The sequence below is a fragment of the Pseudacidovorax sp. DMC4 genome (genome assembly GCF_056314265.1).
The window spans coordinates 1-55,202 of sequence record NZ_JBQUYR010000003.1; the positions used below are offsets into that span (position 1 = coordinate 1).

50 protein-coding genes, 1 pseudogene and 1 riboswitch (1 of these 52 running past the window's edge) are annotated in these 55,202 nt (G+C 68.7%); of the genes and pseudogenes, 19 read left to right on the forward strand and 32 right to left on the reverse strand.

Translation table 11 applies throughout. From position 1 onward, the window contains the following. Window positions 1-212: 212 nt before the first annotated feature. The 3 genes from lspA to ACT54X_RS06565 form a co-directional block, all read right to left on the reverse strand. Window positions 213-722, reverse strand: a complete 510-nt coding sequence (gene lspA, locus ACT54X_RS06555) for a signal peptidase II (protein WP_476346079.1) — start codon at window positions 720-722, stop codon at window positions 213-215. 2 nt (window positions 723-724) lie between these two features. Next, on the reverse strand, window positions 725-3,577 hold the full coding sequence (gene ileS, locus ACT54X_RS06560; RefSeq protein WP_476345671.1) for an isoleucine--tRNA ligase: 2,853 nt from the start codon (window positions 3,575-3,577) through the stop codon (window positions 725-727). Window positions 3,578-3,704: 127 nt separating this feature from the next. Beyond that, the gene (locus ACT54X_RS06565) at window positions 3,705-4,802 is read right to left on the reverse strand and encodes a bifunctional riboflavin kinase/FAD synthetase (RefSeq protein WP_294370362.1); all 1,098 of its coding nucleotides are present in this window, start codon (window positions 4,800-4,802) and stop codon (window positions 3,705-3,707) included. A gap of 197 nt (window positions 4,803-4,999) precedes the next feature. Here ACT54X_RS06565 and ACT54X_RS06570 point away from each other — a divergent pair, with 197 nt between their 5' ends. Further along, the gene (locus ACT54X_RS06570; protein ID WP_043118462.1) at window positions 5,000-5,557 is read left to right on the forward strand and encodes an HNH endonuclease; all 558 of its coding nucleotides are present in this window, start codon (window positions 5,000-5,002) and stop codon (window positions 5,555-5,557) included. 21 nt (window positions 5,558-5,578) lie between these two features. On the opposite strand, the gene ACT54X_RS06575 is transcribed toward ACT54X_RS06570, so the two are convergent. The 4 genes from ACT54X_RS06575 to ACT54X_RS06590 form a co-directional block, all read right to left on the reverse strand. Further along, a complete protein-coding gene (locus tag ACT54X_RS06575) occupies window positions 5,579-6,367 on the reverse strand; it encodes an enoyl-CoA hydratase (RefSeq protein ID WP_294370359.1) in 789 nt (262 codons plus the stop codon). 81 nt (window positions 6,368-6,448) lie between these two features. Continuing rightward, window positions 6,449-7,831 (reverse strand): alpha/beta fold hydrolase, encoded by a 1,383-nt coding sequence (locus tag ACT54X_RS06580; protein ID WP_294370358.1) that lies wholly within the window; start codon window positions 7,829-7,831, stop codon window positions 6,449-6,451. Between the two features lie 122 nt (window positions 7,832-7,953). Further along, window positions 7,954-9,069 (reverse strand): acyl-CoA dehydrogenase family protein, encoded by a 1,116-nt coding sequence (locus ACT54X_RS06585; protein WP_294370356.1) that lies wholly within the window; start codon window positions 9,067-9,069, stop codon window positions 7,954-7,956. Between the two features lie 12 nt (window positions 9,070-9,081). Beyond that, window positions 9,082-10,263: an acyl-CoA dehydrogenase family protein gene (locus ACT54X_RS06590; RefSeq protein WP_294370355.1), complete on the reverse strand. Its 1,182-nt coding sequence runs from the start codon at window positions 10,261-10,263 to the stop codon at window positions 9,082-9,084. Window positions 10,264-10,465: 202 nt separating this feature from the next. Between ACT54X_RS06590 and purN the strand changes: the two genes are divergently transcribed. From purN to ACT54X_RS06605, 3 genes are all read left to right on the forward strand, one after another. Next, a complete protein-coding gene (gene purN / locus ACT54X_RS06595; protein WP_294370354.1) occupies window positions 10,466-11,050 on the forward strand; it encodes a phosphoribosylglycinamide formyltransferase in 585 nt (194 codons plus the stop codon). A 37-nt stretch (window positions 11,051-11,087) separates the two neighbouring features. Then, window positions 11,088-12,362: an RsmB/NOP family class I SAM-dependent RNA methyltransferase gene (locus ACT54X_RS06600; RefSeq protein ID WP_294370352.1), complete on the forward strand. Its 1,275-nt coding sequence runs from the start codon at window positions 11,088-11,090 to the stop codon at window positions 12,360-12,362. Window positions 12,363-12,495: 133 nt separating this feature from the next. Continuing rightward, window positions 12,496-13,707 (forward strand): DesA family fatty acid desaturase, encoded by a 1,212-nt coding sequence (locus ACT54X_RS06605; RefSeq protein WP_476345675.1) that lies wholly within the window; start codon window positions 12,496-12,498, stop codon window positions 13,705-13,707. 233 nt (window positions 13,708-13,940) lie between these two features. Here ACT54X_RS06605 and rpmG read toward each other — a convergent pair whose 3' ends face one another. The 3 genes from rpmG to trxB all read right to left on the reverse strand — a co-directional run bounded on the left by rpmG (window position 13,941) and on the right by trxB (window position 15,620). Then, window positions 13,941-14,114 carry a 50S ribosomal protein L33 gene (gene rpmG / locus ACT54X_RS06610; protein ID WP_017757249.1) on the reverse strand — a complete coding sequence of 58 codons (174 nt, stop codon included), beginning with the start codon at window positions 14,112-14,114 and terminating at the stop codon, window positions 13,941-13,943. A 17-nt stretch (window positions 14,115-14,131) separates the two neighbouring features. Further along, on the reverse strand, window positions 14,132-14,365 hold the full coding sequence (gene rpmB, locus ACT54X_RS06615; protein WP_043118471.1) for a 50S ribosomal protein L28: 234 nt from the start codon (window positions 14,363-14,365) through the stop codon (window positions 14,132-14,134). Window positions 14,366-14,660: 295 nt separating this feature from the next. Further along, window positions 14,661-15,620 carry a thioredoxin-disulfide reductase gene (gene trxB, locus ACT54X_RS06620; protein ID WP_294370393.1) on the reverse strand — a complete coding sequence of 320 codons (960 nt, stop codon included), beginning with the start codon at window positions 15,618-15,620 and terminating at the stop codon, window positions 14,661-14,663. 166 nt (window positions 15,621-15,786) lie between these two features. On the opposite strand from trxB, the gene ACT54X_RS06625 reads away from it, so the two are divergent. From ACT54X_RS06625 to ACT54X_RS06660, 8 genes are all read left to right on the forward strand, one after another. Further along, window positions 15,787-16,461: a Crp/Fnr family transcriptional regulator gene (locus tag ACT54X_RS06625; protein WP_017757252.1), complete on the forward strand. Its 675-nt coding sequence runs from the start codon at window positions 15,787-15,789 to the stop codon at window positions 16,459-16,461. Window positions 16,462-16,588: 127 nt separating this feature from the next. Beyond that, window positions 16,589-18,979: a DNA translocase FtsK gene (locus ACT54X_RS06630; RefSeq protein WP_476345678.1), complete on the forward strand. Its 2,391-nt coding sequence runs from the start codon at window positions 16,589-16,591 to the stop codon at window positions 18,977-18,979. 10 nt (window positions 18,980-18,989) lie between these two features. Next, on the forward strand, window positions 18,990-19,622 hold the full coding sequence (gene lolA, locus ACT54X_RS06635; RefSeq protein WP_476345680.1) for an outer membrane lipoprotein periplasmic chaperone LolA: 633 nt from the start codon (window positions 18,990-18,992) through the stop codon (window positions 19,620-19,622). 29 nt (window positions 19,623-19,651) lie between these two features. Then, window positions 19,652-20,959 carry a replication-associated recombination protein A gene (locus ACT54X_RS06640; RefSeq protein ID WP_476345682.1) on the forward strand — a complete coding sequence of 436 codons (1,308 nt, stop codon included), beginning with the start codon at window positions 19,652-19,654 and terminating at the stop codon, window positions 20,957-20,959. Between the two features lie 227 nt (window positions 20,960-21,186). Then, window positions 21,187-22,116: a branched-chain amino acid ABC transporter permease gene (locus ACT54X_RS06645; protein ID WP_043118477.1), complete on the forward strand. Its 930-nt coding sequence runs from the start codon at window positions 21,187-21,189 to the stop codon at window positions 22,114-22,116. Between the two features lie 16 nt (window positions 22,117-22,132). After that, entirely contained in the window at window positions 22,133-23,323 is a 1,191-nt protein-coding gene (locus ACT54X_RS06650) for a branched-chain amino acid ABC transporter permease (protein WP_476345684.1), read from the forward strand. Window positions 23,324-23,345: 22 nt separating this feature from the next. After that, window positions 23,346-24,116, forward strand: a complete 771-nt coding sequence (locus ACT54X_RS06655) for an ABC transporter ATP-binding protein (RefSeq protein WP_076508902.1) — start codon at window positions 23,346-23,348, stop codon at window positions 24,114-24,116. A gap of 10 nt (window positions 24,117-24,126) precedes the next feature. Continuing rightward, window positions 24,127-24,843, forward strand: a complete 717-nt coding sequence (locus ACT54X_RS06660; protein ID WP_234194907.1) for an ABC transporter ATP-binding protein — start codon at window positions 24,127-24,129, stop codon at window positions 24,841-24,843. A 107-nt stretch (window positions 24,844-24,950) separates the two neighbouring features. On the opposite strand, the gene ACT54X_RS06665 is transcribed toward ACT54X_RS06660, so the two are convergent. Continuing rightward, a complete protein-coding gene (locus ACT54X_RS06665) occupies window positions 24,951-25,931 on the reverse strand; it encodes a Bug family tripartite tricarboxylate transporter substrate binding protein (protein WP_476345686.1) in 981 nt (326 codons plus the stop codon). Window positions 25,932-26,010: 79 nt separating this feature from the next. Further along, window positions 26,011-27,060, reverse strand: coding sequence for a CDP-6-deoxy-delta-3,4-glucoseen reductase (locus ACT54X_RS06670; RefSeq protein ID WP_294370338.1), 1,050 nt, complete (start codon window positions 27,058-27,060; stop codon window positions 26,011-26,013). 85 nt (window positions 27,061-27,145) lie between these two features. Here ACT54X_RS06670 and ACT54X_RS06675 point away from each other — a divergent pair, with 85 nt between their 5' ends. Then, a complete protein-coding gene (locus ACT54X_RS06675; protein ID WP_294370336.1) occupies window positions 27,146-28,087 on the forward strand; it encodes an SDR family oxidoreductase in 942 nt (313 codons plus the stop codon). A 58-nt stretch (window positions 28,088-28,145) separates the two neighbouring features. Here ACT54X_RS06675 and ACT54X_RS06680 read toward each other — a convergent pair whose 3' ends face one another. Continuing rightward, window positions 28,146-28,619, reverse strand: coding sequence for an Lrp/AsnC family transcriptional regulator (locus tag ACT54X_RS06680; RefSeq protein WP_294370335.1), 474 nt, complete (start codon window positions 28,617-28,619; stop codon window positions 28,146-28,148). Window positions 28,620-28,732: 113 nt separating this feature from the next. On the opposite strand from ACT54X_RS06680, the gene ACT54X_RS06685 reads away from it, so the two are divergent. Next, window positions 28,733-29,353 (forward strand): LysE family translocator, encoded by a 621-nt coding sequence (locus tag ACT54X_RS06685; RefSeq protein ID WP_294370334.1) that lies wholly within the window; start codon window positions 28,733-28,735, stop codon window positions 29,351-29,353. Window positions 29,354-29,372: 19 nt separating this feature from the next. Here ACT54X_RS06685 and ACT54X_RS06690 read toward each other — a convergent pair whose 3' ends face one another. From ACT54X_RS06690 to ACT54X_RS06705, 4 genes are all read right to left on the reverse strand, one after another. Then, on the reverse strand, window positions 29,373-31,028 hold the full coding sequence (locus ACT54X_RS06690) for a histidine-type phosphatase (RefSeq protein ID WP_476346081.1): 1,656 nt from the start codon (window positions 31,026-31,028) through the stop codon (window positions 29,373-29,375). Between the two features lie 647 nt (window positions 31,029-31,675). Beyond that, the gene (locus ACT54X_RS06695) at window positions 31,676-33,403 is read right to left on the reverse strand and encodes a SulP family inorganic anion transporter (protein ID WP_294370332.1); all 1,728 of its coding nucleotides are present in this window, start codon (window positions 33,401-33,403) and stop codon (window positions 31,676-31,678) included. Between the two features lie 105 nt (window positions 33,404-33,508). After that, entirely contained in the window at window positions 33,509-34,594 is a 1,086-nt protein-coding gene (locus ACT54X_RS06700; RefSeq protein WP_294370331.1) for a patatin-like phospholipase family protein, read from the reverse strand. Between the two features lie 124 nt (window positions 34,595-34,718). Next, window positions 34,719-35,819, reverse strand: a complete 1,101-nt coding sequence (locus tag ACT54X_RS06705; protein WP_294370330.1) for a tartrate dehydrogenase — start codon at window positions 35,817-35,819, stop codon at window positions 34,719-34,721. A gap of 99 nt (window positions 35,820-35,918) precedes the next feature. Between ACT54X_RS06705 and ACT54X_RS06710 the strand changes: the two genes are divergently transcribed. Continuing rightward, the gene (locus ACT54X_RS06710) at window positions 35,919-36,863 is read left to right on the forward strand and encodes a LysR family transcriptional regulator (protein ID WP_017758801.1); all 945 of its coding nucleotides are present in this window, start codon (window positions 35,919-35,921) and stop codon (window positions 36,861-36,863) included. Here ACT54X_RS06710 and ACT54X_RS06715 read toward each other — a convergent pair. Then, complete coding sequence (locus ACT54X_RS06715; protein WP_294370326.1) at window positions 36,811-37,722, reverse strand: AraC family transcriptional regulator; 912 nt, start codon at window positions 37,720-37,722, stop codon at window positions 36,811-36,813. The two genes, ACT54X_RS06710 and ACT54X_RS06715, sit on opposite strands and share 53 nt — an antisense overlap. 154 nt (window positions 37,723-37,876) lie before the next feature. Here ACT54X_RS06715 and ACT54X_RS06720 point away from each other — a divergent pair, with 154 nt between their 5' ends. Further along, complete coding sequence (locus tag ACT54X_RS06720) at window positions 37,877-39,124, forward strand: MFS transporter (protein WP_294370324.1); 1,248 nt, start codon at window positions 37,877-37,879, stop codon at window positions 39,122-39,124. A gap of 125 nt (window positions 39,125-39,249) precedes the next feature. Here ACT54X_RS06720 and arsC read toward each other — a convergent pair. Then, window positions 39,250-39,603 (reverse strand): annotated as a pseudogene (gene arsC, locus ACT54X_RS06725) (arsenate reductase (glutaredoxin)); the annotation flags it as partial. Window positions 39,604-39,632: 29 nt separating this feature from the next. Here arsC and ACT54X_RS06730 point away from each other — a divergent pair. Further along, window positions 39,633-40,469 (forward strand): SAM-dependent methyltransferase, encoded by an 837-nt coding sequence (locus tag ACT54X_RS06730; protein WP_294370322.1) that lies wholly within the window; start codon window positions 39,633-39,635, stop codon window positions 40,467-40,469. Window positions 40,470-40,544: 75 nt separating this feature from the next. After that, complete coding sequence (locus ACT54X_RS06735) at window positions 40,545-41,012, forward strand: EVE domain-containing protein (protein WP_294370321.1); 468 nt, start codon at window positions 40,545-40,547, stop codon at window positions 41,010-41,012. Between the two features lie 54 nt (window positions 41,013-41,066). Here ACT54X_RS06735 and ACT54X_RS06740 read toward each other — a convergent pair whose 3' ends face one another. From ACT54X_RS06740 to ACT54X_RS06795, 12 genes are all read right to left on the reverse strand, one after another. Continuing rightward, window positions 41,067-41,570, reverse strand: a complete 504-nt coding sequence (locus ACT54X_RS06740) for a 6,7-dimethyl-8-ribityllumazine synthase (RefSeq protein ID WP_294370319.1) — start codon at window positions 41,568-41,570, stop codon at window positions 41,067-41,069. 124 nt (window positions 41,571-41,694) lie between these two features. Continuing rightward, window positions 41,695-41,868: riboswitch (FMN riboswitch) on the reverse strand. A 64-nt stretch (window positions 41,869-41,932) separates the two neighbouring features. Beyond that, window positions 41,933-42,847: a DMT family transporter gene (locus ACT54X_RS06745; protein ID WP_294370317.1), complete on the reverse strand. Its 915-nt coding sequence runs from the start codon at window positions 42,845-42,847 to the stop codon at window positions 41,933-41,935. 71 nt (window positions 42,848-42,918) lie between these two features. Further along, window positions 42,919-43,797 (reverse strand): sugar phosphate isomerase/epimerase family protein, encoded by an 879-nt coding sequence (locus ACT54X_RS06750; protein ID WP_294370314.1) that lies wholly within the window; start codon window positions 43,795-43,797, stop codon window positions 42,919-42,921. Continuing rightward, complete coding sequence (locus ACT54X_RS06755) at window positions 43,797-44,984, reverse strand: dihydrodipicolinate synthase family protein (RefSeq protein WP_476345694.1); 1,188 nt, start codon at window positions 44,982-44,984, stop codon at window positions 43,797-43,799. Before ACT54X_RS06755 ends, ACT54X_RS06750 begins: the two co-directional genes overlap by 1 nt. 25 nt (window positions 44,985-45,009) lie before the next feature. After that, complete coding sequence (locus ACT54X_RS06760; protein ID WP_294370311.1) at window positions 45,010-46,185, reverse strand: Gfo/Idh/MocA family protein; 1,176 nt, start codon at window positions 46,183-46,185, stop codon at window positions 45,010-45,012. Between the two features lie 40 nt (window positions 46,186-46,225). Then, window positions 46,226-47,683 (reverse strand): enolase-like domain-containing protein, encoded by a 1,458-nt coding sequence (locus ACT54X_RS06765; protein ID WP_294370309.1) that lies wholly within the window; start codon window positions 47,681-47,683, stop codon window positions 46,226-46,228. Beyond that, window positions 47,673-48,500, reverse strand: a complete 828-nt coding sequence (locus ACT54X_RS06770) for an ABC transporter ATP-binding protein (RefSeq protein ID WP_294370308.1) — start codon at window positions 48,498-48,500, stop codon at window positions 47,673-47,675. The genes ACT54X_RS06765 and ACT54X_RS06770 overlap by 11 nt, the downstream gene beginning before the upstream one ends. Before the next feature lie 31 nt (window positions 48,501-48,531). Next, a complete protein-coding gene (locus ACT54X_RS06775) occupies window positions 48,532-49,530 on the reverse strand; it encodes an ABC transporter substrate-binding protein (RefSeq protein WP_294370306.1) in 999 nt (332 codons plus the stop codon). Between the two features lie 45 nt (window positions 49,531-49,575). Further along, window positions 49,576-50,397: an ABC transporter permease gene (locus ACT54X_RS06780; protein WP_294370304.1), complete on the reverse strand. Its 822-nt coding sequence runs from the start codon at window positions 50,395-50,397 to the stop codon at window positions 49,576-49,578. Beyond that, complete coding sequence (locus ACT54X_RS06785; protein WP_294370302.1) at window positions 50,397-51,137, reverse strand: phytanoyl-CoA dioxygenase family protein; 741 nt, start codon at window positions 51,135-51,137, stop codon at window positions 50,397-50,399. Before ACT54X_RS06785 ends, ACT54X_RS06780 begins: the two co-directional genes overlap by 1 nt. A gap of 64 nt (window positions 51,138-51,201) precedes the next feature. After that, on the reverse strand, window positions 51,202-52,179 hold the full coding sequence (locus ACT54X_RS06790) for a tripartite tricarboxylate transporter substrate binding protein (protein ID WP_294370300.1): 978 nt from the start codon (window positions 52,177-52,179) through the stop codon (window positions 51,202-51,204). 100 nt (window positions 52,180-52,279) lie between these two features. After that, window positions 52,280-52,924, reverse strand: a complete 645-nt coding sequence (locus tag ACT54X_RS06795) for a TetR/AcrR family transcriptional regulator (RefSeq protein WP_294370297.1) — start codon at window positions 52,922-52,924, stop codon at window positions 52,280-52,282. Between the two features lie 102 nt (window positions 52,925-53,026). On the opposite strand from ACT54X_RS06795, the gene ACT54X_RS06800 reads away from it, so the two are divergent. After that, complete coding sequence (locus ACT54X_RS06800; protein ID WP_294370293.1) at window positions 53,027-54,733, forward strand: thiamine pyrophosphate-binding protein; 1,707 nt, start codon at window positions 53,027-53,029, stop codon at window positions 54,731-54,733. A 114-nt stretch (window positions 54,734-54,847) separates the two neighbouring features. Here the strand turns inward: ACT54X_RS06800 and ACT54X_RS06805 are convergent, their stop codons facing one another. After that, a protein-coding gene (locus ACT54X_RS06805) for an SWIB/MDM2 domain-containing protein (RefSeq protein WP_294370290.1) crosses the window boundary here: on the reverse strand, window positions 54,848-55,202 show its 3' portion. It continues 44 nt past the right edge of the window; only the last 355 of its 399 coding nucleotides appear in the window; its start codon lies off the right edge, out of view; it ends in the stop codon at window positions 54,848-54,850.

The window sequence follows — 55,202 nt, forward strand, 5'->3', positions numbered from 1 at the left end:
TCGCTGTTCAAGCAACACGCGATGTTCGATGCCCGCCTGGCGGCCACTGTCGCTTGACGAGAACCATAGAACCTCAGGCCGAACGGGTCGGGGTTGGGTCAGGCAAAAAAATGCGAGACCGAAGTCCCGCGTCGTTGTGCCCCGCGCGCCGCAGTGTCCTCGCGCAGGGCGCCTTGAACTCGCGAATCGGCGGACTTGAGCCGCCGTCCGCCTCAGCGTTTGCGCCGCATGCGCCGCAGTTCGTCCAGCACCAGGCAGATGGCGCCCAGCGTGATCGCGCTGTCGGCCAGATTGAAGGCCGGGAAGTGCGAGCCGGCCCAATGGAAGTCCAGAAAGTCCACCACATAGCCGTGCATCAGGCGGTCCACGACGTTGCCGATGGCGCCGCCCAGGATGCAGGCCATGGCGAAGCAGAACAGCTTCTGCCCCGTATGCGAGCGCAGCATCCAGACGATGAACACGGCGGCGGCCACGCCGATGCCGGTGAAGAACCAGCGCTGCCAGCCCGAGGCGCCGGCCAGGAAGGAGAAGGCCGCGCCCGTGTTGTGGGCCCGCACGATGTTGAAGAAGTCGGTGATGCGCGTGGCGTCGCCGAGCTGGTAGTGGCCCAGGATCAGCGTCTTGGTGTACTGGTCGGCGATGAAGATCAGCACCGCCAGCGCCAGCCAGCCCCAGATGCCCAGGCCAGGACGGGTGGACTCGAATCCGCTGTGCGCCTTCATCGTCATGCCACGCTCCGCGCTTCGCCGGCGCCGTACAGGTTGCTGGTGCAGCGGCCGCACAGCGTGGGATGCGCGCTGTCGTGGCCCACGTCGTCGCGCCAGTGCCAGCAGCGTTCGCACTTGGTGGCGGTGCTGGGCGTGACGGCAATGGCGAGCCCGTCACCCGCCTGCAGGTCCACCACCGAGGTGATGAAGACGAACTTCAGGTCGTCGCCCAGTGCCGCCAGCAGCGCATGGTCCTCCGACGCAGCGGTGAGCCGCACATTGGCCTGCAGCGAAGAGCCCACGCCGCCCGCGGTGCGCACGGCCTCGATCTCCTTGTTGACCGCATCGCGGATGGCCTGGATGCGGCTCCACTTGGCCAGCAGGGCCTCGTCCGGCGTGCCCAGGTCGCAGAAGGTTTCCATGAAGATGGATTCCGACTGGCCCGCGAACTTCCACGCCTCCTCGGCCGTGAAGCTCAGGAAGGGCGCCATCCAGCGCAGCATGGCCTGGGTGATGTGCCACAGGGCCGTCTGCGCACTGCGTCGTGCGCGCGAGCCAGGCTTCGTGGTGTAGAGCCGGTCCTTCAGCACGTCCAGGTAGAAGGCGCCGAGGTCTTCCGAACAGAAGACCTGCAGCTTGGCCACGACCGGGTGGAATTCGTAGACCTTGTAGTGGCCCAGCACCTCCGCTTGGAACTGCGCCGCCCGCGACAGGGCCCAGCGGTCGATCTCGAACAGCTCGCCCAGAGGCACCGCGTCCTTGGCCGGGTCGAAGTCGCTGGTGTTGGCCAGCAGGAAGCGCAGCGTGTTGCGGATGCGGCGGTAGGCGTCGACCACGCGCGCCAGGATCTTGTCGTCGCCGGCGATGTCGCCCGAGTAGTCGGAGGCGGCCACCCACAGGCGGATGATCTCGGCGCCCAGCTTCTTGGTGATCTCCTGCGGATCGATGCCGTTGCCCAGCGACTTGCTCATCTTGCGGCCCTGGCTGTCCACGGTGAAGCCGTGAGTCAGCAGGCCGCGGTAGGGCGCGCGGCCTTCCAGCGCGCAGGCCAGCAGCAGCGAGCTGTGGAACCAGCCGCGGTGCTGGTCATGGCCTTCGAGGTACAGGTCGGCCTCGGGGCCCTGGTCGTGGTGCACCGTGGGGTGCGTGCCGCGCAGCACATGGAAGAAGGTGGAGCCGGAGTCGAACCACACCTCCAGGATGTCGCTGCTCTTGGTGTAGTGCGGCGCGTCCTCGGTGCCCAGGATCTCTTCGGTCGTCACGCGGCTCCAGGCCTCGATGCCGCCCTGCTCGACGATGGCGGCCGCCTGGTCCAGGATCTCCATCGTGCGCGGATGCAGCTCGCCGGTGAGCTTGTGCAGGAAGAAGGGGATCGGCACGCCCCAGCTGCGCTGGCGCGAGATGCACCAGTCGGGCCGGTGCGCGATCATGTCGTGCAGCCGGGCCTTGCCGTTCTCGGGATAGAAGCTGGTGTCCTCGATGGCCTCCAGCGCGATCTGCCGCAGCGTCTTGGCCGGCTTGGCGCCCGGCACGGTGAACACGCCTTCGCCTTCGTCCATGCGGATGAACCACTGCGCAGCGGCGCGGTAGATCACCGGCGTCTTGTGGCGCCAGCAGTGCGGATAGCTGTGGGTGATGGTCTCGGTGGCCATCAGCCGGCCGGCCTCGCGCAGCGCCTCGATGATGTGCGGCACCGCCTTCCAGATGTGTTGGCCGCCGAAGAGCGGGAAATCCGGCTCGTACACGCCGTTGCCCTGCACGGGGTTGAGGATGTCGTCGTAGGCCATGCCGTGCGCGACGCAGGACTGGAAGTCGTCCAGGCCGTAGGCCGGCGAGGAGTGGACCAGGCCGGTGCCGTCGGTGGCGGTGGCGTACTCGGCCAGATACACGGGCGACAGGCGACGGTAGCCTTCGTGCACGTCGTACAGCGGGTGCTCGAACTCGAGTCCGCCCAGTGCCTCGCCCTGCGCGATGGCGATGACCTTTCCGTCCAGCGCGTAGCGGTTGAGGCAGCTCTCGACCAGCGTGTCGGCCACGATCAGCAGGCCGCGGTCGGTGTCGACCAGCGCGTAGGTCAGCTCGGGGTTGAGGTTGAGCGCCTGGTTGGCCGGGATGGTCCACGCGGTGGTGGTCCAGATGACCGCGAAGGCGTCCTTGTCGATGGCCGGCAGGCCGAAGGCGGCGGCCAGCTTGGCCGGGTCGTGGGCCTTGAAGGCGACGTCCAGCGTCTGGCTCTTCTTGTCGGCGTACTCGATCTCGAACTCGGCCAGCGACGAGCCGCAGTCGAAACACCAGTACACGGGCTTCAGGCCCCGGTAGACGAAGCCACGCTCGATCACCTTCTTGAAGGCGCGGATCTCGCCCGCTTCGTTGGCGAAGTCCATCGTCTTGTAGGGATGATCCCATTCGCCCAGCACGCCCAGGCGCTGGAAGTCGGCCATCTGCTGCGCGATCTGCTCGGTGGCATAGGCCCGGCTTTTGGCCTGCATCTCGTCGCGGCTGAGGTTGCGGCCGTGCTTCTTCTCGATGGCGTTCTCGATCGGCAGGCCGTGGCAGTCCCAGCCAGGCACGTACAGCGCGTCGTAGCCCTCGAGCTGGCGCGCCTTGGTGATCATGTCCTTGAGGATCTTGTTCACCGCATGGCCCATGTGGATCTGGCCGTTGGCGTAGGGCGGTCCGTCGTGCAGGATGAACTTGGGCCGGCCGGTGCGGGCCACGCGCAGGCGCTTGTACAGCCCCTCGTCGTTCCAGGCCTTGACCCAGCCCGGCTCGCGCTTGGGCAGGTCGCCGCGCATGGGGAAGGGCGTGTCGGGCAGGTTCAGGGTCGCGCGGTAGTCGGGGGTCGCGGAGGAATCGGCAGCGTCGGACATGGAGGGCGGAGGGGGAAGGCTTCGACAGGCTCGGCCCGCTCGCGGCGAAGGCCCGCGCGGGAGGGGATGAGGTCAGGCCGCTCGCCCCGAGCTTGTCGGTGGGGCGCCGGCACGGCGGGCGTGCCGGTTAAATTCGGTCGCGCGTGGTCTGGCGCCGCGTTTCCGCGTGGCTGCTGCCCGCCGCGCCGGCGCTGCCGGCGGCGAAATACGCGCGTGCGTCGGCCAGGTCCTGGGCGATGCCCGCGGTCAGGGCTTCCAGGCTGGTGTAGCGCAGCTCGTCGTGCAGTTTGTGCAACAGTTCCACGCGCACGATTTTACCGTAGGCCCCCTCGGGCCCCAGGCTGGCCGGCCATTCGAGGCAATGCGTCTCGAGCAGCACGCGGCCGCCGTTGACGTCGTTCGGGTCCAGTGATGGCCGCACGCCCAGATTGGCCACGCCCGGCAGGGGCCGCTCGCCCAGGCCATGCACCCGCACCACGAAGATGCCGCTGGCGGCGGGCTTCCAGTGCTTGAAGCGCAGGTTGAGCGTACGGAAGCCGTCCGTGCCGCCCGGCGCGCTGGCGCCCAGCGCCCGGCCCAGCTTGCGGCCGTGCACCACATGGCCGGAGATGGCGTAGGGCCGGCCGAGCAGCGCGGCGGCGTCGTCCATGCGGCCGGCGGTCAGCGCCTCGCGCACGGCCGAGCTGGACACCCGCAGCGCCCGCGGCCCCTCGTCGCTGCCGGGCGCGGCGGGGTAGGAGACCTCGTAGCTGTTCATCCGCGCCACATCGAAGCCGCGTGCAGCGCCGGCCGCGTGCAGCATGGCGAAGTCGCCCGCGCGCTTGGCACCGAAGCGAAAGTCGTCGCCCACCAGCACGTAGCGCGCGCCCAGGCCGCGCACCAGCACCTCGTCGATGAACTGTTCGGGCGATTGGCTGGCGAGTTGCGCATCGAAAGGCAGCACCACGGTCTGCGCCACGCCGCAGGCCTGCAACTCGCTGAGCTTGTCGCGCAGCGTGGCGATGCGCGCGGGCGCCAGCTCGGGCCGCCTGGCGACGCCGGCGAAGTAGTCGCGGGGATGGGGCTCGAAGGTCAGCACGCAGCTGGGCAGGCCGCGGTGGCGGGCCTCGGTCTGCAGCAGACCCAGCATGGCCTGGTGACCGCGGTGCACGCCATCGAAATTGCCGATGGTGACGGCGCTGGCAGGCGCTACGCCCGGATGGCGGAATCCGCGGAAGATCTGCATGGTCCTGTTATGTTTTTGATAGCTGGCCGCGTCCGCTCGGGAATCCTCCGCGCGTGAACGGGCTGTCATGAATGCCGGTTATATTGTGTCGCTTTCCAGCACTGTCGGGCCGCCCGGCGCCCTTGGCTGGCGGTGCGGACGGTTCTGCGTGGCGTACGTTCCCTGTGTTTTCTTCGTTCGACGAGGAGGCGTTTGTGGTGAAGGTATTGAAGCTGTCGGCCCAAGGGCTGCCCCAGTCGTGGATCTCGCTCGAGCAGGCGGTGATCCATTACGCGGCCGGCGAGGTGCGCTGGGAGGCCGGCGAACAGGTGGCCCTGTTCCGCGGCGGCCACAACGCAATGACGGGCGAGCAGTCCCAGATCGCCGTCAGCAGCATCATCGGCACCCGCGGCGTGCCCCGCATCAGCCCCTTCAGCCTGCGCCCGGGCCTCACCAACAGCAAGCTTTTCGCGCGCGACCGTAACGTCTGCGCCTACTGCGGCGACCATTTCCACGAGGACGACCTGACCCGCGAGCACATCGTGCCCTTCGCACAGAACGGCGTGGACCACTGGATGAACGTGGTGACGGCCTGCCGGGCCTGCAACCACCGCAAGGGCAACCGCACGCCGGAGCAGGCGCACATGCCTCTGCTCTACACGCCCTACGTGCCCAGCCTGTGGGAGGACTTTATCCTGCGCAACCGCCGCATCCTGGCGGACCAGATGGAGTTCCTGTCGGCGCACCTGCCGTCGAGCTCCCGCCTGCACGGCTAGCGGCGCGGCTGGACAGAAGTCTCACGGGCGCCAGGACGGCGCCCGTTTTTCGATGAAGGCCTGCACGCCCTCCTGCGCGGTCGCATCGGCCATGTTGCAGGCCATGGTGCGGGCGGCGTCGTGCAGCGCGGCTTCGAGTCCGGTCTCCAACTGGCGGTAGAAGAGGGCCTTGCCCATCTCCAGCGCAATGCGCGGCTTGGCGACGATGCTCGCCACCAGCGTTTCCACCTCGGCGTCCAGGTTCTGGGCGGGCACCACGCGGTTGACCAGGCCCTGGGCCAGGGCGGTCCGCGCGTCGATGAAGTCACCCGTCACCAGCAGCTCGAAGGCCTTCTTGCGCGGCAGGTTGCGCGACAGCGACACGCTGGGCGTGGCGCAGAACAGGCCGACGTTGATGCCGCTGGTGGCGAAGCTGGCGCTGTCGGCGGCCACCGCCAGATCGCACAGCGCGACGAGCTGGCAGCCCGCCGCCGTCGCCAGCCCATGCACGCGCGCGACGACCGGCACCGGCAGGCGCTGCAGCGCCAGCATCATGGCGCTGCAGCGGTCGAACAGCGCCTGATAGGCCGACTGCGAGGGCGATGCCAGCATCTCCCGCAGGTCGTGGCCGGCGCAGAACGCTCGGCCGTTGGCGGCGATGACGACAGCGCGCAGGCCGGCGTCCAGCGCCAGTCGCTCGCAGGCCGCATGCAGCGCATCGATCAGGGCGACGGACAAGGCGTTGAAGGCGGCCGGCCGGTTGAGGGTGAGCGTGACCACGCCGCGGGCGTCACGCGATTCCAGCAGGATGGGCTCGTCGGTGTTCGTCACGTTTCCTTCCTCCGTCGGTGGGGGTCGACCGGGACCGGGCCGGGCCTTCAATGAGGGTTCTGCCAGGCCGTCGGCGGGCGGTCAGTAGGTCAGCTCCAGCAGGCTCAGGTGCCCCTCGGCCACCGGCCAGCTTCGCCCGACGATTCGCTCGTCATTGAATTCGCCTTCCACCGCGCGTGCCGGCCCGGCTGCGAGGCGCAGCCGCGAACTCGCCACGCCCGCGCCGCGCGGCGGAACGCCGGGCAGCTGCGTCTGGCCATCGAAGCGCATGCGGTCGCGCTGGGCATCGAAATAGCCGCGCGGCCGGCTGAACACGACCACCGCACCCGCCTGCCGGTCCGCAGCCGCCAACCGCTCGGGCCGCAGGTGGATCACGTCGCTGGAGCGCGGGAAGGGGCTGCGGTAGATGTGCGTGGTGGCATAGCCGGGTGCCACGATCTCGAACTCGTAGCCGGTGCCGGGGCGTGCCGGAAACGGCCCCCAGCGGCCGTCCGCGCCCACCGTCTTGCGCCAGGCAGGCCCGCCGCGGCGCTCGCCGGTGGCCGGATCGGTTTCGTAGACGCTGAGCTGTGCGCCGGCCAGCGGCAGGTTGTTGACGAAATCGCCGCTGGTGGGGTCGGCTGGATTCAGGCCGAGCCCGGTGATGCGTCCGTCGAGCACGATCCGCGGCTCGGACGCAACGGCCGTGGCACCCGGTACATCGGCTGTGAGGAAGCGCCAGGTGGCATCAAAGGCCGCCGGGGAGAACGACACCTCGCGGTGATCCGCGCCCGGCAGGACGATGTTGGTGGCACCGCGAAGGGCCGGCCCGTCGGCCGTGATGTTGGTGGGCTTGCCCGGCGCGCCGATCCACAGACCGTCCGGCTTGGCGTACTTGTCGTTGCCGTCGGAGCGCAGCGTCAGCCAGCGCGGGCCGGGCGTCACCTCGTCGCCGCCCGGGCCCTTGGGCGCGTTCAGCTGCCGCATGAAGGGCGACAGGCCGGAGAACTCGCTGCCCTCGCGCCAGCCGGGAATGGCCCAGATGCCATGGGCCGGGTTGCCGCCCAGCGCGACATGGCTGACCCTGGCCGCCCCGCCGCCGTTCTGCACGTAGTTGCGGATGGTGTTGCCGCCGCGCGAATTGCCGACCAGCACGACCTTCTGTGCGCCCGTCTGGCGAAGCACGCGCTCGACCTCCTTGCTGAGGAAGGCCATCGACTCAGCCGTGGAGCTGCGGCCGGGCTGCGCCACCGCATCGTCATCGCGCGCCAGGGGCATCGGTTGGTCGAGCGCGAACAGCCGGTCGCGCGCCCAGCCGTTGGATTCGAAGCGCCACAGCGTCGTCTGCCACAGCGCGGCCGAATCGCCGTTGCCGTGCATGAAGACGACGGGCGTGTCGCGACGAGGCCCGGTGCCCGGCGTGGCGCAGGCGCCCAGCGCGAGACTGGCGGGGGCGGTGATCAACAAGGTACGGCGACGGATCATCCCGAAGCTCCTGGCAAGAGGGCCGACCGGCGGCGCGCGCGTGGTCAGGCCGCCGGAAAGAAGAAAGGCCCGCCAGCGTAAGCCGGCGGGCCTGCGGTTTCATGAAGTGCAAGCACCTGCGCTCAGGCGAACACCCCCGCGCTGTCTTCCATGCGCGCCGACACTTCGCCCAGGTGGTGCAGCGTGTCGCCGAACACCATCTCCATCTGCGTCAGCTTGCGGAAGTAGTGGCTGCCCATGTATTCGTCGGTCACGCCGATGCCGCCATGCAACTGCACCGACTGCTGGCCGACGAAGCGCATCGACACGCCCAGCTGGTACTTGGCGCGGGCCAGGGCCTGGCGGCGCTCGGCCGCCGGCGCGCCCAGCTTGAGCGTGGCGTAGTAGCTCATGGAGCGGGCCAGTTCCAGCTGCATCTTCATGTCGGCGACGCGGTGGCGCAGGGCCTGGAAGCTGCCGATGGTCACGCCGAATTGCTTGCGGGTGTTGAGGTACTCCACCGTCAGCGCCAGCGTCTTGTCCATCACGCCCACGCCTTCGGCGCAGGTGGCGGCGATGCCGATGTCCACGGCCTCTTCGAGCACCGGCAGGCCGTCGGCGGCCACGAGCTGCGCGGCGGCCTGGCTGAAGACGACTTCCGCGGCGCGGCTGCCATCCTGCGTGGGATAGCCCGAGGCCTTGATGCTGCCGTCGGCACGCGGCACCAGGAAAAGGGCGATGCGCCCGTCCAGCTGCGCCGGCACCAGGTAGGCCGCCGCTTCGTCGCCGGCCGGCACCACACTCTTGGTGCCGCTCACGGCGTAGCCGTCGCCGGCCTTGGTGGCCGTGGCTTCGCAGCGGTCCAGGCGGTAGCGCGCGCCCCGCTCCTGGTAGGCCAGCACGACCAGCTTCTCGCCGCTGGCGATGCCCGGCAGCCATTCGCCGCGCACGCCTTCGTCGGCATGGCGGGCAAGCACGGCGCCGGCGATGAAGGACTGCGCCAGCGGCTCCAGCACGATGCCGCGGCCCAACTCTTCCATCACGACCATGGCCTCAACCGGGCCCATGCCCAGGCCGCCGTCGTCCTCGGGGATGTACAGCCCGCCCAGGCCCAGCTCGGACAGCTCGTTCCAGGCGTCGCGGGAGAAGCCGCCGTCCTTCTCGATGCCGCGGCGGCGGTCGAAGTCGTAGGCCTTCTCGACCCAGCGGCCGACGGCGTCGCGCAGTTGCTGCTGGTCTTCAGTGAAATCGAAATCCATGTCTGCCTCCTGTCAGCCCAGCACCGTCTGGGCCACGATGTTGCGTTGCACTTCGTTCGAGCCGCCGTAGATCGTGGTCTTGCGGTAGTTGAAGTAGGTGGAGGCCAGCGGCGCCAGCGAGGCGTGACCGCCCGGGAAGTCGCCCTGCCAGCCGGCCGCCATGGCTTCGCGGATCAGCGGCAGAGAGAAGGGGCCGCCCGCGAGCATCATCAGCTCGGAATAGCGCTGTTGGATCTCGCTGCCCTTGATCTTGAGCAGGCCGGCGATGTCCAGAGAGTTCTTGCCGGACTTCTCGGCCGAGAGCACGCGCAGCACCAGCATCTCCAGCGCCACGATGTCCACTTCCAGCTTGGCGATCTCGTCGCGGAAGCGCAGGTCGTTGTATACACCTTCGGCCTTGGCGATTCGCTTGACGCGCTCCAGTTCGCGCTTGGCGCGGTTGACGTCGGCGATGTTGGTGCGCTCGTGGCTGAGCAGGTGCTTGGCATAGGTCCAGCCCTTGTTCTCCTCGCCGATGAGCTGGTCAGCCGGCACTTCGACGTTGTCGAAGAACACGTCGTTGACCTCGTAGCTGCCGTCGAGCAGGCGGATGGGGCGCACGCTCACGCCGGGCGACTTCATGTCCAGGACGATGAAGCTGATGCCGGTCTGCGGCTTGCCCTCGGTGCTGGTGCGCACAAGGTTGAACATCCAGTCGCCATGCTGGCCCAGGGTGGTCCAGGTCTTCTGGCCGTTGATGATGTACTTGTCGCCGCGGCGCTCTGCGCGGGTGCGCAGCGAGGCCAGGTCGGAGCCGGAGCCGGGTTCGCTGTAGCCCTGGCTCCACCACACTTCGCCGCTGGCAATGCCGGGCAGGAAGCGCTCCTGCTGCTCGCGCGAGCCGAAGGCCATGATGACGGGCGCCACCATCACCGGGCCGAAGGGGATCACGCGCGGCGCGCCGGCGCGTGCGGTCTCTTCCTCGAACAGGTGCTTCTGCACGGCCGTCCAGCCGGGGCCGCCGAACTGCTTGGGCCAGCCGTAGCCCAGCCAGCCCTTCTTGCCGAGGATCCTTGCCCAGCGCTGGTGGTCTTCCTTGGAAAGCTCCAGGCCTTCGTTGACCTTGTGGGCGATGTCTTGGGGCAGGTTGTCCGCCACCCAGGCGCGGACCTCTTCGCGGAACGCCTGTTCTTCAGGGGTGAATGCCAGATCCATGGGGGTTGTCTCCAGAGAAGCGGGATTTTTAGCACGCTCGTTCGCAAGGCCGAGTCCGCCGTGCGACACACGGATAATCCGCCGCCAGTATGCAGAGTTCCCTTCTACGCGGCGCCGGGGTTTTCAACCGGGTGCCAGTCTCCGCCGCAGCGTCCAGCCGTCGACGCCGCGCGGCCGCCGATGCCGGCGCGCAAGGTCGCCGATGAGCGGCAACATCGTCATCCTCGTCTCCGGCGGCGGCTCCAACATGGCGGCCATCGCACGGGCGGCGCAGGCGCGCCGCTGGGCCGAGCGCTTCGGCGTGCGCGTGGCAGCCGTCGTCAGCAACAAGCCCGATGCGGGCGGCCTGGAACTGGGCCGCGAACTGGGCCTGGAGACCGCCGCCGTCGACCACCGCGGCTTCGACAGCCGCGAGGCCTTCGACGCCGCGCTGGCCGACACCATCGACCGCTGGCAGCCCGTGCTGGTGGTGCTGGCCGGCTTCATGCGCATCCTCACACCGGGCTTCGTGGCGCGGTACGAAGGCCGGCTGGTCAATATCCATCCATCGCTGCTGCCGGCCTTCCCGGGCCTGCACACGCATCGGCGCGCCATCGAGGCTGGCTGTCGGGTCGCCGGTGCCACGGTGCACCTGGTGACGGCTGAACTCGACCATGGCCCGATCCTGGCCCAAGCCGTGGTGCCGGTGCTGGCCGGCGACGCGCCCGAGGCGCTGGCGGCCCGGGTGCTGAGCCAGGAGCACCGGCTCTATCCCGAGGCCATCGAGGGCTGGCTCGCGGCGCGCTGAGTCTCTGGGCGGAGTGGGCGGCGACAATCGCCCCCTTATGCATCCCCAAGCCCTGTTGGAAGCCTGCGCCGAACTCACCGGCCGCGTGCTCCGATTCGATCATCCGGCTGACGCCATCGTCTCTCGCTATTTCCGTGAGCACCGGTCGCTCGGTCCCCGCGAGCGCGCGACGCTCGCCGAGACCGTCTACACCATCCTGCGCAAGAAGCTGCTGTTCGAGCACCTGGCCCGCTCCGGCAGCGGCGCGCGCGAGCGGCGCCTGGCCATCCTGGGCTTCCATGGCTCGCGCGACTTCCTCAAGACCGTGCTGAGCGACGCCGAAAAGCGCTGGCTGGACGCCTGCGACGCCGTCGCGCCCTCGGAGCTGATGGCCCAGCACCGCCACAACCTGCCCGACTGGCTGGCCCAGCCGCTGCGCGCCCAGCTGGGCGACACCGACTTCATGGCCCTGGCCGACGCGCTGCAGCAGTCGGCGCCGCTGGACCTGCGGGTCAACACCCTGAGCGCCAAGCGCGATGAGGTGCAGCGCGAACTCAAGGCCGCCGGCATCGCCGCGAAGATGACGCCGTTCTCGCCCTGGGGCCTGCGCACCGACGGCAAGCCGGCCGTCAACCGCCTGCCCGCCTTCGAGCGCGGCGCCATCGAGGTGCAGGACGAGGGTTCGCAACTGCTCACGCTGCTGGTCGAGGCGCGTCGCGGCGAAATGGTGGTCGATTTCTGCGCTGGTGCCGGCGGCAAGACCCTGGCGCTGGGAGCGGCCATGCGCAGCACCGGCCGGCTTTATGCCTTCGACACCTCCGCCCACCGGCTGGACGCGCTCAAGCCGCGGCTGGCGCGCAGCGGCCTGTCGAACGTGCATCCGGCTGCCATTGCCCACGAGCGGGACGACCGCATCAAGCGGCTGGCCGGGAAGATCGACCGCGTGCTGGTCGATGCACCCTGCTCGGGTCTGGGTACGTTGCGCCGCAATCCCGACCTCAAATGGCGCCAGTCGCCCGAGGCGGTGCAGGAGTTGGTGGCCAAGCAGACCGCCATCCTTGCCAGCGCCGCGCGGCTCGTGAAGCCGGGCGGGCGCCTCGTCTATGCCACCTGCAGCGTGCTGCCGGAGGAAAACGAGGCCATCGCCGAGGCCTTCGGCGCCGCGCATCCCGATTTCCTGCCGCTGGAGGCCGCGGAGCTGCTGGCCGCCCAGAAGGTGGCGGACGCCGCCTCGCTGTGCGCCGGCGGCGAGGGCGGCACGCGCTACCTGCGGTTGTGGCCTCACCGCCACGCCACCGACGGTTTTTTCGCCGCCGCGTGGAACCGGCGCTAGAGCACGGCGTCCAATCCCTAGGGATTCAACGCCGTTACACGAAAAACGGGGTGGATTTCAAGCCCGGCACACTAAAATTGTCGGACTGTTCTGACAGGACGACCCCGTCCGTCCGTGTGGAGTACCCAACTTGATGATTTTCGATTCCGCCGTTCTGAGCTCGGCCCTCGACTGGCTTGCCCATGGCCTGTGGGATCTGTCCTGGTGGCAGATCGTGCTGTACACGCTCGCCACGACGCACATCACCATCCTCGCGGTGACCATCTTCCTGCACCGCACGCAGGCTCACCGCTCCATGGACCTGGGGCCCATTCCCTCCCATTTCTTCCGCTTTTGGCTGTGGGTCGGCACGGGCATGGTGACCAAGGAATGGGTCGCCATCCACCGCAAGCACCACGCCAAGTGCGAGACCGAGGAGGATCCGCACAGCCCGCAGACCCGCGGCATCGACACCGTCATGTGGCGCGGCGCCGAGCTATACCGCGCCGAGGCGAAGAACAACGAGACCATCACCAAGTTTGGCCACGGTACGCCCGATGACTGGATCGAGCGCAACCTGTACAGCCGCTTCGGCTGGCAGGGCGTTGGCCTCATGCTGATCCTCAACCTGGCGCTCTTCGGTGGCATCGGCGCCACCATCTGGGCCATCCAGATGTTGTGGATTCCCTTCTGGGCGGCCGGCGTCGTCAACGGCCTGGGCCACTACTGGGGTTATCGCAACTTCGAGGCGCAGGACGCCAGCACCAACCTGGTGCCCTGGGGTATCGTGATTGGTGGCGAAGAACTGCACAACAACCACCACACCTATCCCACGGCGGCCAAGTTCTCGGTCAAGAAGTACGAGTTCGACATCGCCTGGGGTTACATCGTGCTGATGCAAAAGCTGGGCTGGGCCAAAGTGAAGAAGGTGCCGCCGAAGCTGCGCATGGGCGAGGTGCGCCCAGTGGCCGATGAGAAGACGCTCGAGGCCGTCATCGCCAACCGCTACGAAGTCATGGCTGGCTACGCCCGCGAGATGCGTCGCACGTGCAAGCAGGAGCTGTCGCAATTGCAGGCCCGTGGCGCCGACCTGTCGGTGCTGAAGGCGGCCCGCCGCTGGCTGCACCGCGACGACGACAAGGTCCCGGCCGCCGCTCGGCCCAAGCTCGCCGAGGCCCGCGCCGCCCATCCTGTGCTGGACAAGATGGTGACCATGCGCGAAGAACTGCGCCAGATGTGGATGAACACGTCCCAGTCGCGCGAACAACTCGCCGCTGATCTGGCGGCTTGGTGCCACCGCGCCGAAGCCAGCGGAATCAAGGCGCTGCAGGAGTTCTCGATCCGGCTGCGCGCGGCGCACGTTTGAGTTGACCACGCTCCTCGGCCGTTTGCCTAGGCATCCGGCGAACTCAAGAAACCGGCCTCGTGCCGGTTTTTTGTTGCCCGGCCGCGTTGCGCGCGCGACTTGCAACAGGGAGGGTTCCCTGCGGCCGGCCGCCGGTGCGCACTATACAGGCAGCGTGCAACCGGTCGGCTCTCATGCGCGCAACAAAAAACCCGCTGGATCGCAGCGGGTTCTTGCAGATCGCGTGAGCCGAATTACTTCAGCTTCACTTCCTTGTATTCGACGTGCTTGCGCGCCTTGGGGTCGAACTTCATGATCAACATCTTTTCAGGCGTCGTCTTCTTGTTCTTGCTGGTGGTGTAGAAGTGGCCGGTGCCCGCGGTGGACTCCAGCTTGATCTTTTCGCGTCCGCCTTTGCTCGTTGCCATGGTGTGCTCCTTTCAGCTCAGGCTTGGCCGCGTGCGCGCATGTCTGCGAGCACGGCGTCGATGCCGTTCTTGTCGATCAGGCGCAGGGCGGCGCTGGAGACGCGCAGACGCACCCAGCGGTTTTCGCTCTCAACCCAGAAACGACGGTATTGCAGGTTCGGCATGAACCGGCGCTTGGTTTTGTTGTTGGCGTGGGAAACGTTGTTCCCGACCATCGGGCCCTTGCCCGTGACTTCACATACGCGTGCCATGAGGACACTCTTTCATGAACAGCCGTCACCAGACGCTGCGGTCTGCGCGTGACGCACAGACCGTGGGGTGGATCGGCTTGACCTCGCCAGAAAACGGGTGGCGGTGGCCCGGATGCCGCTCGCACGCCGGGGCGCTCAAGCGGCAAAGCCAACGATTATATGAAGGGTGGCGGAGTTTTGTCCACGGCCCGGTGCGCCGGCTCCGCAAACACAAGGCGAACCGCGAGGCGCGGCTGTACTGCAAGGGACTCCGGTTTCAAGCCGTTGAAGCGGTCCCGCCTCTCTGAATGCTCGGTCAGGCGGTACTTTCCTGTTCCAGGAACCGTTGCGCATCAAGCGCAGCCATGCACCCGGTGCCAGCGCTGGTGATGGCCTGCCTGTACACATGGTCCTGGACGTCGCCTGCGGCGAAGACACCCGGCACGCTGGTCATGGTGGCAAAGCCGTTCAGGCCGGAGCGGGTGACGATGTAGTTGTCCTTGAGCTCGATCTGCCCCTGGAACAGATCGGTATTGGGATGGTGGCCGATGGCGATGAAACAGCCCTTGAGGTCGAGTTGCTTTTTGTCCCCGGACTGGACGTTGCGCAGCCGGATGCCGGTGACGCCACTGTCGTCGCCCACCACCTCGTCCAGTTCGCTGTGCAGTTCGAGCACGATCTTGCCTTCCTTGACCTTCTCGTGAACCTTGTCGATGAGGATGGGCTCTGCGCGGAACTTGTCGCGGCGGTGGACCAGCGTGACCTGGCGCGCGATATTCGACAGGTAGAGCGCCTCTTCCACGGCGGTGTTGCCGCCGCCGATCACACAGACGTCCTGCTCGCGGTAGAAGAAGCCGTCGCAGGTGGCGCAGGCTGAGACGCCGCGGCCCATGAACTTCTCTTCCGACGGCAGACCCAGGTACTTGGCCGAGGCGCCGGTGGCGATGATCAGCGCATCGCAGGTGTAGGTGCCGCTGTCGCCCGTCAGCGTGAACGGGCGCTTGCTCAGGTCGACCTTGTTGATGTGGTCGAACACGATCTGCGTGTTGAAGCGTTCGGCATGTTCCAGGAAGCGCTGCATCAGCTCCGGCCCTTGAACGCCGTGCACATCGGCAGGCCAGTTGTCGACTTCGGTCGTGGTCATCAACTGCCCGCCCTGAGCCAGGCCCGTAACGAGCAAAGGCTTGAGATTGGCACGGGCGGCGTAGATGGCGGCGGTATAGCCGGCGGGGCCGGAGCCCAGAATGAGGACCTGGGTATGCAAGGGAGTGGTCATAAACTGCGAGCCTGAATGGTGAACGGGGGACCGCGTGTACATTGGGTCACCGGTGGGACGTCAGTATCCTGTTCAGGTTCAATGCATGCGGAGCGCTCTTCTTATGTGCGTGATTGTATTTATTGATGCTGCGTCCCTCGAAGGGCGCGGCACAGGGAGGAAATAGATGTCGATGCTTTCGAACCTGGAACTGCTTCGCCGGGTGCCGCTCTTTGCCGCGCTCACGCCTTCTCAGGCGGCGAACATTGCCGATGCGATCGTCAAGCGGCGCTTCAAGCGCGGCGAACTCATCGTGGAACAGGGCAAGAAGACGAATGCCCTTTACATCATCCTGGCCGGCCGGGCCCGGGTGCTCAGTGCGGACAGCCGCGGTCGAGAGGTGATCCTGGCAACTCTTCAGTCCGGCGACTACATCGGCGAGATGAGTCTCATCGACGACGAGCCGCATTCGGCCACGGTGCGTGCCGACGTCCAGACGGACGTGCTCGTCCTCGGCCGCGAGGCATTCTCGCGTTGCCTGCCGGACAGTTCCTCCATGTCCTACAACATCATGCGCGGGCTGGTCCGGCGCCTACGCCATGCGGATCGAAAGATCGAGTCGCTGGCACTAATGGATGTCTACGGCCGCGTGGCGCGTGCGCTGATGGATTTCGTCACCGAGGACGGTGCCGGCAACTTCGTGGTCCGGGAGCGGATCTCGCGACAGGACCTGGCCAAGATGGTGGGCGCGTCGCGCGAGATGGTCAGCCGCGTCATGAAGGACCTGGAGGAGCGCGGCTTTGTGCAGACGCAGCCGGACGGCTCGATGCTGGTCAAGGACCGGCTGTCCGCGCTGGGCTGAGTCCGCGGTATCCGGCCGCGCGGCGCTGCGCCGACGGGCCCGCCCCGAAGCCTGCCTGCGGTGTGTCCGGCCCAAGATGGTTTAGGCTTGCGCATTGCGCGCGGCGTGGCCGTGCGTGTCTGCGTCCATGACCTATTCCTTGCACACACTTCACAACACGGCGGCGCCAGAAGTGCCGCCCGTGCGCCAGCGCGCCTTGCGCTTCGCGCATGAAATCTCGCTCGTCGCGGGCTTTGCCCTCATGCTGTTCTGGCTGCTCGCGATGCTCAGCTACACGCCGTCCGATGCGGCGTGGTCCACGTCCGGTACAGGTGGCGTCGTCAAGAACTGGGGCGGCGCGCTGGGGGCATGGCTGGCCGACGCCAGCTACTACCTGGCCGGTTATTCGATTTGGTGGGCATTCGCGGCGTCGGTGCGCGTCTGGCTGTCGTCCCTTGCGCAGTGGCTGCGCGGTGGTCGGCCGCAGGGCGAGCCCGAACTGCCGCGCCTGAACCGCAGCCGGCTCATGTTCTGGCTGGGGTTGGTCCTGCTGCTGGTGGCCAGCGCCATGCTTGAATGGTCGCGGCTCTATCGCCTGGAGTTCCGGCTGCCCGGGCATGGCGGCGGTGTGCTGGGTTACCTCGTGGGGCCGGCCGGTGTGCGCTGGTTGGGGTTCACGGGCTCCGCGTTGGTGGCCATTGCGGCGGGTGTGATCGGCTCCGCCCTCGTCTTCCGTTTCTCCTGGGCCCAGGTGGCCGAGGCGATTGGCGCGCGCCTCTATTCGCTCTTCGAGCGGGGTCGCGAAAAGCGCGAACTCGCGCAGGACCTGGCCATGGGCCGGAAGGCGCGCCGTGAACGTGAAGAGGTGGCGGCCCACGACCGCGATGCGCCGTCACCTTCCGACGACAGGGAGCCTGCATTCGACGACGTGCCGCCGCCCGCGCCGCGCCGACGGGAGAAGGCAGCACCCGTGCAGATCGAACCTGCCGTGGCCGACGTGCCCAAGAGCGAGCGCGTGGTCAAGGAGCGCCAGAAGCCGCTGTTCAAGGAACTGCCCGACAGCAAGCTGCCGCAGGTGGACCTGCTCGACGCCGCCGCCGGCCGCCAGGAGACGGTGTCGCCCGAGACGCTGGAGATGACATCCCGCCTGATCGAGAAGAAGCTCAAGGACTTCGGCGTCGAGGTGCGCGTGGTGCTGGCCTCGCCGGGCCCGGTCATCACGCGTTACGAGATCGAGCCCGCCACCGGCGTGAAGGGCTCGCAGATCGTCAACTTGGCCAAGGACCTGGCGCGCTCGCTGTCGCTGGTGTCCATCCGCGTGATCGAGACGATCCCGGGCAAGAACTACATGGCGCTGGAACTGCCCAATGCCAAGCGGCAGTCGATCCGCCTGTCGGAGATCCTCGGCTCGCAGGTCTACCACGAGGCCAAGTCGATGCTGACCATCGGCCTGGGCAAGGACATCATCGGCAATCCCGTGGTGGCCGACCTGGCCAAGATGCCGCACGTGCTCGTGGCCGGTACCACGGGCTCGGGCAAGTCGGTGGGCATCAACGCGATGATCCTGTCGCTGCTCTACAAGGCCGAAGCGAGCGACGTGCGCGTGCTCATGATCGACCCCAAGATGCTGGAGATGTCGGTCTACGAAGGCATTCCGCACCTGCTGGCGCCGGTGGTCACCGACATGAAGCAGGCGGCCCACGGCCTCAACTGGTGCGTGGCCGAGATGGAGCGACGCTATAAGCTCATGTCCAAGCTGGGCGTGCGCAACCTGGCGGGCTACAACGCCAAGATCGACGAGGCCAAGTCGCGCGAGGAGTTCATCTACAACCCGTTCAGCCTGACGCCGGACGATCCCGAGCCGCTGCGCCGCGAGCCGCACATCGTGGTCGTGATCGACGAACTGGCCGACCTGATGATGGTGGTCGGCAAGAAGATCGAAGAGCTGATCGCCCGCCTGGCGCAGAAGGCCCGGGCGGCCGGCATCCACCTGATCCTCGCCACGCAGCGACCCAGCGTCGACGTGATCACCGGCCTGATCAAGGCCAACATTCCTACACGCATCGCCTTCCAGGTCAGCAGCAAGATCGACAGCCGGACCATCCTTGACCAGATGGGCGCCGAGGCGTTGCTGGGCATGGGCGACATGCTCTACATGCCGAGCGGCACCGGCTTGCCCATCCGTGTGCACGGCGCCTTCGTCAGCGACGACGAGGTGCACCGCGTGGTGGCCTACCTCAAGAGCCAGGGCGAGCCCGACTACATCGACGGCGTGCTCGAAGGCGGAACTGTGGATGGCGACGATGGTCCGATGGGTGAGGGCGGCGATGCCGGCGGCGAGAAAGATCCGATGTACGACCAGGCGGTCGAAGTCGTCCTCAAGCACCGCAAGGCCAGCATTTCGCTGGTGCAGCGCCACCTCAAGATTGGCTACAACCGCGCGGCGCGGCTGGTCGAGGACATGGAGAACGCGGGCTTGGTCAGTGCGATGAGCGGTGCGGGCCAGCGCGAGATCCTCGTGCCGGCGCGCAGCGAGTGAAAGGAACGGAATGCGGAAGTTGATGGTGGGCTGTGTCTTCGCGGCCATGGCATGTGGCGCGTGGGCCGGTGGTTTGGACAGCCTGGGTGCGTTTCTGAAAAGCGCGCGCTCCGGCAAGGCCGACTTCACACAGACGGTGACCGCCCCCCCGAAGGACGGTCAGCCCATGCGCGCCAAGACGTCCACCGGCACCTTCGAGTTCCAGCGGCCCGGCCAATTCCGCTTCGAATACCGCAAGCCCTTTGCGCAGACCATCGTGGCCGACGGCAAGACGCTGTGGCTCTATGACGCCGACCTCAACCAGGTGACGCAGCGCCCGCAGGCCCAGGCCCTGGGCTCCACGCCAGCGGCGCTGATCGCCTCGGCTGCCGACCTGCGTGCGCTGGAGGCTGACTTCACCCTGGCCGATGCGCCGGCGCGCGACGGCCTGCAATGGGTCAAGGCCACGCCCAAGTCACGCGATGCGCAACTGCAGAGCGTGGAGATCGGCTTTCAGGGCGATGCGCTGGCGGCCCTCGATATCCTGGACGCCTTCGGCCAGCGCTCGGTGCTGCGCTTTTCCAACGTGCAGGTCAATCCTTCGCTGCCCGTCGGCAGCTTCCAGTTCAAGCCGCCCGCGGGTGCCGACGTCGTCCGGCAGTGAGGCCGCGCTGACGGTCGGACAATCGGCGCATGGCCGATCTGTTTGATTCCCCTTCGCCTGCGGCGCCCCTTGCCGAGGCACTGCGCCCTGCCAGCCTCGACGAGGTCATCGGCCAGAGCCACCTGATCGGCCCCGGCCGCCCGCTGAGGCTGGCCTTCGAATCGGGCAAGCCGCATTCCATGATCCTGTGGGGTCCGCCCGGCGTGGGCAAGACCACGTTGGCGCGGCTCACAGCCAAGGCCTTCGGCTACGAGTTCATTGCGCTGTCGGCCGTGTTCTCGGGCGTCAAGGACATCCGCGCCGCCATGGAGCGGGCCGAGCAGCACTTGGCGCTGGGCCGCAAGACCATCCTCTTCGTCGACGAGATCCACCGCTTCAACAAGAGCCAGCAGGACGGCCTGCTGCCCTTCGTCGAATCGGGGCTGGTCACCTTCGTCGGCGCCACCACCGAGAACCCGTCCTTCGAGGTCAACTCCGCGCTGCTGTCGCGGGCCCAGGTCTACACGCTTCAGTCCCTCAGCGAGGACGAACTCCGTCAACTGGTTCGCCGTGCGCAGGAGAAGGTGCTGACCCACCTGGCTTTGAGCGATGCCGCCGTCGACACGCTGGTGGGCTATGCCGACGGCGATGCGCGCCGCATGCTTAACCTGCTGGAGCAGACCGACACCGCGGCGCGTGCCGCCGGGGTGGAGGAAGTGAAACCCGAGTTCCTGCAGAGCGCGCTCACGCTCAACGCCCGGCGGTTCGACAAGGGCGGCGACAACTTCTACGACCAGATCTCCGCCCTGCACAAGTCGGTACGCGGCTCACATCCCGATGCGGCGCTGTACTGGCTTACGCGCATGCTCGACGGCGGTGCCGATGCACGCTACCTCTCGCGGCGCATCGTCCGCATGGCCTGGGAGGACATCGGCCTGGCCGACCCGCGCGCGATGCAGGTGGCCAACGATGCCGCCACCACCTTCGAGCGGCTCGGCTCGCCCGAAGGCGACCTGGCCCTGGCCCAGGCCGTCATCTACCTGGCGATCGCGCCCAAGAGCAACGCGGGCTACAACGCCTACAACCAGGCGCGGGCCTTCGTGCGGCAGGACAAGTCGCGCGAAGTGCCCATTCATCTGCGCAACGCGCCCACCAAGCTGATGAAGTCCCTGGGCCACGGCAAGGCCTACCGCTACGCGCACGACGAGCCCGAAGCCTATGCGGCCGGCGAGACCTATTTGCCCGAGGGCATGGCCGAACCCCGTTGGTACCAGCCCGTGCCGCGTGGGCTCGAAACGAAGATCGCCGACAAGCTCGCCCACCTGCGGCAACTGGACGAACAGGCCCGCGAGGGCTGACACCGGCCTGACGTCGGCGCTCCGTCGAGCCACTCCAGGCTTGCGGAAAACCCCCACGCCGCCTGCACCAGATTGGCGCGGGGCCGTGTCTACAATCCCGCCCACTTCAACCCGCCTCCCACCCATGCTGGCGGGTTTTTTGCTACCTGAACCACGGCGCCAATCCGGTGCTCCGGCTTGGCAGAAGGCGTCCTCACCGGGACGCATAACAAAAGGGACCTCTCTTTATGGAAATATTGCTGCAGCAGATCATCAATGGTCTGGTTCTCGGCAGCATGTACGCCCTGATAGCCCTCGGCTACACCATGGTGTACGGCATCATCAACCTCATCAATTTCGCCCACGGCGAGGTCCTCATGGTCGGCGCATTGACCAGCTGGACCATCATCGGCTGGATGCAGTCGGCCATGCCGGGCACCCCCGGCTGGATCATCCTGATCCTGGCCACCCTGATCGCCTGCGTGGTGGCGGCCACCCTCAACTTCACCATCGAGAAGGTCGCCTACCGGCCGCTGCGCAACAGTCCCAAATTGGCCCCGCTGATCACGGCCATCGGCATGTCGATCCTGCTGCAGACGCTGGCCATGATCATCTGGCGGCCGACCAACAAGGCCTATCCGACGCTGCTGCCCAGCGACTCGGTGCACATCGCGGGGGCGGCCATCTCGCCGACGCAGATCATGATCCTGGTGGTCACCGCGATCTCGCTGGCGGTGCTGACCTGGCTGGTCAACTACACGCGGCTCGGCCGCGCCATGCGGGCCACCGCCGAGAACCCGCGCGTGGCCGCGCTCATGGGCATCCGGCCCGACACGGTCATCTCGGCCACCTTCATCATCGGTGCCGTGCTGGCGGCCATCGCGGGTGTCATGTATGCCTCCAACTATGGCATCGCGCAGCACGCCATGGGCTTCATTCCCGGCCTCAAGGCCTTCACGGCGGCCGTGTTCGGCGGCATCGGCAACCTGGCGGGCGCCGTGGTGGGCGGCCTGCTGCTGGGCGTGATCGAGGCCGTGGGCGCGGGCTACCTGTCCGACGTCACCGGCGGCGTGCTGGGCAGCCAGCACAGCGACATCTTCGCCTTCATCATCCTCATCATCACGCTGACCGTGCGGCCGTCCGGCCTGCTCGGCGAACGCGTGGCGGACCGGGCCTGACGGCCAAGGAGGCTCCATGAAGAATTCCAAGAACCTCGTCGTATTCCTGATCGCCGCCGTCGCGCTGCTGGCCTTCCCATTGCTGCTGCAGACGCAGGGCAATGCCTGGGTGCGCATCGTCGACATCGCGCTGCTCTACGTGATGCTGGCCCTGGGCCTGAACATCGTGGTGGGCTACGCCGGCCTGCTGGACCTGGGCTACGTCGCCTTCTTCGCCATCGGCGCGTACCTGTATGCGCTGCTCGGCTCCACGCAGCTGACCGATTCCTTCCCGGCGCTGCAGGCCATGTTCCCGAACGGATTCCACACCTCGCTGATCCTCGTGATTCCGGCGGCGCTGGTGCTGGCGGGCATCTTCGGCGCACTGCTCGGTGCGCCCACGCTCAAGCTGCGCGGCGATTACCTGGCCATCGTGACGCTGGGCTTCGGCGAAATCATCCGCGTGTTCATGAACACGCTGGACCATCCCTACAACATCACCAACGGTCCCAAGGGCATCAGCAGCATCGATCCGATCAGGATCTTCGGCCTGAACCTGGGCCGGCCGCTGAAGATCGGCGACTACACCATCTCTTCGGTGTCGTTGTACTACTACCTGTTCCTGGTGCTGGTCATCTTCACCGTCATCCTGTCGCACCGCCTGCAGAACTCGCGCGTGGGCCGTGGCTGGATGGCGATCCGCGAGGACGAGATCGCCGCCAAGGCCATGGGCATCAACACCCGCAACATGAAGCTGCTGGCATTCGGCATGGGTGCGAGCTTCGGCGGCGTCTCGGGTGCCATGTTCGCCGCCTTCCAGGGCTTCGTTTCGCCCGAGTCCTTCAGCCTGATGGAGTCGGTGATGATCGTCTCGATGGTGGTGCTCGGCGGCATCGGCCACCTGCCCGGCGTGATCCTGGGCGCCGTGCTGCTGGCGGCTCTGCCCGAGGTGCTGCGCTATGTTGCCGGTCCGCTGCAGGACATGACCGATGGCCGGCTGGATGCCTCCATCCTGCGCCAGCTCTTCATCGCGCTGGCCATGATCCTGATCATGCTGGTGCGTCCGCGCGGCCTGTGGCCGTCGCCGGAGCATGGCAAGTCGCTCAAGACCACGCCGCGTGCGCCCGATCCGATCGCCGGCTCGGCCCAGGCTGTCACGCCTGGCATCGACACGCCGGCCGAAGAGGTGCCTGGTGGCGCCAGCCGGCCGATGTCCATCAACCCCTGAGCCGACGGAAAGGACTCCTCCCATGGCAGACACCATCCTTCACGTGAAGGGCATCTCCAAGCGCTTCGGCGGGCTGCAGGCCCTGTCGGACGTGGGCATCCGCATCGAGCGCGGCCAGGTCTATGGCCTGATCGGCCCCAACGGCGCGGGCAAGACCACCTTCTTCAACGTCATCACCGGGCTGTACACGCCGGACAGCGGCAGCTTCGAGCTGGCCGGCAAGCCCTACCAGCCCACGGCGGTGCACGAAGTGGCCAAGGCCGGCATCGCGCGCACCTTCCAGAACATCCGTCTCTTCGCCGAGATGACGGCGCTGGAGAACGTGATGGTCGGCCGCCACGTGCGCACGCATTCGGGCGTGTTCGGCGCCATCTTCCGCACCTCGGGCTTCAAGGCCGAAGAGCGGGCCATCGCCGATCGCGCACGCGAGCTGCTCGACTATGTGGGCGTGGGCAAGTACGCCGACTTCAAGGCCCGCACGCTGAGCTACGGCGACCAGCGCCGCCTCGAGATCGCCCGGGCGCTGGCGACCGATCCGCAACTTATTGCCCTGGACGAACCCGCCGCCGGCATGAACGCCACCGAAAAGGTGCAGTTGCGCGAACTGATCGACCGCATCCGCAAGGACAGCCGCACGGTGCTCATCATCGAGCACGACGTGAAGCTCATCATGGGCCTGTGCGACCGCGTCACGGTGCTCGACTACGGCAAGCAGATCGCCGAAGGCACGCCGGCCGAGGTGCAGAAGAACGAGAAGGTGATCGAGGCCTACCTCGGCACCGGTGGACACTGAAAGGCCGCGCATGGCACAGACTCTGTTGAAAGTGAGCGGCCTGAAGGTCGCGTACGGCGGCATCCAGGCCGTCAAGGGCGTGGACTTCGAGGTGCGCGAAGGCGAGCTGGTCTCGCTGATCGGCTCCAACGGCGCCGGCAAGACCACCACCATGAAGGCCATCACCGGCACGCTGCCGGCGCTGGCTGGCGAGATCGAGTTCATGGGCAAGTCCATCAAGGGCCGTGGCGCCTGGGACCTGGTCAAGGAAGGTCTGGTGATGGTGCCAGAAGGCCGTGGCGTGTTCACCCGCATGACGATCACCGAGAACCTGCAGATCGGCGCCTACACGCGCAACGACAAGGCCGGCATCGCGCAGGACATCGACCGCGTCTTCACCACGTTCCCACGGCTGAAGGAGCGCGCCACGCAGCTGGCGGGCACCATGTCCGGCGGCGAGCAGCAGATGCTGGCGATGGGCCGTGCGCTGATGGCGCGGCCCAAGGTGCTGTTGCTGGACGAGCCCACCATGGGCCTGTCGCCCATCATGTGCGACAAGATCTTCGAGGTGGTCAAGCAGGTCTACGACCAGGGCGTCACGGTGCTGCTGGTGGAGCAGAACGCCAGTCGCGCGCTGCAGATCGCCGACCGTGGCTATGTGATGGAGTCGGGCCTGATCACCATGGATGGTGACGCCAAGGTGATGCTGAGCGACCCCAAGGTGCGCGCGGCCTACCTGGGCGAGTGACGTGGCAGGCGGCCCTGTGGGCCGCCACAGCCAGGAAAAGAAAACGGGCCGCGCTTTCGCCGGCCCGTTCTGCTTTGGAGGCGCACCGCCGGGGCGGCGGCAGGCGCTCAGTCCACCTTCGCGCCCGTGGCCTTCACCACCTGCTCGTATTTGGCCAGTTCGCTCTTCATGAAGGCACCGAACTGCTCCGGTGTGGTCGGCACCGGCTCGGCAAAGAGGGCGGCGAAGCGGGTCTTGGTCTCGGGCGCGTTCAGCGCGCCGACGAAGGCCTGGTTCAGCCGGTCGATCATGTCGCGCGGCGTGCCGGCCGGCGCCACCAGGCCCCACCAAGTGTCGATGGCAAAGCCCTTGAGCGTGTCCGCCACCGGCGGCACCTCCGGCAGGAAGGGGCTGCGCTGCAGCGTGGTCACGGCCAGGGCCTTGAGCTTGCCGCCCCGGATGTTGGGCGCGGCCGTGGCCAGGTTGTCGAAGTTGAAGTCGACCTGGCCACTCAGCAGCGCCAACTGGGCCGGATTGCCGCCGTTGTAGGGGATGTGCACGGCGAAGATGCCCGCCGCCTTCTTGAACATCTCTCCCGCCAGGTGGCCGGCGCTGCCGTTGCCGCCGCTGCCGTAGTTCAGCTTGGCCGGGTTGGCCTTGGCGTAGGCGATCAGGTCCTTGAGGCTGTTGATCTTCAGGCGCTGTGCCGTCTCGGCATTCATCACCAGCACGTTGGGCACTCGCACCATCTGGGTGATGGGCGCGAAGTCGGTGGCCGCGTTGTAGGGCATGCGGCTGTAGAGCCAGGGATTGACCGCGTTCGTCGCCGTGGCGGCGATGCCGATGGTCAGGCCGTCGGGTTGCGCCTTGGCCACCATGTCGGCGCCGATGTTGCCGCCCGCGCCCGGCTTGTTGTCGATGATGATCGGGCCGCCAAATGCGTCCTTGGCCCGCTCGGCCAGGGCACGTGCGGTCACATCGATGGGACCGCCCGCGGCATAGGGCACCACCAGGCGGATCGGCCGGCTGTCGGCGCGCGCCGCGAAGGGCAGAGCGGCGCTGGCGGCCAGCAGGGAGAGCACGGGGCGTCGGGTGATCAGGCGGGTCATGGTGTCTCTGGTTGTCTTGGGATCGGAAGGCCGCCTGCCGTCGGTCGACGGCAGGCGCGGCATGCGGCGGAGCAGGCGCTCAGGGTGCAGCCTTGTCCGCCTCGGAGGTGAAGGCGTCGGCGAAGAATTCCTCTTCGGGCAGTCCGCCCTGGGCCACATAGTCGCGCTGTGCCGACTGCACGACCACCGGCGCGCCGCAGGCATACACCTGGTGGCCGGAGAGGTCGGGCGTGTCCTCGAGCACTGCCTGGTGGACGAAGCCGGTGCGACCGGTCCAGTTGTCCTCGGGCACGGCATTGCTCACCACCGGCACATAGCGCAGCTGCGGCATCTCGGCCAGCTGCTCGCGGATCCAGCCGTCCATGTACAGGTCCTGCGGCCGGCGGCCGCCCCAGTACAGCGTGGCGGGCCGCTCGATGCGCTTGAACTTCATGTGCTCGATCAGCGCCTTGATGGGCGCGAAGCCGGTGCCCGAAGCGAGCAGCACGATGGGCTTGGTGCTGTCTTCGCGCAGGAAGAAGCTGCCGTAGGGGCCTTCGACGCGAAGGATCTCCTTCTCTTTCATCGCGCCGAACACATGGTCGGTGAACTTGCCGCCCGGCATGTGGCGGATGTGCAGCTCGATGCCCGTGCCCGGCTCGGCCAGCGTGTGCGGCGCATTGGCCATCGAGTAGCTGCGCCGCGCGCCGTCGCGCAGCAGGAATTCGACGTACTGCCCGGCATGGAACTTCATCGGCTCGCCGGCCGGCAACTGCAGGCGCAGCTGCATCACGTCGTGCGACAGGCGCACCAGTGTCTGCACCCGCACGGGCATCTTGCGGATGGGGAAGGCGTCGGCATCGACCACCTGACGCGATTCGAGCACCACATCGCTGGTGGCATGGGCGCGGCAGGTCAGGATGTAGCCGGCGGCGGCTTCCTCGGCGCTGAGGGCCTTGGACTGGTAGGCCTCCATCGTCACTTCGCCCGAGAGCTTCTTGCACTTGCAGGAGCCGCAGGCGCCGTCCTTGCAGCCGTAGGGCAGGCCGATGCCCTGGCGGATGCCGGCGGACAGGATGGATTCGCCGGCCTCGGCGTCGAAGCGGCGGCCACTGGGCTCCACGCTCACGGAGAACACGGTGTCGGACATGGGTGGGTATTCTTCGGGGGTTGTGCCGGCGCTGGCGCCGCGTGGGGCGGGCGCGGCCGGTCAAGACTGCGGAAAGCGTTCGATTTTGCCTTCAAACCGTCTTCCCCTCGGTGCGCTGCCGGCGCGCTTCCGCCGCATGCGGCTGCTCGTCGTCGGCTGCGGCGACGTGGGCCAGCGGGCGCTGCGCCAGCTCGGCGGGCGGATGCGCGTGCTGGCACTGACCTCCTCGCCCGAGCGGGTGCCGGCCCTGCGCGCGGCGGGCGCCGTTCCGCTGGTGGGCGACCTGGACCGGCCTGCCACGCTGCGCCGCCTGGCTGGGCTGGCGCCCCGTGTGCTCCATTTGGCGCCGCCGCCGCGCGAGTCCGGGGCGGGTGACGACCGCGACAGCCGCACCCGCGCGCTGCTGCAGGCGTTGGCCCGAAGCGGCGCGGTGGCCGCGCCGGACGTGCTGGTCTACGGCTCCACCACCGGCGTGTACGGCGATTGCGGCGGTGACTGGATCGACGAGACCCGTCCGGTCGCGCCCGCCACGGCACGCGGCCGGCGTCGCGTCGATGCGGAACGTGCGGTGCGCGAGGCCGGCACGCGCGGCCTGCGCGCCAGCATCCTGCGCATCCCGGGCATCTATGCGCCCGACCGGCCAGCGGGCACGCCGCGCGAGCGCCTGCTGCGCGGCACGCCCGCCCTGCGCGCGGAAGACGACGTCTACACGAACCACATCCATGCCGACGACCTGGCGCGCGCCTGCATTGCCGGGCTCTTCCGGGGCCGGCCGCAGCGCGTCTACCACGCGAGCGACGACACGCAGTTGCGCATGGGCGAGTACTTCGACCTGGCGGCAGACCTCTTTGGCCTGCCCCGGCCGCCGCGGCTGTCGCGTACCGAGGCGGTCGCGCAGCTGTCGCCCATGCAGATGAGCTTCATGAGTGAGTCGCGGCGGCTGCGAAACCGGCGGCTCAAGCAGGAACTGCGGGTGCGGCTGGCCTGGCCCGACGTGGCCCGGGGCCTCCAGGGCAGCGCCTCGTAGCTTTCGCAGGCGGCGCACTGGACAGGGACGCCGCCATGGTTCGCCTGCCGCGGATCGGTCACGCGCGCCGGCTGCCCACCGGCACCAGGCCGCGGCGCTCGATGGGCGTGGAGAACACGATCGAGGTCCGCGTCTCGCCATAGCCGTTGATCGTGCCCAGGAAGCGTTCGAGCTCGGGCAGGCTGGGCGCGACCACGGTCATCAGGTAGGAGTCGGCGCCCGCCACGTGATGGCACTCCAGCACTTCCGCGGCGGTGCGCAGCCGCTCCAGGAAGGCCTTCTTGCCCGGCTGATGGACCGTGATGCCCACCATCGCCTTGACCGGGTAACCAGCGAGCGCCGGCTCCAGCTCGGCGCCGATGCGTCGCACCACGCCGGACTCCTGCAGGCGCCTGAGCCGTTCCGCCGTGGCGGCGACGGAAAGGCCGGCCTGCTCGGCCAGGCTCTTCAGCGGCGCGCGGCCTTCCTGCTGCAAGGCGCCGAGCAGCAGCCAGGCGGTGTCGTCGAGCGGGTCGGTGGATGTTCTGGCCATCGGTGCATTGGGCCGTAAAAGGAGTGCGAAATCAAACCTGGTGCCGGAAATATCGGCTGGGACTGCCGACGCCGACGTCGGATGATCGTTGTCGACCCGACTCGGAGATTCCCATGGCCGACATCCAGAACTACGGCAGCTTCCTCATCGCCATCCTGATTTTCCAGGCCGTCCCGGGCGCGGGCACCGTCGCCATCCTCGACGCCACTGCGCGCGGCGGGGTGCGTGCCGGCATGGCCTGCGTGGGGGGCACGTTGGCGGGCGACGCGCTGTTCATGGCCGGCGCCGCACTGGGGCTTGCTGCGCTGCTGCAGGCGAGTCCGGCGCTCTTCGGTGCCCTGCAGCGGGTGGGCGCGGGCTATCTGCTGTGGATGGGCTGCGGCATGCTGCGTTCGACCGCTTGCGTGACGGCCACCGCGACCGAGGTGCCACGCAGCCCGCGCGCGTATGCCTGGCGGGCCTTCGCCATCAGCCTGGCCAATCCCAAGGTGATGCTGTTCTTCGTGGCCTTCTTCCCGCTCTTCATCGCGCCGGGCGCCTCGGCGGCCACCCTGCCGCTCATGATGCTGCACGTGACCGTGCTGAGCCTGTTCTGGCAGGGACTGCTGGTGCTGCTGGGTCGCCAGGTGGCGCGGCGGCTCGTCCATCGGCCGGCCGCGCGCCGGCTGGCGGCACGGCTGGCGGGCTTTGTGCTGGTCGGCCTGGGACTGCGGCTGGCCGTCGGGCTGCGATGAACGAGGCCGGGTGCCTTGGTCAGGGCGCCTTGGCCACATGGCCGTAGCAGGCCTTGAGCTTTTCCCAGTCGTAGAAGTGCTGCGTGCCCGCTGCCCGGGCGCCGTCGCAGCCGGCCTTGAAGTCGGTCTCGCGCTCGTTGTAGAGCATCTTCACCAGCAGCGCGCCGGCGCTGTTGCGGTACACGTCCCATTGCATGTTGGCGGCCATGGGCGACACGTATTCGCCGCGCCACGGGTTGTTCGTCCAGCCGTAGGTCTGTGCCACCGGCACCTGCTGCAGCACGTTCTTCAGACCCATGCGCGAGGCGAAGGGAATCATGATCTCGGCATGGGCGAAGCGCAGCTTGGCCGCATGCGACAGGTCACCGCGAGCGATGGCGTCCACCTCGTTGAACAGGTCGTCCACCAGGATCTGGGCCATCTTGTAGGTGGCCTCGCCCTTCTCCGTGATGCCGGGGCCCTTGTCGTAGAAGTCGGAGGTGTCGTTGGCCTCGGCGAAGAACTTGGCCTGCGCCGCCGGCATGTAGGGCGTGAAGTCCACGCCCGCCTCGGCTTTCATGGCAGGCGCAATGACGTAGAGCTCGTAGAGCAGAGCGCCGGCATCGCCCAGTGTCTTGATGGTGGTCTTGCCGTCGCCCGACAGCGTGCTGCTGAACTTGCCGTCGCTGCTGGTGTAGGTGTAGCTCCCACTGTTGGCGAAGCTGTAGCTGCCGTTGTCGATCTTGTCGACGAAGGCCGCGGTGAACAGGCGCAGCAGCAGCGTGCGGCCTGCCGAACGGGCCGCGTCGCTGGAGAACAGCCCCGCCTGCTTGGCCAGCAGGTCGGCATCCGAAGACTTGTACTTCTGGTAGGTCTGGCTGTCCTGATAAGTGACGTAGCGCGGGTCGGCCGTGTTGCTCACCAGGTCTGTGGCCTTGACCAGCTTGTGGAAGTACAGCAGGAAGCGGTCGGTGCCGGCCGGCTGTGCAACCGCATTGCCGTTGTCCGGATAGGGCGCTGGTGCCGGCGGGTAGCTCACCAGGCTGGCGAGTGCGGGTTGTGCGCTCTTGAGGGACTGCACGAAGAAGTTGCCGCTGTCCACGGCCCGGTCGACGCCCGAGGTGACGGTGACGATCTGGCGCGGTGCGCTGCTGGCGGCATCGCCCACCTGCTTCCAGAGTGCGCTTTGCCGTTGCAGCATTCGCTTTGCAAGGAGCGTGTGCTCCTGGATGCCCGCCTGCGTCTCGTTGCCGTAGCCAGGCGTGGAAATGCCGGCCACGCCGTAACCGAGCAGGAAGTTGGCCTTCATGATGGCCAGCACATCCGCGCCCAGCTGCTGGCCCAGCGGCGTCAGCGCGCCGTCGGCCTTCGCCTTGGCCCACATGTTGTAGACGGCCAGGTCGTACTTGAGGCTGGACAGGCCGCGCGAGCCGTGCCGCGCCACCATCTGCACCGCGACCGCACTGAAGCCGGCCGGCGGTGCTTCGTAGGTGGAGACGTCCTGCTGGGGACGGTAGGGTGCCTTTGTCTGGTAGAAGCGATCGGTCAGGGCGGCAGCGGCCAGCGTGGTGCGCAGGTCGGCGTTGGTGTCCGCCTCGGCGAGTGCATGTCCGATCCGGGTCAGCGTGTCGTCCGAGCCGGCCTGGAGTGCCGCCTTGTCCGTGGCATCCGCTTCATGGTTGAAGTCCGTCAGCAGCTTCGCCGCCGGCACGCCGGTGGCCAGGGCCACTTTGGCCACGGCCGCGGCAAAGTCCATTCCGGTTTCCATCTCGGCCACGACCGAGGTGGACAGGGCGGAAACCACACCGGGTGCCTCCTTCGGCGCGCGCAGCACCAGCCGCTGCGCGACAGGTGTGGCAGTACCGGTGCTCGGGTCGTACTCGATGGTGGCGGTGCCGAGCTCCGCGACCACCGCGCCCTGCCCGGCAAGGACAAAGCGGCCATCGTTGTCCGTGATTGCCACGGGCTCGCCCTCGTCGCAGTGCAGGTTGGCATTGGTGTCCACGCACACCTTGGCATTGCGGAAGTAGCTGCCGACCACCACGCCGGAGGTGCTGACGGGGCCGGCGCTCTGTCCGGGCGTGGCTGCGCTGGCTGTGGCGGCCGTGCTGCCGGCTGCATTGAAGGTGACGTTGTCGTGCCCGCCGCCGCACGCGGCAAGCAGGAGGGCCAGGGCCGAGGCCGCGCCAGTGGCCAGGGGAGGAAGACGCATGTTGTCGTGCCTAGTGGCGTCCAGAAAAGGGAAGCCGACCATAGGCAGCGTTGATGACGGCCGCGTGACGCGCCGCACCAGGGCGTCACGCGTTCATGTCTGACGCCCGGGCCTTGCCCGCGGCCCGGCATTCAGGAGGGCGGAACTCGGCCCAGTGTCGACAGTGCCTCTGCGTCCGTGCGGTACTGCGCGAACAATGGCCCCGGGGCGAGCAGACCGGCGCGCTCCAGCACCTGCTGCGCGGGCAGCTTGAGGCCCGAGAGGTGCAGCATCACGCCGCGGCTTTCCAGCAGCCGGCGGATGCTGCCGAAGACTTCCGCGCCGGTCAGGTCCACGCGGTTGATGGGCTGGGCGAACAGGCACACGTGGCGCAGGGCCGGATGACGCGCGAGCGCCTCGGTGATGTGGCGTTCCAGTGTGCTGGCCGAGGCGAAGTCCAGCTCCGCATCCATGCGCAGCGCATACAGGTCGGGTGCCAGCGGCGGCAGGTGCCACAGGTGACGGTCGCGCAGGCTGCCGTCCGCGTGCAGTCCCACCTCGATGATGCGCGGGTGCAGGTGGCGGTACATGTAGTGCGACAGCGCCGCCAGCAGCCCGCCCAGCACGCCCCAGTAGATGGACGGCGCCGTCGCGATGGTCAGCACAAAGGTGCCGAAGGCGATGCCAGCCTCGATGCGCGAGATGCGCCACAGCTGCACGAAGGACCGCGGCTTGAGCAGCCCGATGGTGGCCGTCGCCACAATGGCCGCCAGAACGGCCTGCGGCACGTGGTAGAGCAGCGGCATGGCCCACAGCAGCGCCACCGCCACCACCGCCACGTTGAAGAGCGTGGCCCACTGCGTCTGCGCGCCGGCGTACAGCGTGATGGCCGAGCGCGAGAAGGACGAGCTGGTCGGAAAGCTGCCGGTGAGACCGGAGGCCACCTTGGCCAGGCCCTGGCCGATCAGATCCTGGTTCTCGTTCCAGAGCTTGCCCGCGCGGGCGTTGTCCACCTTGGCGCTGGAGGCCGTCTCCAGAAAGCTCACCAGCGTGATCAGGAAGGCCGGCAGCAGCAGCGTGCCCAGTTCGTGCCAGCCCGGCGCCTGTGGCAGGTAGAAGCCGGGCAGGCCGCCTGGCAACTGGCCGACCACGGCGCCGCCGCCCAGCGCATAGCCCAGCAGTGCACTGATCAAGGCGGTGCCGGCCACCAGCAGCATGGTCGTCGGCATGCGCGGCGACAAGCGCTTGCCGAAGAACAGCAGCGCCATGCTGCCCAGGCCGAAACCGATGGCGATGAAGTCCGGCGGCGGGCCCTGCATCACCTGCAGCGGCGTGCGGCCGGTGTAGCCCAGCAGCGCCGGCAGCTGCGACAGCGTGATCAGCACCGCCGCGCCCTGGGTGAAGCCCATCAGCACCGGGGAATTGACCAGCCGCAGCAGCCAGCCGAAGCGCGCCGCGCCCAGCAGGATCTGCATCGCGCCCGACAGCAGGGTGAGCCACACCGCCAGCGACACCCATTCGGCGCTGCCCGGCACGGCCATGGGCGCCAGCGTCGCGCCCACCAGCAGGCTGGTCAGCGCGGTGGGCCCCACCGACAGCCGCGCCGACGAGCTGAACAGCACCGCGATCAGTGCCGGCAGCAGCGCCGCATAGATGCCCGTGACCAGCGGCATGCCTGCCAGCGCCGCATAGGCCACGCCCTGCGGGATCACCATCAGGGCCACCGTGATGCCCGCCAGCGCCTCGCTGACCAACAGACCGCGCGTGGGGTGGGGCCAGTTCAGGAAGGGCAGCCACTGCTTCAGGACGCGGGCCCGGCCTGTGGGTTGGGAGGCTGGCGAGGGGGAGTCGGGGAGGTCGGGATCGGCAGGTGCAGTCATGAAGCGGGCACCGTGCTCAGGCGACGGTGGCGCGCGATTGTCCGCCCACTGGCCTGCAGATCGGCGTCATCCGGGTGTCGGCCGCTGCCTGCGCAGCGCGGCTGCTCAGGGCGCCGTGCAGCTGTCGTCGAGTCCGGCCACGCCGGCCAGCTTGCGCCAGCTGGAGCGCTGCTCCAGGCAGCTCTTCTGCCGGGCCTGCGCCGCCTGGGCCTGTGCCTGCTGGGCGGCCTGTGCGCGCTGCGCCTGCAACTGCGCCACGCGCTCCTTGATGCGGGGCATGGCGGCCAGGGCCGCCTTCTCGCCTTCGAGGATGGCATTGGCCCGCTGGGTGAAGTCGGCGGCGCCGATGTCCAGCACGGCCGGCCGGATGGTCACGTCCGCCCTGGCCAGCTCGGCATGGCCCAGCTTTTGGCCCATGATGGCGATCGACTGGCCCACGGTGCCCAGCAGGTCGCCCGGCGCACGCCCACGGGCCTTGCTGGAGATGTCGACGGCGATGACGACGTCCGCGCCGAGTTGCCGGGCCGCATCCACGGGCACGGGGCTGACCACGCCGCCGTCGACATAGTGGTACTTGCCGATGGCCACCGGCTGGAACACGCCCGGAACGCTGCTGGAAGCCCGCACCGCCTGGCCGGTGTTGCCGCGGGCGAAGACGGTGCGCTCGCCGTCCTCCAGCCGCGTGGCCACGGCCACGAAGGGCTTGGCCAACTGCTCCAGGGGCTTGTTGTGAACCTGGGCGTTGACGTAGTCCTCCAGCTTCTGGCCCAGCACCAGGCCGCCGGACGAGAACTGCAGGTCGCGGATGCTTGCCTCGTCGAGTGCGACGGCCTTCTGCTGCAGTTCGAAGGCGTTCATGCCGCTGGCATACAGCGCGCCGACCACGCTGCCGGCGCTGGTGCCGGCCACCACGGCAGGTGCGAGGCCGTTGGCTTCCAGCATCTTGATCACGCCGATATGCGCAAAGCCTTTGGCGGCTCCGCCGCCAAGGGCGATGCCGATGCGGATGGGGGCACTGCTGCCGGCGGGGGCGGGAGAGGCCGCCGTACTGGGCGCGGCGCTAGTCGCAGCTGCGGGCGTGCGAGGCGCGCTGCCGCAGCCGGCAAGTGCCGCCAGGCCGAGGGCCACGATGGGCCGCCACCCGCGGATGCGGGCGCGGCGGGAAAGGGAAGAAGAAAGTCCTGCTGTCATCGGAAAGGACGGAGTGTGACAGCGGCGAAAAGTGCCCGGCCCGCGGCGCACGGGACACGGGACACGGGACCCCCGCGGCATCTCTTCTGGCTCCCTCTCCCGCGAGCGGAGAGGGGCTCATGCATCAGCCCGCGATGTGCCGCGCCACGGCCTCGCCCAGTTCCGTCGTGCTGGCCTGCCCACCCAGATCGGGCGTGCGCGGTCCTTCGCGCAGCACCGCCTCGATGGCCGCCAGGATGGCGTCGTGCGCCTGCCGGCAGGCGCCTTCGCCGCGGCCCAGGAAGTCCAGCATCAGCGCGCCCGACCAGATCATGGCGATCGGGTTGGCGATGTTCTTGCCATAGATGTCCGGCGCCGAGCCGTGCACCGGCTCGAACAGCGAGGGGAAGGTGCGGTCCGGGTTCAGGTTGCCCGAGGGCGCCAGGCCGATGGTGCCGGTGGTGGCCGGGCCCAGGTCCGACAGGATGTCGCCGAACAGGTTGGTGGCCGCCACCACATCGAAGCGGCCCGGCTGCAGCACGAAGCGCGCGGACAGGATGTCGATGTGCTGCTTGTCCAGCGCCACCTCCGGATAGGCCTTCTTCACCTCGTCGGCCTGCTTGTCCCACCAGGGCATGCTGATGGCGATGCCGTTGCTCTTGGTGGCCAGGGTGACGTGTTTGCGGGGGCGCGATTGCGCCAGCTCGAAGGCGAACTTGAGCAGCCGCTGCGCGCCGACGCGGGAGTAGACCGACTCCTGGATCACCATCTCGCGCTCCGTGCCCTCGTACATCACGCCGCCCAGCGAGGTGTATTCGCCTTCGGTGTTCTCGCGCACCACGAAGTAATCGATGTCGCCCGGCTTGCGGCCGGCCAGCGGGCAGGGCACGCCCTCGAACAGGCGCACCGGGCGCAGGTTCACGTACTGGTCGAACTCGCGGCGGAACTTCAGCAGCGAACCCCACAGCGACACATGGTCCGGCACGGTGGCCGGCCAGCCCACGGCGCCGAAGAACAGGGCGTCCATGCCTTGCAACTGGGCCTTCCAGTCGTCCGGCATCATCTTTCCGTGCGCGGCGTAGTAGTCGCAGCTGGCCCATTCGAAGTGGCTGTACTCGATGGCGATGCCGAAGCGCTGTGCGGCAGCGTCCAGGGCGCGCAGGCCCTCGGGCATGACTTCCTTGCCGATGCCATCGCCGGGCAGGACGGCGATGCGGAAGGGACGGGTTGGGGTGCCTGCGGCCATGGTGGGTCTCCAGATGCGGGAAGGGAAGGAATGGCGTGCATTCTCGTTGCGCACGCTATTCATACAATCCTGCATCCGTGAAGACATTGGCCACGAATCGTGAGCAATATCCCCGCCAATGAAGACCTGCGCGTCTTCCTCATCGTGGCCCGCCAGTCCAGCTTTGCAGCGGCGGCCGAGCAACTGGGCGTCTCGACCGCCTATGTCAGCAAGCGCATCCGGGTGCTGGAAGAGACGCTGGGCGTGCGCCTGCTGCACCGCACGACGCGCCGCGTGAGCGTGACCGACCAGGGCGAGCGCGTCTTCCACTGGGCGCAGCGCGTGCTCGACGACGTGGAGCAGCTGATGCAGGAGGTGGCCGTCACCCGTGGCGAGCCGCGGGGCCTGCTGCGCATCAGCAGCAGCTTCGGTTTCGGTCGTCGGGTGGTGGCGCCGATGCTGTCGGCCATGGCGCGCCGGCATCCGGGCCTGCAGGTGCGGCTGGAGGTGCTGGACCGGCTGGTGGACGTGGCCGCCGAAGGCTACGACGTGGATGTGCGCGTGGGGGACGAGATCGCGCCGCACCTCATCGCCCGCCGGCTGGCGTCCAACCACCGCGTGCTGTGCGCCGCGCCCGCCTACCTGGCCCGTCGCGAGCCGCCGCGCACCCTGCAGGACCTGGCCAGCCACGACTGCCTGGTGATCAAGGAGCGCGACCATCCCTTCGGCGTGTGGCGGCTGCGCGCCGGCGCGCAGGAGGAGGCGGTGAAGGTCACCGGCCCGCTGTCGTCCAACCATGGCGAGGTGGCGGTGCAATGGGCCGTGGACGGCCACGGCGTGGTGCTGCGCTCGCTGTGGGATGTGGCACCGCTGCTGGCCGACGGTCAACTGGTGCAGCTGCTGCCCGAATGGCGGCAGGAGGCCAACGTCTGGGCCGTCTACCCCGAGCGCCTCGCCAGCTCAGCCAAGGTGCGGGTCTGCGTCGAGTACCTGATCGAGGCTTTCGCTGAGGTCAGCGCCGCCGATGCTGGAAGGCCGTCGGCGACTTCCCCGTCGCCTGCTTGAACATGGCGCAGAAGGCGCTGTCTGTGGCATAGCCGCAGGCGTCGGCCACCTGGCTCACGGCCATGCCGCGGGCCAGCAGCGGCAGCGCATGGGCCAGCACCGCCTGCTGGCGCCAGGCCTGCCAGCTCATGCCCAGTTGGTCGCGGAACAGGCGCGCGACGGTGCGCTCGCTGGCGCCGATGCCGCGGGCGCGCTCGGCCAGCGTGGCGCGGTCGTCGGGCGCGCGCAGCACCGCCTCGCACAGCTGGCGCAGGCGCTTGTCCTGCGGCAGCGGCACGTCGATGCGGATCTGCTGCGCGCGCTCCAGCTCGTCCACCAGCAGCGGGGCGATCCAGCGCTCGCGCTGCGGCGAGGCGGGGTCGGCGGGCGGCAGGCCGTCCGGCGTGGTGTCCAGCGCCAGCATCAGGGCGCGCAGCAGCGGGCTGATCTCCAGCACCTCGCAGCGCGCCCAGTCCGGGCCCAGCCAGCGGTGCAGGTAGACGGTGCGCAGCTCGGCATCTTCCACCAGCGTGATGCTGTGCGGCACATCGGCCGGCACCCAGAGCGCGCGCGAGGGCGGGATGATGTAGCTGCCATCCCGCGTCGAGAGCCGGATCACGCCGCGGGTGGAGAAGGTGAGCTGCGGCCAGGGATGGGTGTGGGGCTCGACCTGGGTGTCGGCCGAGAGGAAATGCTCCTTGGCCCGCAATGGCCGCACGGCGTCGGGTGCGTAGAGGTGCGGCGTGAGCGGGCCCACGCTGTGGGCGAGGGCGGCCGGGGCCGTCGCGGAGAGCACATGGCGCGTGCCGGACGAGCGCCGTTTCCGGGCGGGGAAGGCCGCGGCCGGGGCCGCTTCGGCAGGCGTTGCAAGATCTGGCATGTTCTCGACAGAGGTTGGCAGGGTGTCGGCATTCTGCCGTTTTCCGCCGCCTACCATGGCGGGGCGCTGCGGGGCCCGGGTCGGGTGACGCAGCCGCTTCCTCCAACGACAAGAAACCCGCCTGCCGCGTCCCCGGGACGCGCGGCCCGCTGCCATGACCACTGCTTCCTCGTCGCCCTCCGGCGGCTCAACGTCCCTGCGCTCCGATGCCACCCTCATCGGCTTGGTGGGCCTGGCGCATGCCATCAGCCATTTCAGCCAGTTGATCCTGCCGCCGCTCTTCCCCTGGCTGAAGGACGCCTTCGGCGTCAGCTACACCGAGCTGGGTGCGGTGCTGACCGTGTTCTTCGTCACCTCCTGTGCGGTACAGGCGGGCTCGGGCTTCATCGTCGACAAGCTGGGGCCGCGGCCGGTGCTCTTCGTGGGGCTCGGCTGCCTGGGGCTGGCGGCCTTCGGGTACGCCATGGCGCCCAACTACTGGGGCCTGGTCGGGAGCGCCATCGTGGCGGGCGTGGGTAATGGCGTCTTCCACCCGGTCGACTACACCCTGTTCAACCGCAAGGTGGCGCCCACCCGCCTGGGCCATGCCTACAGCGTGCACGGCATCACCGGCAGCCTGGGCTGGGCGCTGGCGCCGGCTTTCGTGGTGCCGCTGGCCATTGCCTTCTCCTGGCGCGTGGCGCTGGCCAGCGCCGGTGCCCTGGCCCTGACAGTGCTGGTGGTGCTGTGGTTCGGCCGCGCCGCGCTGGCGCTGGACGTCAAGGCGGTGCAGAAAGCGACGGGCCAGGGTCCGGGCAGCGAAGGCGCCTTCGCCTTCCTGCGCATCCCGGCGGTGTGGATGTGCTTCGGCTTCTTCTTTTTCTACGCCATGGTCATCAGCGTGGTGCAGACCTTCGCGCCCCAGGCTGCCGGCCGGCTGCACGAGGTGCCGGTGGCGCTGGTGGCCATCTGCGTGACGGTGTACATGGTGGCCAGCTCAGTGGGCATGGTGCTGGGCGGCTTCCTGGCCTCGGACCCGACGCGCTGCGAGCGCATCGTGGGGGCGGGCTTCGGTATCGCCGCCGTGCTGGCGCTGGTGCTGGGCCTGGCGAGCTTTCCGCCCGCGGTGGTGCCGGTGCTGTTCGGCGCCATGGGCTTCGCCTCGGGCATCGCCGGCCCCTCGCGCGACCTGATCGTCAAGCGTTCGACGCCGGCCAATGCCAGCGGGCGGGTCTACGGCGTGGTGTACGCGGGCCTGGACATCGGCCAGGCGGTGGCGCCGCTGATCTTCGGCCGCCTGATGGACGCCGGCCAGTACACCAGCGTGATCCTGGGGCTGGCGATGGTGCAGGCCGTGCTGATCGCCAGCGCTTTCAATGTGCGCCGGGCGCGGCGCGAGCTGCTGACGCCGGCTTCGGCCTGACTTTCCCGCGCCACGGGTCGGCAGTGCAGGCCGCAGGAACACGGCGAGGACTTCCAGGCCGCCGCCGACCGATCCGCCGTGCCGTCGCTGTCGCGCTTTCGCCCGACACCGGGCGACGGCACTCAGAGGATCTCCAGCACCACCTCCTTGGGCCGGCACAGCCGCGTGCCCTTCGGCGTGACCACCAGCGGGCGGTTGATGAGCACCGGGTGGGCCAGCATCGCATCCAGCAACGCCTCGTCGCTGCGGGCGGGATCGAGCAGGCCGAGTTCGGCGGCCAGCGCCTCCTTCTCGCGCAGCACGCCCCGTACGCCGAGGCCGCTGTCCGCACACAGGCGCCGCAGCGTGTCGCGGTCGGGCGGTGTCTTCAGGTAGTGGATGACCGTGGGCTCGATGCCCCGCTCGCGCAGCATCGCCAGCGTGTTACGCGAGGTGCCGCAGGCGGGGTTGTGATAGATCGTGGCGTCGTTGCTTGGCATCCGGGAATTATTCCCACCATACTGGCCGGATGCGCTGCCGACCTCTCCTGCTTCTGCTGCTTGGGCCCGCGGCGATGGCCGCGGTGCCCACGGTCGTGGCGCAGCCGCGGGGCGATGGAGCCGCCGTGGCATCGATGGTGGCGGCCGAGCGGCTCGCCCAGGCCATCGTCCGGATGGCCGCGCTGCGCAGCGACGACCATCTGCTCGACCTGGGCACGGCAGAAGGCCGCGTGGTCGTGGCCGCGGCGCTGGCCGGTGCGCGCGCCACCGGCGTCGAGACCGAACCCGAGCTGCTCGACCGCGCCCGCCAGCGCGCGGCCCAGGCGGGCGTGGCGGACCGGGTCGTGTTCCGCGAGGAAGACCTCCTGCGCACGCGCCTCACCGGCGCCAGCGTCATCGTGATGCACCTGCCGCCCGAATCGCAGCAGCAGTTGCGTCCGGCGCTGCTGCGTCTGGCGCCGGGCACGCGGGTGATCTCCGACACGGACGGGTTGTCCGGCTGGCCGGCCGAGCAGACGCAGACCGTGGAGCTGCCCGACCGCAGTCCCGGCCGTCTACGGACGCAGCGCATCTCTCTCTGGCGCGTGCCGGCACCGGTCGAAGGCGCATGGTGCGCGCCGGGCGGCTTCCAGCTCAGCTTTCGTCAGTCGATGCTGGCGTACCAGGCCACCTTCGCGCGCGGCGCCGGGACCCCCGTGCAGTGGCGCGGCCGCATCGACGGCGCGAGCCTGCCGCCGCCGGTCGGTGGCCAACTGCGGCCCTGGCTGATCTGGAGCGACGGCCAGTTGCTGGTGCGGCGCGGCATTCCAGGACTGCCGGACGGCATCCGCCTCGCGCGGCGGCCCGCTGCCGGCTGCCCGTCCTGAGCCCGCCTGTCCCGCTGGGGTACGCATGCTTGCAAGTGGTGAGCCGGTGCGCGCACCAGCCCGGACAATGCCGCCATGAGTCCCCGCTACTGGTTGATGAAGTCGGAGCCCGACGAATGCTCCATCGATGACGCCCTGACCGCGCCTTTGCAGACCGTACCCTGGACGGGCGTGCGCAACTACCAGGCGCGCAACTTCATGCGCGATGCGATGCAGGTTGGCGATGGCGTGCTCTTCTACCACTCCAGCTGCCCGCAGCCGGGTGTGGCCGGCATCGCCCGCGTGGCCTCGGGCGTGCGGCCCGACCCGACGCAGTTCGATGCGGCCTCGCCGTACCACGACGCTGCCTCCAAGCCCGATGCGCCGCGCTGGCTGCTGCTGGACGTGCAGGCGGTGCGCAAGACGCGGCTGCTCGGCCTGCCCGAACTGCGCGCCGAGCCGGCACTTGCCGACATGCTGCTGCTGCGCAAGGGCAACCGGCTGTCGATCACGCCGGTCACGCCGGCCGAGTGGGCGGCCGTGCTGGCGCTGGCGGATCGCTGAGCCGACGCAAGGCTCGGGCGGCCCGCCGCCAGGCCGCCCCGCGACTGCGCGCCCTCAGGCGGCCAGCAGCGCGTCCAGCCGCGAAAGTCCGGCGATGGTCTTCACGCAGGCCTCGGCGGCTTCGGTGCCCTTGACCGCGAAGTGGCGGTGGAAGTACTTGCGGTGCTCGATGTGCTCGTGGAAGTGGTGCGGCGTGAGCACGGCCGAGATCATCGGCACCTCGGTCTCCAGTTGCACCTGCATCAGCGACTCGACCACGGTGCTGGCCACGAACTCGTGGCGGTAGATGCCGCCGTCGACCACCAGCGCGCAGCACACCACCGCGGCATAGCGGCCGCTTCGAGCCAGGCGTTTGGCATGCAGGGGAATCTCGAAGGCGCCGGGGACGTCGAAGATGTCGATCTGCGAGGCGGGCACGCTCAGGCGTTCCATCTCGGCGAGGAAGGCGTCGCGCGCCTGGTGGACGATGTCTGCATGCCACTGGGCCTCGACCAGCGCGATGCGCCGGTCGCCCAGGGCGGGCAGGATCTGGAGGGGAAGGTCGTTGAGCTGACTCATGGTGTTACCTTTGAACAAAGGGTGGGCCTGAATCAGGGCATCGAGAACACGCACGAAAAGCCGCGCCCGACCCGCAGACCGCGCACGGCATGGCGCCGCACGCGGCCAGGGGCCTGGCCGCATCTCGCGCTCTCTTTCATCCGGACTGTGACCGTCGGCTTCGGAATCGCACCGAAATCTGCTGACCCCGCCACCACGGCCCGTCAAGGCTGCAGCGGCGGGCGCTCGCGGGCTCGTGCGGAAGTCGCCTTCCACCATGACCGCCGGTAGGGAATTTCACCCTGCCCTGAGAACGCTTGGCGGCCACCCGAGGGTGACCGCGGGCGGATTCTAGGAGCGGGTCAAAGCCCTTGCTGTCGCCTTCATTCCGCCTGCGCCTCCAGCGTGCGCACCGGCTGGCGGTTGCGCTCGCTGCGGATCACCTGCAGGCCCGAGCCTACCAGCAGCGCGATGCCGGCCCAGGCCCAGGCATTGGGCACGTCGCCCCAGACAGCGTAGCCCAGGCCCACGGCGAAGAGCAGGGCCGAATAGCGGAAGGGCGCGGTGAGCGACACCTCGCCCTGGCGCATGCACTGGATCAGCAGGAAGTAGGCGGTGGCCAGAAAGGCGGAAGACAGCGCCAGCAGCCCGAGCTGCCCGGCCGTGGCCGGCTGCCAGCCCTCGGCCACCGACAGCGCGCCCGACAGCAGGGTGACGGCCAATGCGGTGGAGAGCGTGACCACGATGGAGGGAATGGCCGGATCCAGCCCGCGGGTGAGCAGGTCACGCGTGGCATGGAACAGCGTCGCCGCCAGGCACAGCAGCGCCCAGGCGTTGAAGCCGTCGCCGCGCGGCTGCACCACCAGCAGCACGCCGACGAACCCGATTCCCACGGCCCACCAGCGCGCCGCGCCCGGCCGCTCGCGCAGGAAGATGGCGGCGAACACCGTCATGAAGAGCGGTGCCGCGAGGTTGATGGCGGTGGCGTTGCCCAGCGGCAGCCTGAACAGCGAGAGCAGGTACATCACCGTCGCGCAGGCATCCACGCCGGCGCGCAGCAGCACGCGCGGATGGCGAAGGGCGCCCAGGCGCCGGTGCTCGCCGAGCACGACGGCCACGGCCAGCACCAGCAGCGTGGCCATCAGCCCGCGCAGGAAGATGAGCTGGCCGGCCGGCAGGCCCTGGCTGACGAACTTGCTGAGCGCGTCGTTGACGACGAAGCACGCCATGGCGCCGAGCATGCAGCCGATGGCGCGTCGGCCGCGACGGGTCGGATCGGGGGAGGGGAGGGAAGGCACGGAGGGCGAGGGTAACGCGGCCTCAATCCGTTCACCCTGGGCGCGTCGAAGGGCCGAACGGCGCGCGCCCCTCACACCACGCTGCGATGCCGCTCGATGCAGATGCGCAGCGTCTCCTCCCCGTCGCGCTGCCACCAGTCCTGCGTCGAGAAGATCTCCACCTCGCAGTGCCCCGCGTAGCCCGCGGCCTCGACCCAGCCGCGCAGTTGCCGCAGCTCGATCACGCCGTCGCCCATCATCCCGCGGTCGTTGAGCAGGTCGCGCGTGGGCGTGAGCCAGTCGCACACGTGGTAGGCCAGCAGGCGGTCCCGGCCGGCGCGTGCGGTCTGCGCTTCGAGCTTCGGATCCCACCAGCAGTGGTAGGCATCGAGGGCGACACCCAGCATGCCCGTGCGGTCCGGGTCGAGCGCGTCGCACAGGTCCAGCGCCTGCTCCAGCGTGTTGACGCAGGCCCGTTCCGCGGCCTGCATGGGATGCAGCGGCTCGATGGCCAGCGGCATGCCGACGCTGCGCGCGTACTCCAGCGAGGCGGCGATGCCATCGCGGACCTCGCTGCGGGCGCGGGTAATGTTCTTGTGGATCGGCTTGCCTTCCAGGGCGCCGGGCAGCGCGCCGACCACCAGCACCAGGCAGGGCGCATCCAGCGCCTTGGCCTCGTCGATGGCCCGGCGGTTGTCGTCCAGCGCCGCGCGCAGGCCGGCCGCATCGGCGGCAGGATAGAAGCCGCCGCGGCAGTAGCCCGACAGCTGCATGTCCAGCGCCCGCAGCTGCCGGCCGATGGCCTGCAGCCCGGCGGCGGCCACCTGGTCGCGCCAGGGGCTGATGGCGCGGATGCCCTGCTCGGCGCACTGGTCGATGATGCGCGCCAGCGGCACCTCGGCGCCGCGCTGGCGGCGGAGGGTGGCGGTGTTGATCGACAGCCAGCGGCTGTCCTGCGACAGGTCGCGCATCAGCCCTCCACCCCGTGCGTGGCCAGCAGTGCCTTCATACGCCGCACGGCCAGGTCCGGTTCAGCCAGCAGGTGCGCCGCATCGGCCAGGCGGAACAGCTCGGCCAGGTGCGGCAGCGAGCGCGTGCTCTGCTGCCCGCCCACCATGGTGAAGTGCGACTGGTGGCCGTTGAGCCAGGCCATGAAGACCACGCCCGTCTTGTAGAAGCGCGTGGGCGCCCGGAAGATGTGGCGCGACAGCGGCACCGTCGGCGCCAGGATCTCGTGGAAGCGCGCCGTGTTGCCCTGTGCCAGTGCGGCCAGCGCCGCGCTCGCTGCCGGCGCGATGGCGTCGAAGATGCCCAGCAGCGCATCGCTCTTGCCGTGTGTGGGTTCGGTGCCGGCGCCGTCGCCGGCGATCAGCTCGGCATAGTTGAAGTCGTCGCCGGTGTACATGCGCACGCCGGCGGGAAGCCGGCGGCGCATGGCGATCTCCTTGTCCTTGTCGAGCAGCGAGATCTTGATGCCATCGACCTTGTGCGGATGCGCGGCAATGATGCCCAGGGCCGTGTCCATGGCGGCATCCACATCGGTGGTGCCCCAGTAGCCGGCCAGCGCAGGGTCGAACATGTCGCCCAGCCAGTGCAGCACCACCGGCTGCTTCGCCTGGCTCAGCACCCGGTCGTACACGCGCTCATAGTCGGCGGGGCTCTTCGCCACGCGGGCCAGCGCGCGGCTGGCCATCACGATCAGCTTGCCGCCCAGGGCTTCGATGGCGGCCATCTGCGTCTCGTAGCCCCGGATCACGTCGTCCACTCTGCGCACCTCGGCCAGATCCAGGTGGTCGGTGCCGCAGCCGGAGGCGAGGAAGGCGCCCGGCACGTCGCGCGCGGCGTCGATGGAGCGGCCGATGAGTTCCAGCGACGTGGGCCAGTCCAGGCCCATGCCACGCTGGGCCGTGTCCATGGCCTCGGCCACGCCCAGGCCCAGCGACCACAGGTGGCGGCGGTAGGCCAGGGTGGCGTCCCAGTCGACGGCGCATTGCAGCCACGGGTCGATGGCCGCGAGCGGGTCGGCCACGACGTGCGCGGCCGAGTAGGCGATGCGGTTGAAGCGTGCGCCCGGCTGCGGCTGCACGGGCGCGGCGCCGCTGAGCGTGTAGGGGGCCAGGCGGCCGTCGGCGTCGGGCAGGCGAAGGGTCAGGGCCATGGCGTGTACCTCGGTTCGGCGACCATCAGACCTTGAGCGGCGGCACGTCGATCCAGCGCCGCTCCTTCCAGGAGTCGAGCGCGGCCTCCACCAGCTGCACGCCCTTGGCGCCTTCGGGCAGGGTCCACTTGTAGGGCGCGTCTTCCACCACGTGGCGGATGAAGTGTTCCCACTGGATCTTGAAGCCGTTGTCGTAGGTCTCGACGTCCGGGATCTCCTGCCACTGGTCGAAGAAGTTCATCGTCTGCTTGATGTCCGGGTTCCACACCGGCCGCGGCGTGGCCACGCGGGACTGCGCCCGGCAGCTCTGCAGGCCTGCGACGGCCGAGCCGTCGGTGCCGTCGACGTGGAAGGTCACCAGGTCGTCGCGGCGCACGCGCGTGACCCAGCTCATGTTGATCTGCGCGATCACCGGCTCGCCGTTGTGGCCGGTGAGCTGGCAGGTGGCGTAGGCCGCGTCGTCGGCCGTGGCCTCGTAGGGCTGGCCGGCCTCGTCCCAGCGCTTGGGGATGTGCGTGGTGCCCAGGCAGCTGACCGACTTCACCTCGCCGAACAGGTTGTCGAGCACATAGCGCCAGTGGCACATCATGTCCAGGATCATTCCGCCGCCGTCTTCCTTGCGGTAATTCCAGCTGGGGCGCTGGATCGGCTGCAGGTCGCCTTCGAACACCCAGTACCCGAACTCCAGCCGCACCGACAGCATGCGCCCGAAGAAGCCGGCGCGGCGCAGCATGTCCAGCTTGCGAAGGCCGGGCAGGAAGAGCTTGTCCTGGACGGCGCCGTGCTTGATGCCCTTCGTGCGGCCGGCCTCGTCGGCCAGGCGCGCGATCTCCACCGCCTCGTTGAGGTTGGTGGCGATGGGCTTTTCGCAGTACACGTGCTTGCCGGCGCGGATGGCCTGGGCCAGCAGTTGCGGGCGCATCTGGGTGGTGCCGGCGTCGAAGAAGACGGTGTCTTGCGGATTGGCAAGCGCCACCTCCAGGTCGGTGCCCCAGCGATCGATGCCATGGGCGCGGGCCAGCGCCTCGATCTTCTCGGCATTGCGGCCGATGAGGATGGGGTCGGGCATCACGCGGTCGCCGTTGGCGAGTTGGACACCGCCCTGCGCGCGGATGGCGCAGATGGAGCGGATCAGGTGCTGGTTCATGCCCATGCGTCCGGTGACGCCGTGCATGATCAGTCCGAGTCGTTGTGTGGCCATGGAAGGCTCCTCTCTAGAAATTGCAGGGGAAAGGGGCGGCTCAGACCATCGACGAGGCGTGATCGAGCGGTGCGAGGTGGTCGAAGTGGGGCAGGGCGCCGGTGGCAAAGCCAGGCTGGGCGAACAGCGAGTCCAGCGCGATGGCGCCCTCGCGGATCGCCAGCCGGGGCCGGCCGGCGCTGCACTCGTACAGATCGGGGTGGGCCTTGGCAAAGGCCTGGGCTTCGGCATCCGGTGCGGTACCGAAGCCATCCACGTAGTGGTGGCCGTTGCGCTCCGCATGCGTGAGGCCGAGCAGGGCGGCCCAGGCCAGGTCCTGCTGGACCGACAGGCCGGCCTGGCAGGTGAGGTCTTCGGCCGAAAGGAAAGGCGGCGTGCCATGGGCGCTCGCCTGCTGCTCGCGGCGCGCGCGATTGGCCAGTGCCTTCCAGATGCCTTTGCAGCCTTTGCTGGAGATGCCGGCCCAGCCTGCGGCGCGCGCCTGCACGAAGCTGTCCAGCGCGGCATCGCCCTCGTCCAGCAGCAGCGGAACGGGCAGGCGCAATGCCGCCAGGCCGTCGACGAAGCTGCCGTCGCGCGGCAGCGGCTGCTCCAGGTAGAGCAGCGCCTGCGGCCGCTGCGCCACGCGCGGCAGCGTGCGCAGGCCGTCGGCCAGGTGCGCCAGGCGGTCGATGTCGGCGTATTGCTCGTTGCCGTCGAGCGTGTAGCGGTGCTGCGGGCAGAGGCGGTCCAGCACAGCCAGCACGGCGTCCAGCCGGTCGAGGTCGGCCTGCGGGTCGCCGCCGAGCTTGATCTTGAAGAAGCGGTGGCCGTAGCGGCGGATCACCGCGGGCAGGGTGGCGGGCAGTGCCTGGGCGTCGACGCCGGCCGGCTCGTCGTCCAGCGCATCGAGCATGCCGATGGTGTGGCGGGCCTGCAGCGTGGCAGCCGGATGGCGCGTGCGCAGCCAGCCGTTCCAGTCCCAGCCGGCCAGGTCGGGCAGCAGGGGCGTGTCGGCCAGGCCCGGCAGGTTGCGCGCCAGGGCCTCGTGCACCGGCAACCCGGCGGCGCGGCACAGGGCGTCGAGCACGGCGCGGTCCAGCACGGCCTGGCCGAAGGTGGTGCTCAGGGCGGTCTCGCCAGCGGATCGACCCGCGACGGCCAGAGCGCTGCAGTGCCGCTCGAAGAGACCGAAGGCGCTGGCGGGCTGGTCGTTCTCGTAGGCCTGTGCGGCGCGTGTGAAGGCGGTGGCCAGGTCGGCGATGTTGTGGGCGGCATCGCGCTCGGAGCGCTTGTCGAACCAGCGCGGCACCATCATCTCGGCGGCATGGCCGAATGCGCTGCCGTGGCCGGCCACCTCGACCTCGACCCGCACGAAGAGCTGCGGGCAGCGGGTGAGCGTGACCTGCCCGAAGCGGAAGGGCAGGCGCAACCGCATGTCGCGCACGCCGGCCTCCACCCGCCGCACGCGCAGCGGCAGCCCGGCGCCGGCCGACGATGAACCCGCCTCAGTGCGCATCCAGGTGGCCCTGCGCGTAGAAGTGCGCGCGCAGCTGGCGCGCGTAGGCGGCGAAGGCCTCGGTGCCCATCACGTCCAGCGGACGGGGGCGGGGCAGGTCGATGTCGTAGGTGGCGGCGATGCGGCCGGGCCGCTCGCTCATCACCAGCACGCGGTCGGACAGGAACACCGCCTCCGGAATGCTGTGGGTGATCAGCAGCACCGTCTTGCCCGAGGCCTGCCAGATGCGCTGCAGCTCCAGGTTCATGCGCTCGCGGGTCATGGCGTCCAGCGCACCGAAGGGCTCGTCCATCAGCAGCACGGGCGGGTCGTGCAGCAGGGCGCGCAGGATGGCCACGCGCTGCTGCATGCCGCCCGACAACTGCCACGGGTACTTGTGCTCGAAGCCTTGCAGGCCCGCCATGGCGATCAGCGACTCGGCCCGCTGGCGAGCCGCGGCCATGGGCATGCCGCGGATCTCGGCCTGCAGCAGGATGTTGTCGATCACCCTGCGCCAGGGCAGCAGCAGTGCGCTCTGGAACACGATGCCGACGTCGGTCTGCGGTCCGGTCACCGGCTTGCCCGCCAGCCGCAGCTCGCCGCCGGAGATGGGCAGCAGGCCGGCCACCATCTTCATCAGCGTGCTCTTGCCGCAGCCCGAAGGCCCCACCACCGAGACGAACTCTCCGGCGCGGATCTGGAAGTCCAGCGGCCGCAGCGTCTCGACCTCGCCCTCGCGGGTGCGGTAGACCTTGCGAACGCCTCGGCCTTCGATCAGCACCTGGCCGGTGCGGGCGCCGGCGGCCAGCGGGACGACGTTGGACGGCACGGCACTCATGGATTCGCCTTCGGGGTGGCCAATGCCGCGCTCATTGCGGCAGGAAGTCGTTGGTGACCCAGTCCTGGGCCTTGCCGCGCTGGGCAGCGTCGAGGCCGCCGTACTGCACGAGCAGGTCGAGCGACTCGTCGATGTCCTTCATCGAGGCGCGCAGCGGCCGCAGCTTCTGGGTCTCGGGCGAGTGATAGAGCGGCGTGGTGAGCTTGATGCCGATGATCAGCGTGTCGCGCTGACCGGCCTTGCTGTTGGCCTTGAGCAACGCATCGATGGCGGCCTCCGGCTCCTTCTCGGTGGCCTCGAAGGCGCGCGTGGTGGCGCGCATGAAGCGACGTACCAGGTCGCCCTTGTTGGCCAGCGTGTCCTTGTGGGCCACGATGCCCGAGCTGATCAGGTTGACGCCGTAGTCGGCGAAGCGGATGACCTGCACCGGCTTCTTGGTGGCGTCCTGCACCTTGATGTTCTGGTCCATCAGGTAGCCCAGCAGGAGGTCGGCCTGGCCGTGGATCACGGCATTGAGCTTGGTCTGCGCATCGCCGGAGACCACCTTGTACTGGCCTTCCTGCAGGCCGGTTTTCTTCAGGAACAGCGGCCAGATCTGGCTCATCGAGTCGCCGGGCGTCATGGCCACCGTCTTGCCGACGATGTCCTTGGGCGTCTTGATGTTCTTCTCGGCCAGGCCCATCACCGACATGGGGCTGACCTGCAGGGCCACGCCCACCGCCTTGACCGGCGCGCCCTTGGTGGCGGCCTTGATCATGGTCGGCACGTCCACGTAGCCGAAGGTGGCCGAGTTGGCCGCGACGGCCTGGATCGAGACCGCGGAGCCGCGGCCCTCCTGGATGTCGAGGTCGATGCCCTCGTCGGCATAGAAGCCTCGCTCCTTGCCGATGAAGAAGGGCGCGTGCTCGCTGTACACGTACCAGTTCAAGAGCAGCGTGACCTTGTCGCGCTGCTGCGCGAAGGCAGGCGCGGCCATGCTGGCGGCCAGGGCGGCGGTAGCGGCCGCGCGCAGAAGGTGTCGACGTTCCATGCAAGTGTCTCCTTGAAGGGCGAAGGCGAAAGGGGGCGGCGTCGATCAGGCCGTGGCCTGAAGGTCGTGGCGCTGCGAGGCGTGCCAGGGCATGAGCCATCGCTCCACCACCTCGACCGCCAGGAACAGCAGCACACCCATCATCGAAAGCACCACCAGCGCCGCGAACATCAGCGGCAGGTCGAAGGTGCCCGTGGCGCGCTGCAGCACGAAGCCGATGCCTGAGTTGGCGCCGACGAATTCGCCGACCACCGCGCCCACCACGGCCAGCGTGACCGACACCTTCAGTCCGCTGAAGATGGCGGGCAGGGCTTGCGGCAGGCGGAACTTGAGGAAGATCTTGAGCGGGTTGGCGCCCATCGAGCGGGCCAGGTCGATCACGTCCGGCTCCACCGACTTGAAGCCCTGCACCGTGGACACGACCACGGGGAAGAAGCCCAGGAGGAAGGCGGCGATGACCTTGGGCACGATGCCGAAGCCGAACCACACGACGAACAGCGGTGCCACCGCCACCTTGGGCACGGACTGCGAGAACACGAGCAGCGGGTAGACGAAGCTCTCGACCGTTCGCGAATAGGCGATCCACATCGCGATCGGCACGCCGATCACCGCCGAGGCGATGAAGCCACCCAGCGTGGCATAGAGCGTGGGCAGGCTCTGCTGCAGCAGCATCGGCCACTCCGCCACCAACTGCTTGACCACGGCGGCCGGCGGCGGGATCAGGTAGGGCGGGATCGAAAAGATGCGCACGGCCAGGTCCCACAGCAACAGCAGCAGCACGAGCAGCCAGACGGGGCGCGTGGCCGGATGCATGAGCCAGCGTTGCAGCTCGAAGCGCGGGCGGGCAGAGGGGGGCGATCCATCCATCACGACACCTGCAGCTTCAGCGAGTGGTCATAGGGCAGGGCCGGCTTCGCGAAATGGTTGGTGTTGCTCACGAAGTGCAGCGCGCAGGCCCGGCGCCAGTGGCGGCTCTGGTTGGGGCCGGAGTAGTGGAAGGTGTTGCCATGGTGGAAGCTCACCCCGCCTTTGCGCACCGGCGCGGGGGTCATCGGCTGGCGGTCCAGGATCTCGTGCGGCACCTGCAGGTTGTAGGGCTCGTTCTCCGGCGCGAAGTGTTCGTACACCGGCCCCAGGTTGGTGCCGTCGCCGTAGTAGAGGCAGCCGTTCTCCAGCGTGGCATCGTCCAGGGCGATCCAGGCGGTCACCATGCCCTCCGGATCCTCGGGGCCGAAGTAGAAGTTGTCCTGGTGCGCTGGCTTGGGGCCACCCCCTTCGGGCGGCTTGAAGAAGATCTGGCTGAAGTACACCGACACGCCCGGGCCGATCAGCGTCTCCACCAGATCGAGCAGTCGTCGGTCGCGCGCCAGGGCCTGCACGGCCATGCGCTGGGTGTGGGGGTTGTCCAGCTTGCGCAACACGGTGCGGGCCTGAACGCCGCCGTCGACGTACCAGGCGCGCTGCTCGGGCGGCAGGGCGCCCAGGAAGGACTCGCCCCAGGCCTCGATGTCGTGCACCACGGCATCCATCTCGGTCGGGGTGAACACGCCATTGACCGTCAGGTGGCCATGGTGCCGGTAATAGGCGGCGTCGTACGCGTCCATCATGGGACTTCGCTCCTCGAGGTTTGGAAGGCGGAAGGGGCCGGGGCGGCGGCGCCGCCGCCGTACGTCACTGCTGGGCCGCCAGGCCGGCGGCCTTGACCACCGAAGCGTTGCTGGCGATCTCGTCCTTGATGTAGGCGTCGAACTGCTCGGGCTTGAGCGTCCAGGTGTCGGCGCCCAGCTTGGCGAAGCGCTCCTTGACCTCGGGCGTGGCCAGGGCCTTGAGCACCTCGGCATGCAGCCGCTCGATCACGGGGCGCGGTGTCTTGGCCGGGGCCATCATGCCGATCCAGAAGTTGAATTCGGAGCCGGGCACGCCGGCTTCGGCCGTGGTCGGCACGTCGGGCAGGGCGCTGGCGCGTTGCGGCGATCCCACCGCAAGGGCCAGCAACTGGCCTTCGCGGATCTGCCCGATCACGGGGGCGATGGGCGAGAAGTAGTAGTCGACGCGGCCGGCCAGCACCTCGGTGACGGCCTCGGCCGAGCCCTTGAAGGGAATGTTGGTCGCATCGATGCGCGCCGCCAGCTTGAACTTCTCGGCATTGAGGTGCGTGGCGCTGCCCTGGCCGGCCGAGGCGAAGTTGAGCTTGCCCGGCTGGGCGCGGGCAGCGGCCAGCAGGTCGCCCAGCGTGCGGTAGCCCTTCTGCGGCGACACCACCAGCGCATTGGACAGCGAGGAGATCGGTGTCACGCCTGCGAAGTCGCGCACCGTGTCGAAGGGCAGCTTGGCGAAGGTGGACGGGCTGACGGTGTGCGAGGACGAATGGATCATCACCGTGTAGCCGTCCGGCGCGGCCGAGGCGACGGCCGCCTGCCCGATGGTGCCGCTCGCGCCGCCGCGGTTGTCGATGACCAGCTGCTGGCCCATGCTCTGGCTCATCTTGTCGGTGATGGCGCGGGCAATGATGTCGGTGGTGCTGCCGGCCGCAAAGGGCACGATCACGCGGATCGGCTTGCTAGGGTAGGCGGCCTCGGCAAGCGCGGGCACCGGGGCGACGGACAGGGTGAAAGCGGCCGCCAGGGCGGCGCCGGCAACGAAGCGCATCGGTCTTGTCTCCTGTTTTATTCACCAATTGGTGAATTTAGGAGATTCTGTCTCCGGGGCTCTCGCGCCGTCAACGCGTCGTCGTCGGTAGATACCCGGGTCAGTGCATCAGGTAGCCCAGCACCAGTTCCGTCATGTGCGACAGCCGCTGCGCCATGGCCTTGGGCGCGCGCAGGTCACGCCCGAAGATGGCCGAGAGCGTGTGGTTGTTCGACAGGTAGAAGTAGCACAGCGAGGCGATCGAGATGTAGAGCTGGATGGGGTCGACGCCCGCACGGAAGACGCCCGAACGGCGGCCTCGCTCGACCACGCCGTCCAGCAGCTGCACCAGCGGCGAGTTCATCTCCTGGATGCGGTCGGAGCGGCGCAGATGCTCGGCGCGGTGCAGGTTCTCGCTGTTGAGCAGGGTGATGAACTCCGGATGCTCCAGGTAGTAGTGCCAGGTGAAGGAGATCAGGCGCCGCACCGCCTCCACCGGTTCGACCTCGTCCAGGTGCAGCTGCTGCTCGGCCGTCCGGATGTCGGCATAGACGCGTTCGAGCACGGCCAGGAACAGTTCGTCCTTGCTGCCGAAGTAGTAGTAGATGAGGCGCTTGTTCACATCGGCGCGTTCGGCGATGCGGTCCATCCGTGCGCCGGCAAGGCCGTGTCCGGCGAACTCCTCGCGCGCAGCCAGCAGGATGGCGGCCTGCGAGCGGTCGGCATCGCGCAGGCGCGTTTCGGAGAGGGTGGGATCGTCGCTCATCTTCTAATTCACTATATGGTTAACTAAGCGCGCCGGCAACGCGGGCTGCCGATAATCGCCCAACTTTCTGCAGCTTCCGGCGCCCGCGCCTCACTTCACCTCATGACCGCTTCCCGTCCCGCCGGCCATCTGCTGGTCGAATGCCTCGTCGCCCAAGGTGTTTCCCATGTGTTCGGCGTGCCGGGCGAAAGCTTTCTGGCGGCGCTCGACGGCTTCCATGACCACGAGGCGCAGATCCGCTTCGTGGCCTGCCGGCAGGAAGGCGGTGCCGCCTTCATGGCCGAGGCCCACGGCAAGCTGAGCGGGCGTCCGGGCGTGTGCTTCGTGACGCGCGGGCCGGGCGCCACCAACGCATCCATCGGCGTGCATACCGCCTTCCAGGATTCGACGCCGATGGTGCTGCTGGTCGGGGATGTGGGCAGCGATTTCCGCGACCGCGAGGCCTTCCAGGAGGTGGACTTCGCCAGTTTCTTCGGTCCCAGCACGAAGGGTTTCGCCAAGCGGGTCGAGCGCGTGGACGATGCCGATCGCTTGCCGGAGTACGTGGCCCGTGCCTTCGCGACCGCGATGAGCGGCCGCCCGGGCCCGGTGGTTTTGGTGCTGCCCGAGGACATGCTGCGGGCGCCCACGACTGCCCGGCCGTTGCCGCGCGTCGAACCGCCGCAGGCCTGGGCCGACCCGGGCGCGCTTCGCACCCTGCGCACGATGCTGCTGGCCGCCGAGCGGCCGCTCGTCATTGTGGGCGGTGGTGGCTGGACGCCGCAGGCCGCCCAGGCGCTGCAGCGCTTTGCCGAGAACTGGCAACTGCCGGTGGCCAATGCCTTCCGCTTCCAGGACACCTTCGACAACCACCATCCGCTCTACGCCGGCGACGTGGGCATCGCCATCAACCCGCGCCTGGCGGCGCATGTGCGCGAGAGTGACCTTGTGATCGCCATCGGTCCGCGGCTGGGCGAGATGACTACGGGCGGCTACACGCTGCTGGAGGCGCCGCGAAGTTGCCAGAAGCTGGTGCATTTCCACGCCAGCGGGGAAGAGCTTCACCGCGTGTACCAGGCCGACCTGGCGTTCAACACCACCATGAATGCCGCGGCCCGTGCGCTGGAAGTGCTGACCGCCCCGCCGGAGGTGCCTTGGGCCGGCTGGGCGCAGCAGCTGCACGCCAGCTACGAGGCCAACCTGGTGCCGCAACCACTGCCCGGCCCTGTCGACATGGCCGCCATCGTCGGCGTCGTGCAGAAGCGCCTGCCCGCCGATGCGGTGGTGACCAATGGCGCCGGCAACTTCGCCAGCTGGATGCACCGCTTTTTTCGCCACCATGGCCTGGCCAAGGGCTTCAAGACGCAGCTCGCGCCCACCAGCGGCGCGATGGGCTACGGCGTGCCGGCGGGCATCGCCGCCAGCATCGTGTCGGGCCGGGTGGCCTTCACCGTGGCGGGCGACGGCGACTTTCTGATGAACGGCCAGGAACTGGCCACGGCCATGCAGCACGGTGGCCGCAGCATCGTGGTGCTGCTCAACAACGGAATGTTCGGCACCATCCGCATGCACCAGGAGCGCGAGTACCCCACGCGCATCAGCGGGACGGCCCTGGGCAATCCGGATTTCTGCGCACTCGGCCGCGCCTACGGCTATGCGTCGGAACGCGTGACGCGCACAGAGGACTTCGAGGCGGCGTTGTTGCGCGCGCTGGAGGCGCCGACCGGCACGCTGATCGAGATTCCGCTCGACCCCGAAGTGATCACTACGCGCACGACGCTCGGCGCGATCCGGGAGGCTGCCATCGCCAAGGGCGCGGCTGCTGGCTGACGTGCTGAACGGCCGGGTGTCGGCTTTTTCGATCCAGGCCCACTGTCAGGCCCGATAGGCAAAGAAAAAGGGACGTGCATTGCACGTCCCTTTCTGCTGGCCGGAAGGCGCGTCTTACTTGACGTGCGAGCCGATCAGCGAGGCCAGTTCGAACATCGAGACCTGGGCCTTGCCGAAGATTTCCTTCAGCTTGGCGTCGGCGTTGATCATCCGCTTGTTGGCCTTGTCCTGCAGGTTGTTCTTCTTGATGTAGTCCCACAGCTTGCTCACGATGGCAGTGCGGGGCAGCGGGGTGCTGCCGACCACGGCGGCCAGCGCGGGGCTGGGGGTGAGGGCCTTCATGAAGGCGGCGTTGGGGGTGCGCTTGGCCGCGACCTTCTTGGCGGCAGCCTTCTTCGCCGGTGCGGCGGCCGTCTTGGTCGGAGCCGCCTTCTTCGCCGGAGCCGCCTTCTTTGCGGGCGCGGCGGCC

What these genes read in the sequence shown, in the direction of transcription:
- lspA (WP_476346079.1), bottom strand. Translation starts at nt 722, where the DNA reads ATGAAGGCGCACAGCGGATTCGAGTCCACCCGTCCTGGCCTGGGCATC.
- ileS (WP_476345671.1), bottom strand. Translation starts at nt 3,577, where the DNA reads ATGTCCGACGCTGCCGATTCCTCCGCGACCCCCGACTACCGCGCGACC.
- ACT54X_RS06565 (WP_294370362.1), bottom strand. Translation starts at nt 4,802, where the DNA reads ATGCAGATCTTCCGCGGATTCCGCCATCCGGGCGTAGCGCCTGCCAGC.
- ACT54X_RS06580 (WP_294370358.1), bottom strand. Translation starts at nt 7,831, where the DNA reads ATGATCCGTCGCCGTACCTTGTTGATCACCGCCCCCGCCAGTCTCGCG.
- ACT54X_RS06585 (WP_294370356.1), bottom strand. Translation starts at nt 9,069, where the DNA reads ATGGATTTCGATTTCACTGAAGACCAGCAGCAACTGCGCGACGCCGTC.
- ACT54X_RS06590 (WP_294370355.1), bottom strand. Translation starts at nt 10,263, where the DNA reads ATGGATCTGGCATTCACCCCTGAAGAACAGGCGTTCCGCGAAGAGGTC.
- purN (WP_294370354.1), top strand. Translation starts at nt 10,466, where the DNA reads ATGAGCGGCAACATCGTCATCCTCGTCTCCGGCGGCGGCTCCAACATG.
- ACT54X_RS06600 (WP_294370352.1), top strand. Translation starts at nt 11,088, where the DNA reads ATGCATCCCCAAGCCCTGTTGGAAGCCTGCGCCGAACTCACCGGCCGC.
- ACT54X_RS06605 (WP_476345675.1), top strand. Translation starts at nt 12,496, where the DNA reads ATGATTTTCGATTCCGCCGTTCTGAGCTCGGCCCTCGACTGGCTTGCC.
- rpmG (WP_017757249.1), bottom strand. Translation starts at nt 14,114, where the DNA reads ATGGCAACGAGCAAAGGCGGACGCGAAAAGATCAAGCTGGAGTCCACC.
- rpmB (WP_043118471.1), bottom strand. Translation starts at nt 14,365, where the DNA reads ATGGCACGCGTATGTGAAGTCACGGGCAAGGGCCCGATGGTCGGGAAC.
- trxB (WP_294370393.1), bottom strand. Translation starts at nt 15,620, where the DNA reads ATGACCACTCCCTTGCATACCCAGGTCCTCATTCTGGGCTCCGGCCCC.
- ACT54X_RS06625 (WP_017757252.1), top strand. Translation starts at nt 15,787, where the DNA reads ATGTCGATGCTTTCGAACCTGGAACTGCTTCGCCGGGTGCCGCTCTTT.
- ACT54X_RS06630 (WP_476345678.1), top strand. Translation starts at nt 16,589, where the DNA reads ATGACCTATTCCTTGCACACACTTCACAACACGGCGGCGCCAGAAGTG.
- lolA (WP_476345680.1), top strand. Translation starts at nt 18,990, where the DNA reads ATGCGGAAGTTGATGGTGGGCTGTGTCTTCGCGGCCATGGCATGTGGC.
- ACT54X_RS06640 (WP_476345682.1), top strand. Translation starts at nt 19,652, where the DNA reads ATGGCCGATCTGTTTGATTCCCCTTCGCCTGCGGCGCCCCTTGCCGAG.
- ACT54X_RS06645 (WP_043118477.1), top strand. Translation starts at nt 21,187, where the DNA reads ATGGAAATATTGCTGCAGCAGATCATCAATGGTCTGGTTCTCGGCAGC.
- ACT54X_RS06650 (WP_476345684.1), top strand. Translation starts at nt 22,133, where the DNA reads ATGAAGAATTCCAAGAACCTCGTCGTATTCCTGATCGCCGCCGTCGCG.
- ACT54X_RS06655 (WP_076508902.1), top strand. Translation starts at nt 23,346, where the DNA reads ATGGCAGACACCATCCTTCACGTGAAGGGCATCTCCAAGCGCTTCGGC.
- ACT54X_RS06660 (WP_234194907.1), top strand. Translation starts at nt 24,127, where the DNA reads ATGGCACAGACTCTGTTGAAAGTGAGCGGCCTGAAGGTCGCGTACGGC.
- ACT54X_RS06665 (WP_476345686.1), bottom strand. Translation starts at nt 25,931, where the DNA reads ATGACCCGCCTGATCACCCGACGCCCCGTGCTCTCCCTGCTGGCCGCC.
- ACT54X_RS06670 (WP_294370338.1), bottom strand. Translation starts at nt 27,060, where the DNA reads ATGTCCGACACCGTGTTCTCCGTGAGCGTGGAGCCCAGTGGCCGCCGC.
- ACT54X_RS06680 (WP_294370335.1), bottom strand. Translation starts at nt 28,619, where the DNA reads ATGGCCAGAACATCCACCGACCCGCTCGACGACACCGCCTGGCTGCTG.
- ACT54X_RS06685 (WP_294370334.1), top strand. Translation starts at nt 28,733, where the DNA reads ATGGCCGACATCCAGAACTACGGCAGCTTCCTCATCGCCATCCTGATT.
- ACT54X_RS06695 (WP_294370332.1), bottom strand. Translation starts at nt 33,403, where the DNA reads ATGACTGCACCTGCCGATCCCGACCTCCCCGACTCCCCCTCGCCAGCC.
- ACT54X_RS06700 (WP_294370331.1), bottom strand. Translation starts at nt 34,594, where the DNA reads ATGACAGCAGGACTTTCTTCTTCCCTTTCCCGCCGCGCCCGCATCCGC.
- ACT54X_RS06705 (WP_294370330.1), bottom strand. Translation starts at nt 35,819, where the DNA reads ATGGCCGCAGGCACCCCAACCCGTCCCTTCCGCATCGCCGTCCTGCCC.
- ACT54X_RS06715 (WP_294370326.1), bottom strand. Translation starts at nt 37,722, where the DNA reads ATGCCAGATCTTGCAACGCCTGCCGAAGCGGCCCCGGCCGCGGCCTTC.
- ACT54X_RS06720 (WP_294370324.1), top strand. Translation starts at nt 37,877, where the DNA reads ATGACCACTGCTTCCTCGTCGCCCTCCGGCGGCTCAACGTCCCTGCGC.
- ACT54X_RS06730 (WP_294370322.1), top strand. Translation starts at nt 39,633, where the DNA reads ATGCGCTGCCGACCTCTCCTGCTTCTGCTGCTTGGGCCCGCGGCGATG.
- ACT54X_RS06735 (WP_294370321.1), top strand. Translation starts at nt 40,545, where the DNA reads ATGAGTCCCCGCTACTGGTTGATGAAGTCGGAGCCCGACGAATGCTCC.
- ACT54X_RS06740 (WP_294370319.1), bottom strand. Translation starts at nt 41,570, where the DNA reads ATGAGTCAGCTCAACGACCTTCCCCTCCAGATCCTGCCCGCCCTGGGC.
- ACT54X_RS06750 (WP_294370314.1), bottom strand. Translation starts at nt 43,797, where the DNA reads ATGCGCGACCTGTCGCAGGACAGCCGCTGGCTGTCGATCAACACCGCC.
- ACT54X_RS06755 (WP_476345694.1), bottom strand. Translation starts at nt 44,984, where the DNA reads ATGGCCCTGACCCTTCGCCTGCCCGACGCCGACGGCCGCCTGGCCCCC.
- ACT54X_RS06760 (WP_294370311.1), bottom strand. Translation starts at nt 46,185, where the DNA reads ATGGCCACACAACGACTCGGACTGATCATGCACGGCGTCACCGGACGC.
- ACT54X_RS06765 (WP_294370309.1), bottom strand. Translation starts at nt 47,683, where the DNA reads ATGCGCACTGAGGCGGGTTCATCGTCGGCCGGCGCCGGGCTGCCGCTG.
- ACT54X_RS06770 (WP_294370308.1), bottom strand. Translation starts at nt 48,500, where the DNA reads ATGAGTGCCGTGCCGTCCAACGTCGTCCCGCTGGCCGCCGGCGCCCGC.
- ACT54X_RS06775 (WP_294370306.1), bottom strand. Translation starts at nt 49,530, where the DNA reads ATGGAACGTCGACACCTTCTGCGCGCGGCCGCTACCGCCGCCCTGGCC.
- ACT54X_RS06780 (WP_294370304.1), bottom strand. Translation starts at nt 50,397, where the DNA reads ATGGATGGATCGCCCCCCTCTGCCCGCCCGCGCTTCGAGCTGCAACGC.
- ACT54X_RS06785 (WP_294370302.1), bottom strand. Translation starts at nt 51,137, where the DNA reads ATGATGGACGCGTACGACGCCGCCTATTACCGGCACCATGGCCACCTG.
- ACT54X_RS06790 (WP_294370300.1), bottom strand. Translation starts at nt 52,179, where the DNA reads ATGCGCTTCGTTGCCGGCGCCGCCCTGGCGGCCGCTTTCACCCTGTCC.
- ACT54X_RS06795 (WP_294370297.1), bottom strand. Translation starts at nt 52,924, where the DNA reads ATGAGCGACGATCCCACCCTCTCCGAAACGCGCCTGCGCGATGCCGAC.
- ACT54X_RS06800 (WP_294370293.1), top strand. Translation starts at nt 53,027, where the DNA reads ATGACCGCTTCCCGTCCCGCCGGCCATCTGCTGGTCGAATGCCTCGTC.